At 70.2% G+C, this 45634-nt stretch carries 47 protein-coding genes and 3 pseudogenes; 11 read left to right on the top strand and 39 right to left on the bottom strand.

The window, feature by feature from the left end; all coding sequences use genetic code 11:
* Positions 1–86 precede the first annotated feature (86 nt).
* Entirely contained in the window at positions 87–362 is a 276-nt protein-coding gene (locus ACFY1H_RS48795) for a GFA family protein (RefSeq protein ID WP_386956692.1), read from the top strand.
* A 235-nt stretch (positions 363–597) separates the two neighbouring features.
* Positions 598–747: a hypothetical protein gene (locus ACFY1H_RS48790; RefSeq protein WP_366589010.1), complete on the top strand. Its 150-nt coding sequence runs from the start codon at positions 598–600 to the stop codon at positions 745–747.
* Here the strand turns inward: ACFY1H_RS48790 and ACFY1H_RS48785 are convergent.
* The 7 genes from ACFY1H_RS48785 to ACFY1H_RS48755 form a co-directional block, all read right to left on the bottom strand.
* Positions 744–1004, bottom strand: a complete 261-nt coding sequence (locus tag ACFY1H_RS48785; protein ID WP_386956691.1) for a hypothetical protein — start codon at positions 1002–1004, stop codon at positions 744–746. The two genes, ACFY1H_RS48790 and ACFY1H_RS48785, sit on opposite strands and share 4 nt — an antisense overlap.
* A gap of 21 nt (positions 1005–1025) precedes the next feature.
* A complete protein-coding gene (locus ACFY1H_RS48780; RefSeq protein WP_386956689.1) occupies positions 1026–2981 on the bottom strand; it encodes a potassium transporter Kup in 1956 nt (651 codons plus the stop codon).
* A 93-nt stretch (positions 2982–3074) separates the two neighbouring features.
* Positions 3075–3251 carry a hypothetical protein gene (locus tag ACFY1H_RS48775; protein ID WP_366589004.1) on the bottom strand — a complete coding sequence of 59 codons (177 nt, stop codon included), beginning with the start codon at positions 3249–3251 and terminating at the stop codon, positions 3075–3077.
* 208 nt (positions 3252–3459) lie between these two features.
* The gene (locus ACFY1H_RS48770) at positions 3460–4317 is read right to left on the bottom strand and encodes a 4,5-dihydroxyphthalate decarboxylase (protein ID WP_386956688.1); all 858 of its coding nucleotides are present in this window, start codon (positions 4315–4317) and stop codon (positions 3460–3462) included.
* The gene (locus tag ACFY1H_RS48765) at positions 4299–5012 is read right to left on the bottom strand and encodes an alpha/beta fold hydrolase (RefSeq protein ID WP_386956686.1); all 714 of its coding nucleotides are present in this window, start codon (positions 5010–5012) and stop codon (positions 4299–4301) included. The genes ACFY1H_RS48770 and ACFY1H_RS48765 overlap by 19 nt, the downstream gene beginning before the upstream one ends.
* A 4-nt stretch (positions 5013–5016) precedes the next feature.
* Positions 5017–5784, bottom strand: a complete 768-nt coding sequence (locus tag ACFY1H_RS48760) for an IclR family transcriptional regulator (protein WP_386956685.1) — start codon at positions 5782–5784, stop codon at positions 5017–5019.
* A gap of 123 nt (positions 5785–5907) precedes the next feature.
* A complete protein-coding gene (locus ACFY1H_RS48755) occupies positions 5908–6603 on the bottom strand; it encodes an alpha/beta fold hydrolase (RefSeq protein WP_386956684.1) in 696 nt (231 codons plus the stop codon).
* A 320-nt stretch (positions 6604–6923) separates the two neighbouring features.
* Here ACFY1H_RS48755 and ACFY1H_RS48750 point away from each other — a divergent pair, with 320 nt between their 5' ends.
* Entirely contained in the window at positions 6924–7925 is a 1002-nt protein-coding gene (locus ACFY1H_RS48750) for a hypothetical protein (RefSeq protein WP_386956683.1), read from the top strand.
* Positions 7926–7931: 6 nt separating this feature from the next.
* On the opposite strand, the gene ACFY1H_RS48745 is transcribed toward ACFY1H_RS48750, so the two are convergent.
* Genes ACFY1H_RS48745 through ACFY1H_RS48735 form a run of 3 tightly spaced genes read right to left on the bottom strand, consistent with a single transcriptional unit; the run spans position 7932 to position 10066 of the window.
* Complete coding sequence (locus tag ACFY1H_RS48745; protein WP_386956682.1) at positions 7932–8720, bottom strand: sugar phosphate isomerase/epimerase family protein; 789 nt, start codon at positions 8718–8720, stop codon at positions 7932–7934.
* Positions 8717–9322 (bottom strand): nuclear transport factor 2 family protein, encoded by a 606-nt coding sequence (locus ACFY1H_RS48740; protein ID WP_386956681.1) that lies wholly within the window; start codon positions 9320–9322, stop codon positions 8717–8719. The genes ACFY1H_RS48745 and ACFY1H_RS48740 overlap by 4 nt, the downstream gene beginning before the upstream one ends.
* Before the next feature lie 27 nt (positions 9323–9349).
* Positions 9350–10066 carry an SDR family NAD(P)-dependent oxidoreductase gene (locus tag ACFY1H_RS48735; RefSeq protein WP_386956679.1) on the bottom strand — a complete coding sequence of 239 codons (717 nt, stop codon included), beginning with the start codon at positions 10064–10066 and terminating at the stop codon, positions 9350–9352.
* Between the two features lie 180 nt (positions 10067–10246).
* On the opposite strand from ACFY1H_RS48735, the gene ACFY1H_RS48730 reads away from it, so the two are divergent.
* Entirely contained in the window at positions 10247–11038 is a 792-nt protein-coding gene (locus ACFY1H_RS48730) for an alpha/beta fold hydrolase (protein ID WP_386956678.1), read from the top strand.
* A gap of 6 nt (positions 11039–11044) precedes the next feature.
* Here ACFY1H_RS48730 and ACFY1H_RS48725 read toward each other — a convergent pair whose 3' ends face one another.
* The 5 genes from ACFY1H_RS48725 to ACFY1H_RS48705 are packed head-to-tail and all read right to left on the bottom strand — an operon-like array spanning position 11045 to position 15387.
* Positions 11045–11704 carry a nitroreductase family protein gene (locus ACFY1H_RS48725; RefSeq protein WP_386956677.1) on the bottom strand — a complete coding sequence of 220 codons (660 nt, stop codon included), beginning with the start codon at positions 11702–11704 and terminating at the stop codon, positions 11045–11047.
* A complete protein-coding gene (locus ACFY1H_RS48720) occupies positions 11701–12537 on the bottom strand; it encodes an alpha/beta fold hydrolase (protein ID WP_386956676.1) in 837 nt (278 codons plus the stop codon). Before ACFY1H_RS48720 ends, ACFY1H_RS48725 begins: the two co-directional genes overlap by 4 nt.
* An 11-nt stretch (positions 12538–12548) precedes the next feature.
* Positions 12549–13319, bottom strand: a complete 771-nt coding sequence (locus tag ACFY1H_RS48715; protein WP_386956675.1) for an SDR family NAD(P)-dependent oxidoreductase — start codon at positions 13317–13319, stop codon at positions 12549–12551.
* 32 nt (positions 13320–13351) lie between these two features.
* On the bottom strand, positions 13352–14131 hold the full coding sequence (locus ACFY1H_RS48710; RefSeq protein ID WP_386956674.1) for an IclR family transcriptional regulator: 780 nt from the start codon (positions 14129–14131) through the stop codon (positions 13352–13354).
* On the bottom strand, positions 14128–15387 hold the full coding sequence (locus ACFY1H_RS48705; RefSeq protein WP_386956673.1) for an FAD-dependent oxidoreductase: 1260 nt from the start codon (positions 15385–15387) through the stop codon (positions 14128–14130). Before ACFY1H_RS48705 ends, ACFY1H_RS48710 begins: the two co-directional genes overlap by 4 nt.
* Before the next feature lie 84 nt (positions 15388–15471).
* Here ACFY1H_RS48705 and ACFY1H_RS48700 point away from each other — a divergent pair, with 84 nt between their 5' ends.
* Entirely contained in the window at positions 15472–16371 is a 900-nt protein-coding gene (locus ACFY1H_RS48700; RefSeq protein WP_386956672.1) for a LysR family transcriptional regulator, read from the top strand.
* Here the strand turns inward: ACFY1H_RS48700 and ACFY1H_RS48695 are convergent.
* Both ACFY1H_RS48695 and ACFY1H_RS48690 read right to left on the bottom strand, forming a co-directional pair.
* Entirely contained in the window at positions 16368–17216 is an 849-nt protein-coding gene (locus ACFY1H_RS48695; RefSeq protein ID WP_386956671.1) for an alpha/beta fold hydrolase, read from the bottom strand. The genes ACFY1H_RS48700 and ACFY1H_RS48695 overlap by 4 nt on opposite strands.
* A 94-nt stretch (positions 17217–17310) precedes the next feature.
* Positions 17311–18186: a LysR family transcriptional regulator gene (locus tag ACFY1H_RS48690; RefSeq protein ID WP_386956670.1), complete on the bottom strand. Its 876-nt coding sequence runs from the start codon at positions 18184–18186 to the stop codon at positions 17311–17313.
* Between the two features lie 155 nt (positions 18187–18341).
* Here ACFY1H_RS48690 and ACFY1H_RS48685 point away from each other — a divergent pair, with 155 nt between their 5' ends.
* Positions 18342–19193 carry a sugar phosphate isomerase/epimerase family protein gene (locus tag ACFY1H_RS48685; protein WP_386956669.1) on the top strand — a complete coding sequence of 284 codons (852 nt, stop codon included), beginning with the start codon at positions 18342–18344 and terminating at the stop codon, positions 19191–19193.
* Between the two features lie 37 nt (positions 19194–19230).
* A complete protein-coding gene (locus ACFY1H_RS48680; protein WP_386956668.1) occupies positions 19231–20553 on the top strand; it encodes an MFS transporter in 1323 nt (440 codons plus the stop codon).
* 6 nt (positions 20554–20559) lie between these two features.
* Here ACFY1H_RS48680 and ACFY1H_RS48675 read toward each other — a convergent pair whose 3' ends face one another.
* A complete protein-coding gene (locus ACFY1H_RS48675) occupies positions 20560–21201 on the bottom strand; it encodes a pyridoxamine 5'-phosphate oxidase family protein (protein ID WP_386956667.1) in 642 nt (213 codons plus the stop codon).
* Between the two features lie 157 nt (positions 21202–21358).
* Between ACFY1H_RS48675 and ACFY1H_RS48670 the strand changes: the two genes are divergently transcribed.
* Together ACFY1H_RS48670 and ACFY1H_RS48665 are read left to right on the top strand one after the other, a co-directional pair.
* Positions 21359–22114, top strand: a complete 756-nt coding sequence (locus ACFY1H_RS48670; protein ID WP_386956666.1) for an MBL fold metallo-hydrolase — start codon at positions 21359–21361, stop codon at positions 22112–22114.
* Between the two features lie 48 nt (positions 22115–22162).
* A complete protein-coding gene (locus ACFY1H_RS48665; protein ID WP_386956665.1) occupies positions 22163–23002 on the top strand; it encodes a TIGR03621 family F420-dependent LLM class oxidoreductase in 840 nt (279 codons plus the stop codon).
* Positions 23003–23057: 55 nt separating this feature from the next.
* Here ACFY1H_RS48665 and ACFY1H_RS48660 read toward each other — a convergent pair whose 3' ends face one another.
* The 3 genes and pseudogenes from ACFY1H_RS48660 to ACFY1H_RS48650 all read right to left on the bottom strand — a co-directional run.
* Positions 23058–23510 carry a MarR family winged helix-turn-helix transcriptional regulator gene (locus tag ACFY1H_RS48660; protein WP_386956664.1) on the bottom strand — a complete coding sequence of 151 codons (453 nt, stop codon included), beginning with the start codon at positions 23508–23510 and terminating at the stop codon, positions 23058–23060.
* Positions 23511–23590: 80 nt separating this feature from the next.
* Positions 23591–25831, bottom strand: a complete 2241-nt coding sequence (locus ACFY1H_RS48655; RefSeq protein WP_386956663.1) for an NACHT domain-containing protein — start codon at positions 25829–25831, stop codon at positions 23591–23593.
* A pseudogene (locus tag ACFY1H_RS48650) lies at positions 25726–26262 on the bottom strand (transcriptional regulator); the annotation flags it as partial. The pseudogene ACFY1H_RS48650 and the gene ACFY1H_RS48655, both read right to left, overlap by 106 nt.
* 154 nt (positions 26263–26416) lie before the next feature.
* On the opposite strand from ACFY1H_RS48650, the gene ACFY1H_RS48645 reads away from it, so the two are divergent.
* A complete protein-coding gene (locus ACFY1H_RS48645) occupies positions 26417–27673 on the top strand; it encodes a hypothetical protein (protein WP_386956662.1) in 1257 nt (418 codons plus the stop codon).
* 74 nt (positions 27674–27747) lie between these two features.
* Here ACFY1H_RS48645 and ACFY1H_RS48640 read toward each other — a convergent pair whose 3' ends face one another.
* The 8 genes and pseudogenes from ACFY1H_RS48640 to ACFY1H_RS48605 all read right to left on the bottom strand — a co-directional run bounded on the left by ACFY1H_RS48640 (position 27748) and on the right by ACFY1H_RS48605 (position 36979).
* Complete coding sequence (locus ACFY1H_RS48640; RefSeq protein WP_386956661.1) at positions 27748–28824, bottom strand: ABC transporter substrate-binding protein; 1077 nt, start codon at positions 28822–28824, stop codon at positions 27748–27750.
* Between the two features lie 200 nt (positions 28825–29024).
* Positions 29025–30320: an MFS transporter gene (locus tag ACFY1H_RS48635; protein ID WP_386956660.1), complete on the bottom strand. Its 1296-nt coding sequence runs from the start codon at positions 30318–30320 to the stop codon at positions 29025–29027.
* Between the two features lie 205 nt (positions 30321–30525).
* Positions 30526–31351: pseudogene (locus ACFY1H_RS48630) on the bottom strand (aldo/keto reductase).
* Between the two features lie 159 nt (positions 31352–31510).
* Positions 31511–32539, bottom strand: a complete 1029-nt coding sequence (locus tag ACFY1H_RS48625) for an alpha/beta fold hydrolase (protein WP_386956659.1) — start codon at positions 32537–32539, stop codon at positions 31511–31513.
* Positions 32540–32895: 356 nt separating this feature from the next.
* Positions 32896–34311, bottom strand: coding sequence for an FAD-binding oxidoreductase (locus ACFY1H_RS48620; RefSeq protein ID WP_386956658.1), 1416 nt, complete (start codon positions 34309–34311; stop codon positions 32896–32898).
* A gap of 106 nt (positions 34312–34417) precedes the next feature.
* The gene (locus ACFY1H_RS48615; RefSeq protein WP_386956657.1) at positions 34418–34723 is read right to left on the bottom strand and encodes a DUF427 domain-containing protein; all 306 of its coding nucleotides are present in this window, start codon (positions 34721–34723) and stop codon (positions 34418–34420) included.
* Between the two features lie 105 nt (positions 34724–34828).
* On the bottom strand, positions 34829–35875 hold the full coding sequence (locus ACFY1H_RS48610) for a DUF418 domain-containing protein (protein ID WP_386956655.1): 1047 nt from the start codon (positions 35873–35875) through the stop codon (positions 34829–34831).
* Between the two features lie 417 nt (positions 35876–36292).
* Positions 36293–36979 carry a GntR family transcriptional regulator gene (locus ACFY1H_RS48605; RefSeq protein WP_386956654.1) on the bottom strand — a complete coding sequence of 229 codons (687 nt, stop codon included), beginning with the start codon at positions 36977–36979 and terminating at the stop codon, positions 36293–36295.
* On the opposite strand from ACFY1H_RS48605, the gene ACFY1H_RS48600 reads away from it, so the two are divergent.
* A complete protein-coding gene (locus ACFY1H_RS48600; protein WP_386956653.1) occupies positions 36978–37715 on the top strand; it encodes an SDR family oxidoreductase in 738 nt (245 codons plus the stop codon). The two genes, ACFY1H_RS48605 and ACFY1H_RS48600, sit on opposite strands and share 2 nt — an antisense overlap.
* A 220-nt stretch (positions 37716–37935) precedes the next feature.
* Here ACFY1H_RS48600 and ACFY1H_RS48595 read toward each other — a convergent pair whose 3' ends face one another.
* From ACFY1H_RS48595 to ACFY1H_RS48550, 10 genes and pseudogenes are all read right to left on the bottom strand, one after another.
* Complete coding sequence (locus tag ACFY1H_RS48595) at positions 37936–38502, bottom strand: hypothetical protein (RefSeq protein WP_386956652.1); 567 nt, start codon at positions 38500–38502, stop codon at positions 37936–37938.
* A gap of 193 nt (positions 38503–38695) precedes the next feature.
* Positions 38696–39904, bottom strand: a complete 1209-nt coding sequence (locus ACFY1H_RS48590; protein WP_386956651.1) for a low temperature requirement protein A — start codon at positions 39902–39904, stop codon at positions 38696–38698.
* A 66-nt stretch (positions 39905–39970) separates the two neighbouring features.
* Complete coding sequence (locus tag ACFY1H_RS48585) at positions 39971–40930, bottom strand: LysR substrate-binding domain-containing protein (RefSeq protein WP_386956650.1); 960 nt, start codon at positions 40928–40930, stop codon at positions 39971–39973.
* A gap of 175 nt (positions 40931–41105) precedes the next feature.
* Positions 41106–41579, bottom strand: coding sequence for a cupin domain-containing protein (locus tag ACFY1H_RS48580; RefSeq protein ID WP_386956649.1), 474 nt, complete (start codon positions 41577–41579; stop codon positions 41106–41108).
* A gap of 208 nt (positions 41580–41787) precedes the next feature.
* Positions 41788–42435 carry an RNA polymerase sigma factor gene (locus ACFY1H_RS48575; RefSeq protein ID WP_386956648.1) on the bottom strand — a complete coding sequence of 216 codons (648 nt, stop codon included), beginning with the start codon at positions 42433–42435 and terminating at the stop codon, positions 41788–41790.
* A gap of 379 nt (positions 42436–42814) precedes the next feature.
* Positions 42815–43738 (bottom strand): alpha/beta fold hydrolase, encoded by a 924-nt coding sequence (locus tag ACFY1H_RS48570; protein ID WP_386956647.1) that lies wholly within the window; start codon positions 43736–43738, stop codon positions 42815–42817.
* Positions 43735–43884: a hypothetical protein gene (locus tag ACFY1H_RS48565; protein WP_386956646.1), complete on the bottom strand. Its 150-nt coding sequence runs from the start codon at positions 43882–43884 to the stop codon at positions 43735–43737. Before ACFY1H_RS48565 ends, ACFY1H_RS48570 begins: the two co-directional genes overlap by 4 nt.
* A 112-nt stretch (positions 43885–43996) precedes the next feature.
* On the bottom strand, positions 43997–44281 hold the full coding sequence (locus ACFY1H_RS48560; protein WP_366590399.1) for a hypothetical protein: 285 nt from the start codon (positions 44279–44281) through the stop codon (positions 43997–43999).
* Between the two features lie 89 nt (positions 44282–44370).
* Positions 44371–45474, bottom strand: a complete 1104-nt coding sequence (tal, locus tag ACFY1H_RS48555) for a transaldolase (RefSeq protein WP_386956645.1) — start codon at positions 45472–45474, stop codon at positions 44371–44373.
* 52 nt (positions 45475–45526) lie between these two features.
* Positions 45527–45634: pseudogene (locus ACFY1H_RS48550) on the bottom strand (peptide-methionine (S)-S-oxide reductase); the annotation flags it as partial.

Below are 45634 nucleotides of genomic sequence, written 5' to 3'. Positions count from 1 at the left end.
CTACAACACTCAACGCCGCCACAGCGCACTCGGCGGGCATCCACCCACCAGTCGACTGCCACCAACCTGACGGCCGAATACACCTAGTGGCCCGCGACGCCGTGAAGATCGAGGGCACTCCCAAGGTCCACCACACCACCGTCACCGAGAACGGCCACCTGCGCGACCGCCTCTTCTGCGGCGACTGCGGCACGCCGATCTTCACGATCCTCCACGAACACCCCGAAACCCTCATCGTCAAAGCCGGCACCCTCGACGACCGCACGGGCCTCACCCCCACCGCCGACGTGTGGTGGCGCCGCGCCCAAGACTGGCTCACCCCGCACCCCACCCGCCCCCGCTTCACCGGCGACGCGCACTAGCCGGCTTTCGCGGTGATGCCGCGAGCCGGACAGTCACGGCGTGACCACCTGCCTGCCGACCGAAGGCAGTGCTGCGCGCACTGGCCGCCCGCGGCGCCTACGAGAGCCACGCGGCTCAGTAGCCCGCGGCACGAAAGTCCGCAACGAGGCAAAACGCCGTCAACGAGCCCTTCCCGGGCGTCAAAGTTCCGTCCGGACTCGAGCCCGACGCACCCCGCCGCCGCACGATGGACGGATGACCGGCCTGACGTTCACCCTGGTCGCGATCGGCGGTTTCGTGCTGGTGGCGCTGTTGCTCCGCCTCGCCGGCGCGTGGCTCGACTCCCACGACGACGACCCTTTCGCCCGCGACATCCCGCCGCGCGGCGACGCAGAGGCGCGTTAGTCGCTTTCCAGCTCCGCCAGCACTTCCGCGGCCGTCGTGTTGCCGGCCAAGGCCAGGCGGCGCAGCTCGTCGTGGTCCTCGCGTTCGGTCGCCAGCTCGACGAGCAGATCGGCGGCGTCGGAACTGCCGCCGGCGGCCCACTGGCGCAGCTCGGCCGCGTCGCCGCGTTCGGCGGCCAGCTCGATCAGCTGGTCGAGGGCGTCGGAGTCTCCTCGGGCGGCCGCCGCGCGCAGGGCTTCCCCATCGGGGTCGGTCATCGTCGGCTCCTTCCTGACGCGCTAAACGTCGATGTGCGAACCCATGATCACGGTCCGCTCGCGGGGCAGCGCGAAGTACTCGGCCGCGTCGGCGGTGATGTAGGACGTGGCGATGAACAGGCGCTTGCGCCAGGCCGCCATCGTCGGTTCGTCGCCGCGGCGCAGCTCGATCTTCGACAGGAAGTAGGACGCGTCGTCGACCTGCAGGCGGCCTTCGGTGGCGGCCGGGTCGACGAGTGCGAGCGTGCGCGGCACGTCCGGGGTTTCCATGTAGCCGAAGCGGGCCGTGACGTGGGTGATGCCGTCGTCCGCGTAACCGAGGTCGTCGACGGAGATCCGTTCGGTGTCCGGGATCCGGGGCACGGGCTCGGTTTCCAGCGACATGATCACCACGTGTTCGTGGCGCACGTGGTTGTGCTCCACGTTGGCGCGCATGGCCAGCGGCGCGCTGTCGTTGCCGCGGTTGAGGAACACGGCCGTGCCGGGCACGGTCTGCGTCGGCGACTCGCCGTTGCGCAGCTTGTCGACGAACCCGCGCAGCGACCCTTCCTGCCGGCTGCGCTCGGCCGTCACGATGTGGCGGCCGCGCTGCCAGGTGGTCATGACCGTGAACGCGGTGAGGCCGATGAGCAGCGGCAGCCACGCGCCGTGGACGAGCTTGGTGAGGTTGGCGGCGACGAACAGCAGGTCCACCACCAGCAGCACAGTCCCGCCGATCCAGAGCAGCCACGGCGGCGTGCTCCACTTCGATCGGGCGATGTAGAAGAACAGCAACGTGGTGATGGTGATCGTGGCGGTCACGGCCATGCCGAACGCGTAGGCCAGCGCCGACGAGCTGCGGAACGCGAACACGAGCGTCAGCACGGAAACCATCAGCAGCCAGTTGATCCACGGCACGTAGATCTGGCCGCGCTCGGTCTCCGACGTGTGCGCGATCCGCAGCCGCGGCAGGTACCCGAGCTGCGCGGCCTGCGAGGCGACCGAGTACGCGCCGGTGATCACGGCCTGCGAAGCGATCACGGTCGCCGCCGTGGCCAGCAGGACCAGCGGAAGCCGGGCCCAGCCGGGGACGAGCAGGAAGAACGGGCTGCTCAGGTTCGCCTGGTCTTCGAGGATCAGCGCGCCCTGGCCGAAGTAGTTGAGCACGCACGCCGGGAACACGAGGAACAGCCACCCGCGCGTGATGGCGCGGCGGCCGAAGTGGCCCATGTCCGCGTACAGCGCTTCGGCGCCGGTGACCGACAGCACGACCGCGGCGAGCGCGAAGAAGGCGATGTCGAAGTGGCCGACCATGAAGTCCAGCGCGTACGTCGGCGAGAGCGCCTCGAGGATCGCCGGGTGCTTGACGATGCCCGTCACGCCGGTCAGGCCGATCACGGTGAACCACGTGATCATCACCGGCCCGAACACCCGCCCGACAGCCGCGGTACCCCGGCGTTGCACCAGGAACAGCACCACGATGATCACCGCGGTGATCGGCACGACCCAGCTCTCGAACGCGTCGTCGACGACCTTGAGGCCCTCCACCGCCGACAGCACCGAGATCGCGGGGGTGATCATGCTGTCGCCGAAGAACAGTGACGCGCCGAAGATGCCCAGCCCCGCCAGCACCACGGCCACCCGCCGCCGCCCCTGCCCGCCGCGGCGGCGCAGCAGGGTGATCAGGGCCATGATGCCGCCCTCGCCGTCGTTGTCCGCGCGCATCGCCAGCAGCACGTACGTGACGGTCACGATGATCGTCACGGACCAGAAGATCAGCGACACGACCCCGAACACGTTCTGCGCGCTCACCGGCACCGGGTGCGGGTCGCTCGGGCTGAACACCGTCTGCAGCGTGTAGATGGGGCTCGTCCCGATGTCGCCGAACACGACTCCCAGCGCCCCGACCACCACGGCCAGCTTCACGGAGTCCCGCGCGAGCCGCGCCCGGGCGGCCGGCCCGTCCCCCGTCGTGGTCGCCTTCCGGCCCTCGGTCACGGTCTTCCTCCTCGGCGCGAGCGGGCACAGCCCCGGCATCGGGGGGAACCCTACCGGGCCGAGGTGCAGGGCACCGGAAGATCAACGGCCGTGTCAGAAGCCCGGACGTGTTCCAGTGCGACGGTCACGGTCAACTGGCCCCAGCTCGTCGGCCACCTCGAGCGTGCCGACCCGGGCGAGTGCCGTCGTCATCGCCGCACGGATCGGTGTCCGGCCGGCCTCGTGATCAGCGGTCGCGCCGACCACGCAGCGCGCGGTCGGCGTGGACATCGACGCACGGGACAGCAGCGCCTGCAGCCGCGGGTCGCCCCAGCCCGAGTCGGCTGCCGGGACCACCGTGCCGGCGACCGATCGCCGGAGCCAGTCCGCGAGGTCTGCCGCGTGAGCGGCGGTGAACGGCGGCGAGATCTGCCTGCCGCTGCTGGTCCGCGGGTTGCTGCGGCGCCGGCGGTCTTGGCCTCTGATCCCTTGTAGACGGTCAGGTGTCGAGGAGGTCGGCCGCGAAGACCTCCTCGATCCGCTGCCGGCGCTCGGACAGGCCCTGTTCGTGGTGGTAGCGCAGGTAGGTGTCGAGAGCAGTGCGGTTGGCCTCGATGCCATAGGGCCACCAGTCTCCGGTGAACTGCTCCTCGTTGCGCTCCACGAGGGCGTTGAGCCACGGCACCATCGCCGGGACCTGGTAGAGCCTGCGGTCACGCCGGTAGCGGTCGGCGGCGGTGTCCTTGGCGGCGGTGAACACGGCGTAGAGCTCACGCGCGAGGCCCGGCCGCTGGGCGAGGAGCTCGCGCCGGACGACGATGGTGTGCATGATCGGGAAGATCCCCGTGCGCCGGTGGTAGTCGCGTTCGAGCGGCTCGAAGTCGGGGAACAGACGGGCGACGTTCGGCGACCCGTCGAGCACGCATTGGGGCACGTTGGCGGAGAACAGCGCGTCGATCTCACCCGCGTCGAGCATCGCGTTGAGCGTTTTCCCCGCGGGCGCGTCGGAAACGTCCAGGCCGGACGGACGCGGGTGCGGGATGAAGCCGAACGGCGGCGCCGGGTGCTCCAGCCCGCCGATCACCCACCGGTTGCGCTCGGGCTCGAAGCCGTACTCGTCGGCGAGGATTCCCTTGGCCCAGACGCCGGAGTCCTGGCCGTACGTGCCGAACTCGCCGATCGTCCGGCCGGCGAGGTCGCCCGGCCCGGTGATGCCGGCGTGGGTGTTGACGAAGACGCACGAATGCCGGAACACGCGGTTGGGGAAGATCGGCAGCGCCACGTACGGCAGGCCTTCGCCGACCAGTCGCAGGAAGAACGTGGCTCCCCGCGGCGTGACTACAACGCCTCGCGCCACTCGTCCAGCCGCGCGAGGAACGCGGTGAAGTCCTCGCGGAACCACGAGTGCCCCGACCCGGGCACGGTCTCCACGACCAGGCCGCGACCGCGCAGCTCCGCGGCGTGGGCCGCGGTGATGTACTCGCTCCCCTCCGCTCCGAGGACCAGCGACGGCCACGGCGCCGACTCGGGCGAATGGTCGTACCCGACCCCGGCGGCAAGCCCCGGGACGGCCGCGGGGTCCATGCGCCACAAGGATTCCCAGCGCAGCGCGAGGTCGGCTTCGGGCCACCGCCCGCCGAGGCGTTCGCGCAGCTGCGCGGGCTCGGTCCACTCCAGCCACGCGGTCCACTCGGCTCGCGAGTGCGCGTCCTGCTCGGCCGTCATCCGCCACGCCGGGTCGAGGTACACCGCGCTCGAGGGACGCAGCGCGTGCGCGGCGATGGCCAGCGCGAGGCCACCCAGGGAATGCCCGACGGCCAGGTCGATCTTCGTGTCGCCGACCGTGTCGACGAGGTCCAGCGCCCAGTCGGTCGGCGAATAGCGGCCGCGAGGGCTGGTGCCGTGCCCGCGCAGGTCCGGCGCCAGCACGGTGTAGCCGCGCTCGGCCAGTGCCGGGCCCAGCCGGTGCCACGACGCGCTGTCGCTGAACAAGCCGTGGACGAGCAGCGCGGTGCGATGGCCACCCGGCCAGCGGCGCACAGTCAGGTCCATGGGATCAGCTCGACTTCCGAAGCAGGGCCGGGCCCGAAATCCGGTCGGCCGCGGCGCGGAGCAGGCCGGCGTGCCGGGCGAGGGACGCGTGGGAGCGGGCGACGAGGCCGAGAGCCGCGTGCACGACGCCGTCGGCGCCGGTCACCGGCACGGCGAGCGACGCGGCGCCGAGGACCAGTTCCTCGTGCGACGTCCCGAAACCGGTTTCGCGGGTGGCCCGCACCGACGCGGCGAGGCGGCCCGGCATCACGAGCGTGTGCGGGGTGTGGCGGCGCAGACCGCGCTCGCCGAGCTCGCCGAGCTCGGCGAGCAGCCCGGCCGGGCCGTGGGCCAGCAGGACCTTGCCGACCGCGCTCGCGTGCAACGGCAGGCGTCCGCCGACCTCCGTGCGGTCGGCGGCGGCGTGCAGCCCGGTGAGCCGCTCGATCACCAGCGCACTGTGGTGATCGAGCACGGCGAGCTGCACTGTGGCGTGCGTGGCGTCGTACAGGTCCCGCATCGGCCGGGACGCCCGTTCCCGCAGCGCCGCGCCGGCCGACGAGCGCGTGCTCAGCGCCCACAGGCGCAGCCCGATGCGGTAGGTGCCGGCCGGGCCGCGTTCGACGCCGCCGCAGCGTTCGAGTGACGCGAGGATCCGGTGCGCGGTGGTGAGCGGCAACCCGGAGCGCTCGGTGATCTCCGCCAGCGTCAGCTCGGTGCCGTCGAACACGTCGAGCAGGGTGAACAGCCGGTCGATCGTCGAGCGCCCGGGTTCGCGCGCGTTCCCGCTCATCGGCGGGCTCCCGGGATTCGCGTCGCGACGGTGGTTCTGGTGGTCACGTGTCCATCGTGTCCCGCTCACCGGATATCCGGAAAGTGCTTCCTGAGCTGACTTCCTATGCGCTGCGGGCATAGCTCACACCCAGCCGTCGAGGGCCGCCACGAAGCCCTCGTGGTCGTCGAGGTGCACGAAGTGACCCGTGCCGGCGACCGTGCGCACGGTGAAGCCCACCTGCTCGAAGTGCTCCGCGAGCGCCGGCGCGATCAGGTCGCTCTGCCCGGCGCGCAGGATCAGGGACGGTACGACGGGGAACCCCGGCGTGTAGGCCGTCTCGAGGTAGTCCATCCGCGTCGTGTCCGGGTCCCACTCCCGCAGCTCGGCGAGCCGAGCCTCGACGAGCTTGTCGCTCCACCGCGGATGCGCGGCCCGCGCGTCGGCCGCTCCCCACTGCCGGGACGCCCGGATCGCGGGCTGCGCTTCGCCGTACCCGACGCCCGACCACGGGTACCAGGCCGGGTCCACGTACACCGCCCGCGCCGGGCGCAGGCGCTCGGCGATCATCGCGAGCAGCACCCCGCCGAGGGAGTGCCCGATGGCCAGCGCCGGCTCGGCCGGCAGCGAGCCGAGCAGGTCCTCGGCCCAGCGTTCGCGGCTGTAGCGGCCGCGGGGACTGCGCCCGTGCCCGGCGAGGTCGGGCGCGAGCACCCGGTAGCCGCGCCGCACCAGCTCGGGCGCGAGCGCAGTCCAGGTCGCCGAGCTCGAGGACAGGCCGTGGACCAGCACGGCGAGGCGGTCGCCGGTCCCCTCTTCGTGGACGTGCAAGCTGGCCATGGTCTTCCTCCGGTGAAAGCGGTACGGGCCCTTCCCACCTTCGGCATCCGACGGCGCCGTGGCACCCCCGCGGTTCCGCTGGGCGGAGGCCGGGCATTGTCCGCCGTTGCGCCGCTGCCTACGCTTTCCGACCGGGTCCCCGTGCCGACCACGACGGTGTACGAAGTGGACTCCCAGCCGCACCCGGCCCGGAACGACAGTCCGCTGTGGACACGATCCGCCGGGTGCCGGCCGCGGCGGGCCGGCCCGCCGCGGCGTTCGCGGTCCCCGTGACCCGCCCGGCCCGGGCACCCGCCTCCGGAGGAAAAGGAGCGCCCACCGTGCACGGCGATTCCGCATCGGACGAGAACCCGCGCGAACACCGCTTCCCGCTCAACCTGTTCAGCATTCCCTTCGGCCTCGCCGGCCTGGCGGGCACCTGGACGTCGGCGGTGGCGGCGCCGGGCGTCAGCGTGGTCGTGGCCGACGTGCTGTGGGTTGTCGCCGCGCTCGCGTGGCTGATCGCGCTGGGGCGCTACTTCGTGGCCGCCCGGACTCCGCGCCGGGTGCTGGCCGACCTCGCGCACCCGGTGCTCGGGCCGTTCGGCTCGCTCGTGCCGACCACGGGCATGTTGCTGGGCACCAGCCTGAGCCGCTACGCACCGGAGGCCGGCCGTGTCGTCGTGGTCGCCATGGCAGTGCTCGGCGCGCTCGTCGCCACGCACTTCGTCGGCGGGCTGCTCGGCCGGGCCCGCTCGTTCGACCACCTGCACGCCGGCTACCTGCTGCCGACAGTCGCGGCCGGGCTGATCTGCGGCCAGTCCCTCGCCGCGGTCGGCCTCCACGCGGCGGGGGTGGCGGCGTTCGCCGTCGGCCTGCTGATGTGGGTGCTCGTCGGCGCCCCGATCCTGGCCCGGCTCGCGTTCCGCCCGCCCCTCCCGACCCCGCTGCTCCCGACCGTCGCGATCTTCGCCGCCCCACCCGCGGTGGCCGGCAACGCCCTGTTCGTGCTCGCCGGCCCGGGCACCGGCTTGCCGCAGCAGGCGCTGCTCGGCACGTTCGTGCTCTTCGTCGCCGCACAGCTGCCGATGATCCCCGCCTACGCGCGGCTGCCGTTCTCCCTCGGCTTCTGGGCACTCACCTTCACCACGGCCGCCAGCGGTTCCTACGCCCTGCACTGGCTCGCCGCGACCGCCACGCCGACGGCGACGACCGGGGCGGTCGCGGTCCTCGCGGTCACCACGGCCGTCGTCGGCGGGGTGGCGCTGCGCTCGATCGTGTTCGTGCTCCGCCCGGCGACCACCGAGCGCCCGGCCCTCGACGATCCCGCCGGACGGCCCTGAGGAGCGTCAAGCCCGGCGACCCAGCGGAGGTACGTCGGCCAGCACCTTCGCCGCGGCCCCGAAGGCGGCGTCGGCGGCGGCGGCACTCGGCAGCGCGTCGAGCTCGTCGGAGAAGACCTCCACCGACACCGGCGCCGTCACGCCGCGGTCGCGCAACCCGGCCAGCACCCCGCCGGTGTCGCCCGCACCCTGCCCGGGCAGCAGGCGGTGGTGGCGTCCCTCCGTCGTCAGGTCGGCCGACGCGACCGGCCGGACATCGCTCAGCTGCACCGAGGTCACGGCCTCGGCCGGGACGGAGAACACGTCCGCGGCTCCGGCGCCCGAGCGGAACCAGTGCCACAGATCGAGAATCAGCCCGCCGTTCGGGCGCGCGGCGGCGTCGACGATCTCCCACGCCTCACCGAGTGTCCGCACGTGGCTGTAGGGGATGAACTCGAACCCGACCCGCAGCCCGTGCTCCGCCGCGCGGTCGCAGAGCCGGCCGAACGGCTCGGCCAGGTCCGCGACGCGGTGCGCGGTGAACATCGGGACGTTCAGCTGGCGGCAGCCGACGGCGTCCGCGATCCGGAACAGCGCGGCCTCCTCGGGTGCGGGCGACGGAGCCGTCCAGTCCCACGTGTGTTCCAGCTCCAGCAGCCGAAGCCCGTGCGCGACGAGCAGATCGGGCAACCGGTCGTCGCAGTCGCCGAGCCGCAGGCCGATCGCCGTGAACCCGGCGGCGGCCGCCACCTCGACGCGGGTGGCGAGGTCGGCGTGGCGGAGGGTGTTGGCACTGCACGCGAGATCGAGGCTCATCGCGGCGCGCCGGCTTCCGCGAGCCAGCGCGCGCCTTCGGCGTAGAGCGTCTCGACGGCCGCACCGGTGAGGCCCGGCAGCCCGCGCTTGACGGTGAACCCCGCCCGCGTCTGCAGGTAGCCGAGGTGCCGGTAACCCACGGGGAACTCGGCCAGCAGCGCCGGATCCAGCGTCAGCGTCGCAGCGGGGTCGACCGGGTCGAGGCGGTCCTTCTCGTAGATCGGGCGCCGGCGCACGATCTTCCACTCACCGGCGTGCACGGCGAGGAAGTCGTAGAACCGCCCGGTGCAGACGACGTCGACCAGCACACCGTCGACCTCGCCGCGCTGGGAGATGGTCATCTTCGTCTGCGCGATCGCGCGCGAGCCGGCGACCTCGCTGCTGTGACCGCCGAGGAAGTGCAGGATGCTGACGCCGGCTTCGAACCCGGCGCGGCTGGCCTCGATGAAGTCCGCGGCCGGGCCCTGGAACCAGGTCGCGCTCATCCGGCCTTCGGGGTGCCACACGGTGGCGAACCGCGCCCAGTCGCCGGCGTCGCGCCACACGGCCCAGTTCTCCACCAGCTCGCGGATCGCGAACCGGTTCTCGTCGATCTTCGGCATCAGTGCCCTTTCTCGCAGCGGGATCGATCAGTAAGTGGCCCGGCCACCGGAGAGGTCGAACACGAACCCCTGGGTGAACGTGCAGTCCGGTCCCACCACGAACGCCACCATCGCGGCGATCTCGTCCACGGTCAGGAACCGGCCCATCGGGATCTTCGCCCGGCTGGCCGCGATGTGCTCGGGCGTCATCTCGCGGAACAGGTCGGTTTCGGTGATCACGGGCGCGATGCAGTTCACGAGCACCCCGGCGTCGGGCAGCTCTCGCGCCACGGACTTGGTGAAGCCGATGACCCCGGCCTTCGCCGCCGCGTACGCGCTGATGCCCGGCGCCCCTTCCTTGCCGACGATCGACGAGACGTTCACGATGCGCCCGTGGCGCCGCTGCCGCATGCCCGGCAGCACCGTGCGGGTGCAGTAGAACACGCCGGTGAGGTCGACGGCGAGGACCTGGTGCCACGCCTCGAGCGGGTAGTCCTCGACGGGGACGACCGGTCCGTTGATGCCCGCGTTGTTCACGAGGATGTCGACCTCCCCGATCGCCTCGACGGTCGCGGCGTGGGCCGCGCGCACCGAATCGAGGTCGGCGACGTCGGTCTGGCACGCGAACCCCGGCGCGCCCTCGACGTCGCGGTCCCACACCGCGACGGTGGCCCCCGCGGCGGTGAGCCGGCGCGCGATCCCGAGCCCGATGCCGCGGGCGCCGCCGGTGACGACGGCTCTCTGGCCGGCGAGTGTCTGTTCCATGGCCTCTTCTCCTGCGGCGGACGTTTTCCCTTACACCGTCGCCGTTTCCGGCCGGACGACGTAAGCCTTGCTTCCACCCGGCGGAAGGCGGCACTGCGGCTCACCCGCCGCGCGAGCGACACTGGCCCGAGCGGACGGCGTCCCCGCCCGTGGTTCCCGCTGCGAACGGCAGGAGAGGCGATGCCCTGCGTGACGACCGGACCGGTCGAGCTCTTCTACACCGATCAGGGCGCCGGCGAGCCCGTGCTGCTGGTCCACGGGCTCGGCTGCGACTCGCACGACTGGCTGTTCCAGCACGACGCGTTCGCCGCCCGGCACCGCGTGATCGCCCCCGACCTGCGCGGGCACGGCCGGTCGTCGGCGCCGGAGTCGGGGTACCGCCCGCAGGAGCTGGCCGCGGACCTCGCCGCCCTCCTGGACACCCTCGGCACCGGGCCGGTGATCGCGATCGGCCACTCGCTGGGCGGCAATGTGGCCTCGGCACTCGCGGTCGCCCGTCCCGACCTCGTGCGCGCGGTCGTGGCCGCCGATCCGGCGTACGGCACCGACCCGGCCACTACGGCCGTCCTCGCCGACCTCGCCGAGGTGATGGGCACGGACGAGGGCAACGAAATCGCGGCCACCGCGTTCGCCGCGCTGGAACCCGACGCCCACGCCTGGCTGCGCACCTGGCACTCCCGCCGCATCCTCGGCATGGCACCGCAGGTCCTCGCGCAGGCGTTCCGCCACATCTACTTCGGCGAAGGCCAGTTCGGCGTGCGGCCGGGTTCCGACGAGTTCCTCACCGCCCGAGACTGTCCCGTGCTCGCGATCCACCGCTCCCCCGCGCTGGCGGCCTGGGAACGCACGCTTACGCGGAACCCGGCCAGCCGGTCGGTCGCCTGGCCGGGTTCCGGGCACTGGCTCCACCAGGAGCGTCCCGAAGCGTTCACCGATCTCGTGCTGGACTGGATCTCGAAGCTGCCCGGCTGAGCCGGCTCACCACTGGTCCCAGTGGACGAACTCGCGGTGGTCGGCGCGCGAGCCGGGCTTGAAGCTCGTGCCGATCGTGTAGGCGACCGGGGTCAGCGCGGCTTGCACGACCGTGTCGAACGGGATGTCGAGCAGCTCGGCCATTTCCCGCTCGTAGGTCAGGTGCGCGGTGGTCCACGCGGTGCCCAGCCCCCGCTCGCGGGCGGCGAGCATGAAACTCCAGAACGCGGGCAGCACCGAGCCCCAGTTGCCGGCCTGGCCGCGGATCGAGTCGAGCGCCGAACGCTCGTCCACGCGCAGGCACGGGATCAGCAGCAGCGGCACCTCGTGCAGGTGGTGCGCGAGGTGGTCGAGGCTGTCGGCGATCCGGTGCCACTCGTCCGACGCGAAGCTCATGCGGGTGGGCAACGGCGCCGACGAGCCCGAGGAGTGCCCGGCCAGCAGCCCGCGCTGCCAGATATCGGCCACGGCCGCCTTGCGGTCCGGCTCCTCGACGAACACGAAGTCCCACTGCTGCCGGTTGCGTCCCGTCGGCGCCTGCACGGCGACGCAGAGGCAGTCCTCGATCACCTCCCGCGGCACCGGGCGCTCGAGGTCGAGGCGCTTGCGCACCGACCGGGTCGTGGTGAGCACTTCGTCGGCGGACAGTCCGAGTGGGGTCGTCATGAATCTGCTCCCAGGGTCGAGGGGGTCGTGGCGGCGCCGAGCCACTGCTCGACGTCGGCGGTGAACCGGTCGGGCTGCTCCTGGTGCAGCCAGTGACCGGCGCCGGGATAGGTCAGGACACGGTCGGCCTCGTCGCGCGCGAACTCCCGGCCCGCCGCGGCGCGGGTCTCGTTGCGGTAGAAGGCGAGCAACGGCGCCCGCCGCCGCGCCAGGAACCCGTCGGTGTCCGGGCGGAAGTGGAACGAGTCGGCACCGAAGGCGAACTCGTCGAACATCTCCCGCACCACTTCGGGCCGCGCGCGGCGGGCCGAGGCCAGGTGCTGCTCGGCCAGTGCGCGCGGGGTCGCCGGGGTGGCGTCGAACCGGGCGAAGTAGTCGAGTGCGACGCGGATCGGGTCGGGTCCGGCGAGCTGCCGCGACACCTCACGCAGCCGTTCGCCGTCCGCGGGCGCGAACCCGTAGGCGGGATCCACGGCCACCACGGCACGCACGTGGTCCGGATGCGCGACGGCGAGCGTCGCCGCGACCTCGGCCCCGGCGGAGTGCCCGACGACGACCGCCGCGCCCGTGCCGAGGACGTCGAGGATTCCCGCGACGTCGCGGGCCATCGCCGCGGGCGAGTAACCGTCGGCGCTCGTGCTCGAACGGCCGTTGCCCCGCAGATCCACCGTCACCACGCGGTGGCGCGCGGTGAACCGACGGGCCAGGTCGGCCCAGTCGGCCGAGTCGCACGCCCAGCCGTGCAGCAGCACGAGCGGCGGACCCGGCCGGTCGGTGGCCGGCCGGTGGTCTTCGAAGAACAGCACCACGTCGGGTGTTTCCAGGTAGGCCATGCGCGCGCCCGTCACGGCGCCGGCGCGAGCTGCGCGCCGCCGGCCACGTGGAGCACTTCCCCGGTGATGAACGCGGCCCGGGGCGAGGCGAGGAACGCGACCGCCTCGGCGACGTCGTCCTCGGTCGCCATCCGCGACAGCAGCGTCATGTTCCGGTGCTTCTCCAGGTGCGCGGCGAGCTCGTCGCCACTGCGCCCACCCGTCACGAAGGGCGTCGCGACGGTGCTCGGAGCCACCGCGTTCACCGTGACCCCGAGCGGGCCCAGCTCCACCGCCAGCGCCCGCGTGAGCCCGACCAGCCCGGCCTTCGACGACACGTACGCGAGCGGTCCGCCGCTCAGCCACGTGCGCGACGAGATGTTCACGACCTGCCCGCCGCCGGTCGCCCGCCACAGCGGCGCCGCCGCCTGGCACAGCGATGCCGGACCCCACAGGTTCACACCCAGCACCGACTGCCACTCGCTCTCGCCGAGCTCACCGAAACGGCTTCGCTGGTTGAGCGCGGCATTGTTCACGAGCTGGTCGAGGCGCCCGTAGGTCGCCCGCAGCCGTTCGACGAGCGCGTGGTTGCCCTCGTCGGACGCGACGTCCGCGGCCCAGCCGACGACCGGCGCGCCGGTCTCCGCGGCGATTTCGCCCGCCGTCGCCGCCGCGCGGCCGCCGTCGAGGTCGGCCAGCACCACGGTGGCGCCGTCACCGGCCAGGCGCCGGGCGATCGCGCTGCCGAGCGCCCCGGCTCCGCCGGTGACCAGCGCCACGCGGTCGGGATTTCCTTGTCGCACAGACGTTCTCCTCTTCGTCGGGTCGTCGGTCTTCAGCCGGACCGCCGGGCCGGCAGCGGCGATTCCTCGGCGGCCAGGCGCCGCGACACACCGTCGGCAGCGGACCGCAGAGCGGGTTCGTAGCGGGCGAGCGAAACGTGGGAATGGGTGACGATGCCGAGCGCCGCCCGCACCACGCCGGACGCGCCGGTCACCGCGGCCGCGATCGAAGCCGCGCCCAGCGTCAGTTCTTCGTGCGCCGTCCCGAGGCCGGTTTCGCGCGCGGACTCCACGGACGCGGCGAGGCGGCCGGGCATCACCAGCGTGTGCGGGGTGTAGCGGCGCAGGCCCCGCCGGCCGAGGTCGGTCAGCAGCCGGGCCGGGCCGTGCGCGAGCAGGACCTTGCCGACCGCGGTGGCGTGCAACGGAAGGCGCCCGCCGACCGCAGTGCGGGTCGGCACGGAGCGAAGCCCGGCGAGCCGCTCAACGACGAGTGCGGTGTCGTCTTCGCGGACCACGAGCTGCACGTTCGCGTGGGTGGCCTCGTACAGGTCCTGCATCACCGGCAGGGCGAGCTCCCGCAACGACGCCGCGGCCGCCGACCGGGTGCTCAGCTCCCACAGCCGCAGCCCGATCCGATAACTACCGGAGGGTGCGCGCTCGACCCCGCCCCACGCCTCGAGCGCGCCGAGGATGCGGTGCGCGGTGGTCAGCGGCAGGCCCGCGCGGGTGGCGATCTCCACGAGCGTCAGCTCGCCGTCGTCGAAAACGCCGAGCAGGGTGAACAGGCGGTCGATCGTCGACCGGCCCGGCTCCCGCGCGTTGCCGCTCACAGCAGCGCTCCCTGCCGGCGGAGCTCGTCCTGCACCGCACCGACCGCAACAGGTCCACTTCGGACGGACAGCGCGGCGGCGACTCCCGCGGCGTGGCCGGTGGCGAACGCCGTGCCCATGACCCGCACGGAACCGTAGGCCCGCCCGTCGGAGCTCACCAGCCGCCCGGCGGCCCAGAGGTTCCGGAGCGACGCCGCGGTGAGGCTGCCGTAGGGGATGTCGTACCAGCTGTCGTCGCGGATCCCGCCGTAGCTGACCACACCCGGCACGGCGTGGTCCTCCATCGGCCAGCCACCGCGGGCGATCCCGTCCGGGCGGCGGCGGGCGCTCGTCACGTCGTCGGCCGTCACGGCGATGAGGCCGGCCAGCCGGCGCGTCTCCCGCACCCCGAGCTCGGGTCCGGTCGCCGCGAGGAAACTCGACTCCCAGCCGCGCATGGTGCGCAACGCCTGGAAGTAGTGCATCGCGAGCCGCCGGCCTTCGATCTCGGCCGACGTCGACTCGGCCGCGTCGAGGACGTCGCGGTGCTGGTCGGCGACCAGCACCATGATCTCGCGCGACACCGGCAGCCGTACCGTCACCCCGTGGTCGCGCGGCAGCTCGACGCCGGTCGCGCCGCGGTAGCCCGCCACCGCCGAGGTCATGCCCGCCCGACTGAGGTCGCCGTCCTCGCGGACGCCGCCGATCCGCATCACCAGCGTGCTGGCCTGGCGGCGGGCGGCGGGCAGCACCGTGCGGGCCGCGCCCACCGCGTCGAGGAGCACGCCGTCTCCGCTGCCGTCGACGAACGCGTCGGCTTCGAGGCGCAAGGTGCCGCCGTGGTGTGCGACGTCGAGGGCCGTCACGCGTCCGTCCACAGTGGTCGCCCCGAAGACGGTGGCGTGCAGCAGCGGGGTCACGCCGGCGTCGAGGACGAGTGAGTCGAACACGCGCTTGGTCGTCTCCAGGTCGAGCAGCACGACCTTGTTGCCCGACTCGGCGGAGGTGTGGGTGAGGTAGAGGTCGAGCTCGTCGAGCCGGTCGAGGAACCGTTGCCCGACCCCGGCGACGACCTGGGTGTGCGAGTGGTCGAAGAACCCGCAGTAGGTCAGCACGGAGCCGGCGACCGCCGTGCCGCCGAGGTAGCCGTGCCGTTCGACCAGGCCCACCCGCGCGCCGGCCTGGGCCGCGCCGACGGCGGCCGCGACGCCCGCGGCCCCACCGCCGACCACCACGACGTCGAACTTCCCCGGGTGCGTCTGCTCGTCCGTACTCACTCCTCCATCGTGTCCCGCTGACCGGTCATTCAGAAAGTGCTTACTGAGCTGCCTCGATATGCCTCGACGGCATAGAATCGCGCGATGGTCGAACTCAGGCACCTCGAGTACTTCCGGACGGTCGCCGAGCTCGGGTCGATCGCGAAGGCCGCCACCGCACTCCACATGACCCAGCCGACGCTGAGCCGGCAGATCGCCCAGCTCGAACGCACCCTCGGCCACCAGCTGTTCTCCCGCAGTGCGCGCGGCGCCGCGCTCACGCCGGCCGGTGAGGGGCTGCGCGCCCACGTCGGGGCGATCTTCGTGCAGGTCGACCGGATCCCCGAGGTGCTCCAGGCGGCCGAGCGGGCAGAACGCCTGGTGCGCCTCGGTATCCCGCCAGGCCTGCCGCACCGGTGGTTCGAGACGTTCCGCGCGGCACTGGCCGAGTCGGCGCCGGCGGTCAAGCTGTCCCTGCAGGAAGCGACCACCGAGGAACAGCGGCACCTGCTGCCGGCCGGGCTCGTCGACCTGGGCCTGATGCGCCTGGAGCCGCCCGAGCTGCACTCCGCGCTGGTGCTGCTGCAGCGGTTCGGCTGCGCGGTCCGCGACAGCTCACGGCTCGCCGAGCGCCGCACGGTCACACTGCGGGATCTCGAAGGACTGCGCGTGCTGGCCCACTCCGCTCAGGACAACCCCGGAGAGGAGGTCCGGCTCCGCGCGGCGGCGGAAGCCGAGGACGTCCACGTCACCTGGCTGTTCCGCCGGTTCTCCGAGCACAGCTCGCTCATCGCGGAGACCTCGGCGGCCGACGCGGTGCTGCTCGGGGAGACCTCCGCCCGCCGGCACTTCCCGACGTGGCGCTGGATCCCGCTCGACCCGTCCGACGCGGTCAACGCCCTCGTGCGCACGTGGGCCGTGTGGGCCGACGAGGACCGCCCGGGCGTGCGCGAATGCCTGGCCGCCATGGCGGTCGCCGCCGACGACGCGGACGGGCCCGCCTAGCCGAAGAACGCGAGCAGCTCGTCGGCCACCGTGTCCGGCCGCTCTTCCGGCACGTAGTGGCCGCTGCCGGTCACGGCCTTCCCCCGCACGTCGGTGGCGTAGCGGCGCCAGGTGCCGACCACGTCCTTGCCGCGCAGGCCACCGTCGGCGCCCCAGAGCAGCAGCAGCGGCGAGGTGACGAGGTGGCCGGCGGCGTGGTCGGCTTCGTCCAGTTCGAGGTCGGCGCCGAAGCCGGCGCGGTAGTCCTCGAACGAGGCGTGCAGGTGGCCCGGGTCCTGGAACGCTTCGACGTAGGCCGCGAACGTCTCGTCGTCGATCGCGCCGGCCGCGCGGGGCCGCCGGAAGAAGAACCGCAGGTACGGCTCCACGTTGCCGGCCAGCAACAGCTCCGGCAGATCCGGCTGGGAGTGGAAGAACCAATGCCACATCGCGCTCGCCGAGGTGCGGTCCACAGTGGACATCACCTCGCGGGTCGGCAGGATGTCGAGCAGGGCGAGCCGGCGCACGTCGGCCGGGTGATCCAGGGCCCAGCGGTGGGCGACGCGGGCGCCGCGGTCGTGGCCGGCCACGAGAGCCGAGGTGTGTCCCAGGTGGACGATCAGCCGGTGCAGGTCCGACGCCGTCGCGCGCTTGCTGTAGCCGGTGGTCGCCAGGCCGGAGCCGCCGTAGCCGCGCAAGTCCGGGGCGACCACGGTGTAGCGCTCGGCCAGCGCGGGCATCACGTGCCGCCAGCAGAGGCCGGTCTGCGGCCACCCGTGCAGCAGCACGACCAGCTCGGGACCGTCGCCCAGCGTCCGGTAACACAGCCGGACCTCGTCCAGGTCCGCGTAGGAGATCTCGGCCATCGCTCTTTCCGTCGGTCGAAGTCGGATGTCCGCGACGCTACTGCCGGACGCGCACGCGAGCCCGGCCGCTCTTCCGCCGGGCGGAACCGGCCGGTCAGTCCAGGGGCTGGGTCGCGATCTCCGCCGTGACCTCCTCGACGATCACGCGGCTGTCGGTGCGCCGGGTCGCCCACGTGGTCAGCGCCATCGGCAGATCGCGCAGCGGCGCCCACGCCCAGCCGGGCAGCTGCTGCGCCGCGGTGTACGAGCTCACCACGGCGATCTCGGCGCGAGTGGCCGCCACGGACGCGCGCGCGTGCTCCACGAACTGCCCGAACAGCCACACGGGGTGCACGCCGGCCGCGAGCGTCGCCGCGAGCAGGCTGTCCTGCTGGCCCGGCACCTGCTCGCGGGAGTGGATCAGCACCCGGCGCCCGTCGAGGTCGGCCAGCTGATGGTCACCGGCCGCGGCGAGCGGGTGGCCGGGGCGCACGGCGAACCCGAACGGTTCCTGCCACAGCATCCGGCTCACGGTCCCGTCGGCCGGGGCCTGATGGACGATCGCGATGTCGAGCCGGCCTTCCCGCAGCAGCAGGAGCTGGCGCGCGCTGCTCGCCTCGGTCAGGTCGAGCGAACAGCCCGGCACCACGCGGCCCAGGTGCTCGACCACGCGCAGCAGCCACGCCGACGGCAGGCCCGGCGGGATCCCGAGCGCCACGAGCTCCTGCGGCGGCTCGTGCTGCGCCACGATCTCGCGCGTCGCGGCCTCCAGCGCGAGCAGGTGCCGGGCGTGGCCCACGAGCGCTTGGCCGGCGGCGGTCGGCGTCACCCCCTGCGCGGTGCGGACGAACAGCGTCTCCCCCAGCTCGTTCTCCAGCGCGCGGATCTGCCGGCTCAGCGACGGCTGGGCGATGAGCAGCTGGGCGGCGGCGCGGTTGAACGATCCGCGTTCGGCCACCGCCAGGAAGTACCGCAGGTGCCGCAGTTCCATCACACCTCCAGGTAATGCCTGAGAAGCATAAAGCGCCATGTCAAGCGGGTCTTGGACAGCCGCGTGGCCGCCCGGCTGTACTGGCAACGCGGCCGAGCTTTCCGTTGCCCCCGAACGGACTCCCGACTCGGCCCCGACCACTGTGGAGCTGCTGGATGAGACTGGGAATCTGCTCGGTCTGCCTGCCGGACCTAACGCCGGACGAGGCGGTCGGTTTCGTGCGCGAGGCCGGGTACGCGGGGATCGAATGGCGCGTGGCCCGTCCGCGCCAGGAGGGCGGCGAGCCGTCGTTCTTCGGCTACAACCGCTGTTCCGTCGCCCCGACGCAGGCCGAGGTGTCCCGAGCCGTGCGGCTCAGCGAAGCCGCCGGGCTGGAGGTGATCGGCCTCGACACCTACCTCGACACGGGTGACGTCACCGGGGCCGCGAAGGCGTTCGACCTGGCTGCTTCGGCCGGCGCGCCGTGGATCCGGGTGCGCGCGCCGTGGCGCGACGGGCGACCGTACCGGGAACTGCTGGCCGAAGCCCGGGACTTCTTCGCCCTGCTCGCCAAATCCGCGCGCCGCCACGGCGTGCGGGCGCTGCTGGAGATCCACCAGCGCTCGATCGCGCCCAGCGCGTCGCTGGCCCAGCGGCTGGTCGGCGAGTTCGATCCACAGTGGATCGGCGTGATCTACGACGCGGGGAACCTCGCGATCGAAGGGTACGAATCCCACGCCCTCGCCCTCGACCTGCTCGGCCCGCACCTCGCCCACGTGCACCTCAAGAACGTCGCCTACGCCCGCCCCGCCGAGGGCGGCCCGTGGACGCCGGACTGGTCGGCACTCGACAACGGCGTGGTCGACGTCCCCGGCCTCCTCGAGGCGCTCGACGACGCCCGCTACACCGGCTGGGTCAGCGTCGAAGACTTCAGCACCACGCGCACCCCCACCGCCACCGCGCGCTTCGACGCGGACCTCCTGCGCGAGCTCACGCAGTCCCGTGAGCACGACCGGCTTCTTTCCTGACCCCCTTCCCCTTACCTCAACGAGGAGGTGGCGACCCATGTCGCTCAACAGTCCCGTCACCGGCGAGGCGGCGTTCCTGCCCGCCGGCGGATTCCCGCGGCCGAGCAAGCTGCGCGCCTGGACGGCCACGGTCGCAGTCGTCGGCGCGACCGTGGTGACCTTTCTGGACAAAGCGCTCGTCGGCCTGATCGCAACTCCGGTGCAGAAGGAGTTCGGGCTCACCGCCACGGAGTTCGGCACCATCAGCAGCGCGTCGTACCTGCTGCTGATGGCCGCGTGCCTCGTGGTCGGGCTGCTGTCCGACCGCCTCTCACCGCGAGTCGTGCTGCTGGTGTGCGGCGTGCTGTGGGCCGTCGGGCAGATCCCGGCGTTCCTCGCCGTGACCGGCTTCATGCTGGTCGCGAGCCGGCTCGTGGTCGGGGCGGCCGAAGGTCCCGTGGTGCCGCTGTCGCACACCATCGCGTACTCGTGGTTCCCCAACGACCGGCGCGGCCTGCCCGCGTCGCTGATCACCAGCGGCGCGGCCGTCGCGAAGGTGGCGCTGCTGCCGGTGCTGACCGTGGTGGTCGTGGCCTTCGGCTGGCGCAGCGGGTTCCTCTCGGTGGGGATCCTGGCGCTCGCCTGGGTGGTGGTGTGGTTCTTCGCCGGACGGATGGGCCCCTACACCACGGACACCCCCACCGCGTCGACCGAGTCCACTGTGTCGTCCACTGTGGACGACAAGTCGAGCGCGTCGTGGCTGCGGATCCTGCTGAGCCCCACCTTCCTCGTCGCGGGCTTGGTGTACTTCGCGCAGAACGCGCTGGCATCGGTGATCTACACATGGCTGCCCTCGTACTTCGAACACGGCCTCGGCTTCTCCGCCACGGCGTCGGGGCTGCTGTACACGGTGCCCAGCGGGATGGCGATCATCGCGCTCGTGGTGGCCGGTACGGTCACCGACCGCCTGCTGCGGCGCGGGGTCAGCTCGCGCAAGGTGCGGGGCATCGGGGGCGGGATCACCGTGGCGGTCGCGGGCGTACTGGTCACGCTCCTGCCCTGGACCACCGCGGCGTTGCCCGCGATCCTGTTGCTGGTGCTCGGTTACGGCACTTCGGTGGTGGTGAACACCGTGACCCTGCCGGTGGTCGCCGAGATCGCGCCGGCGCGGCGCCGGGCCGGCACGCTCGCCGTGCTGGCCGCCATCGGCAGCGCGGCCGGCATCGTGAGCCCGCTGCTGACCGGCGTGATCCTCGACGCCACCGACACCCCACAGGGTGGCTACACGACCGCGTTCCTGCTGTTCGGCGGGTTCGTCGCCGTCAGCGGCCTGCTGTTCGCCGCGATCGCCAACCCGGAGCGGGAGAAGCGCCGCGCCTGACCGGTCTCAGCGTGCGCCCGTCTTGGCGAGCTCTTCGCGAAGACGGGCGTTCTCGCTTTCGAGGTCGGCCATCTCCTGCCGGATCCGCGCGAGCTGCGGTTCGAGCTCGGCCAGGGAGAAGCGCGGGGTGATGTGCTGCGGGCAGTTCCAGTCGTAGGCCTCGACCGTGACGACGATGCCGCGCTCGACGACCCCGTCGTCACCTTCGACGTGCAGCTCGCGCAGCAGCTCGGGCTCGTCGGCGGCGTCGACCACGCGGGCGCGGCCGAAGAGCTTCAGCCGCTGCCGGCGGGCGTAGTCCATCACGATCAGAGCGACGCGGTCGTCACCGGCGAGGTTGCCGACACTCACGTACTGGAGGTTGCCGCGGAAATCGGCCCACCCGACGGTGTGCTCGTCGAGCACGCGCAGGAACCCCGGCGGGCCGCCGCGGTACTGCACGTAGGGCCAGCCGGTCTCGCCCACGCTGGCGAGGTAGAAGCCGTCGCGCTCGGCCAGGTACAGGCGTTCTGACTCGGTCAGCGGTTCCGGTGCCGTGGGTTGCGGCACGCGGGACTCGATGCGCGCGTACCCGGCGCGGCTGCCGTAGTGCTCCTGGGCGGAACGGACGGCCGCGGTGAAAGCGACGGTCCGGTAGTGCGCGGTCATCGTGACGGCTCCTGGGGTCGGCGGGGTTCCGGCCGCCATCGTGAGCAGGCCCGTCGGGCACTCGCCACCACGCACTTCCGCTCAGTGGTGGGCCGCTGTTGCCGGGGCCGCGCGGCCACTGCGATCGTCGGCGCGACAGAGAACGAGGAGCTGACGCATGACCGACGTGACCGTGCGGGTGATCGGCGGCCCCACCGCCGTGGTGGAGTACGCGGGGGCGAGACTCCTGCTCGACCCCACCTTCGACGAGCCGCAGACCTACCACTACGGCCCCGTCACGGCGGTGAAGCTCACCGGTCCGGCCCTGGCACCGGACGAGCTGGGGCCGATCGACGCGGTGCTCGTCTCCCACGAGCACCACAGGGACAACCTCGACTTCGCCGGCCGGGACTTCGCGCTGCGGGCCGAGCGGGTGATCACCACCGACGACGGCGCGCCGAAACTCGGTGACCACGCGACGGGGTTGCGGCCGTTCGACCGGACCGAGGTCGCCGCCGTGTCGATCACCGCCGTCCCCGCGCTGCACGGTTCGCCGGAGGTCGGGCTGCGCAACGGACCGGTGATCGGCTTCGTCCTCGAAGCCGACGGCGCTCCGACCGTCTACATCGGAGGCGACAACGCGTCGCTCGAAGTGGTGGCCGTGATCGCGGAACGGTTCCCGGACATCGAGATCGCGGTGCTCAACACCGGCGCCGCGAAGCTGGCCGCCCGCGGCGATGTGTTCCTGACGCTCACCGCCGACCTGGCCGCCCAGGCCGCCGCGCTGCTCGACGCGCGCGCCGTCGTCCCGCTGCACCAGGACGGGTGGGCGCACTACACGGAGCACGCCGAAGACGTCACACGGGCGTTCGAGGCCGCGGGGCTCGGCAAGGTCCTGGTCGACGCGCGGCCGGGTGCGGTCGCTGTCCTCTGAAGTTTGCCTGTTCGTTAAGATGACCGGTCACATTCACCTGGAGAAACCATGACCACCCGCCCGTTCCGCTTCGGCATCAGCCTGCTGTCCACCGGCTCCCGGACGACTTGGCAGGCCAGGGCCCGCCAGGTCGAGGACCTCGGCTACGACGTGCTGCAGGTGCCCGACCACCTCGGCATGCCCGCGCCGTTCCCGGCCCTGGTGGCCGCGGCCGACGTGACGACCACGCTGCGGCTCGGCACCTACGTGCTCAACGCGGGCGTCTACCGGCCGGCCCTGCTCGCCCGCGACGTCGCGGACACCCACGAGCTGACCGGCGGCCGCCTCGAACTCGGGCTCGGCGCCGGGTACATGGAGGCGGAGTTCGAGGCCGCCGGCCTGCCGTTCCCCCGCGCCGGCGCCCGGATCGACCACCTCGGCGCGACCGTCACCGAGCTGAAGACCCAGTTCGCCTCGGCCTGGCACTCACCAGCGCTGCTCCTCGCCGGAGACGGCGACCGGGTGCTGCGGCTCGCGGCCCAGGAGGCCGACATCATCGGGTTCTCCGCCTTCTCCGCCGCCCGTCCGGACGTCGACCCGGACCAGGTGCTCGCCGACCGCGTCGCCTTCGCCCGCACGGCAGCCGGCGACCGCTTCGCCGGTCTGGAGCTGAACCTGTTCGTCTCCACCGTTTCCGTCGGCGCGGACCCCGACTTCACCCTGGTGCGCCAGGTCGCCCCCGCCCTGTCCGACGCCCAGATCCGCGCGCTCCCGGGCGTGCTCGTCGGCTCGGCGCACGAGATCGCCGAGAAACTCCTGCGCTACCGGGAAATCCACGGGATCACCTACATCAGCGTCCTGGAGCCGGCGCTGACGGAGTTCGCGGAGGTCATCAAGGTGCTCCGCTGAGTCGCCCTGGAACAACCCCCACGGCCGCCCGGCACAGGGCGGCGGTGGGGGCCCGCTAGTCGGGGTATGCGAACCGCGTCAGCAGCTCCAGCAGCTTCGCCGGCTCACCCGGCCGCAGGTGCGACACCAGCGCCTGCGCCGGGCCCGCCGCGTCGTCGTGCGCCGCGTCGAACGCCCTCAGCCCGGCCTCGGTGATCTCGACCTCGCGCACCCGCCGGTCGCCCGGCACGGACTTGCGGACCGCGAACCCCTTCTCCTCCAGGTCGTCGACGACCCGCATGATGCCGGCCTTGTCCGAACCGGTCGCCTCGACGAGGTCCCGCTGCGTCGTCGGCCCACGATCCACCAGGATGATCAGCACGGCGAAGTGCCGCAGATCCAGCCCGTGCGGCCGCAGGGCGGCCGTCATCGTGCTCGCCACCCGCGCGTGCGCCCGCCGCAGCAACAGCCCCAGCGCGAACGGCGAGTCGTCCCCCGGCCGGCCGGTGGCCCGCGGCTTCCCACTCATGCCCGCACTCTACCTCGGCTGATACGGTTTCATCCGATACGGAGGTCGGCCTCGGAGTCACCCGCGCGAACGCGTCTGACTCACATCCGCACGACGTCCGGCAGCCGCCGCCACAGATCGGCCAGCGCCTCGAGCCCCGTCGGGCACCCCACCACCGACACCCGCTTCAGCGACTCCCGCCACCGCTCCACCCCGGCGAACGACCGCAGCGCGCCGCCCTCGATCCTCAGCTCCTCCACCGACTCCACGAAACCCAGGCACGTGAGATCGGTCAGCTCCATGAACCGCACACTCAGGCTGTCCAGCCGGAACGTCGTCCCGATCACCGACAGCTTCTCCTCCGGCCACCGCGACAGCCGCAGATCCGGCACCGGCCGCAAGTCCCGGTAACGGTCCACAAGCGACTCGTCGGCGCTGAAGTACACGAGTTCCAGCTGCTTCAACGAATCCAGGTACCGTGCCGGCGCCAGGCCGAGCTCGCCGTCGACGAGCAGGCTCGTCCGCGACGACTTCGCCAGCACCGCCTCGCCGTACGCCTGCTCCTCGAACCGCTCCGCGCAGTTCAGCAGCTCCGCGAACACCCGCGGCCGCGGATCCGAGGCGAACTTCGCGATCACCGGCAACGCCTCCTCCAGCCGCGTCTCCGCCAGCGCCCGGATGGTCGCCGTGACCTCGTCGATCGTCTGCGGCCGGCACGCGGCGAGCAGGTCGAGCACGAACTCGCCCGCCGACGCGACTTCCCGCGCCTGGTGCATCGACGCCGGTGGCAGCAGCCGCGCGGCCTTCAGCTGGATCTCCCGTCGCAGGTCGCCGCTCAGCTCAGGCGCGGTTTCCAGCGACGCCAGCACCAGCAGGTGCAGGTCGCCGCGCGCGAGCAGCCCGGTCAGCAGCTCCTCGCGTTGCCTCAGCGACGCGTGCCCGACGGCCATCACCACGACCTCGTGCCACTGGTCGAGGTGCCCGTGCTGCACGACCGTGCCCACGTCGTCGGTGTTCATCGCGTCCTGCGCCGCCAGGTACTCCTGGAACGTCCGGTGCACGAAGTCGACGCGGCCCTGCACGGGTTCGCGCAGCAGCCCCGAGCGTTCCAGCAGGTGCCGGTACACGTCCTGGATGCTCGCCTTCACCTGCGGCATCTGGAAAAGCCGTCGCGAGATGCGGTAAAGCGCCCGCGGCGCCTCGACGTCGGCGTAGCCGTTGCGCAGCTGCCAGTACGCGAGATCGGCCAGCAGCAACGTCTTCTCGGTGCGGCCCAGACCTTCCACCGGCTCGATCCGGCGTTCGACGTCGCGCCGCTCCAGCAGCATCTGCAGCGCCACGTCGTAGAGCTCCATGCGATTGGCGGGCAACGTGGCGCGCCGGTCCTCGTGCATCGCGCACAACAGCGCGCACAGCAACGGATAGCCGGCCAGCTTGCGCAGATGGCCGCGGCTTTCCAGCAGGTCCAGCAACCGCGTCTCGTACTCGTCGAGCGCCCGGCGCGATTCGTCGTCGGCCCGCATCGACCGCATCGCGCTGTGCCACCGGCCGACGAACCGGCGGACGTCGTCCCGGTTCATCGGCTGCAGATCCAGCACCACGAACCCCGCGCCGTGCAGCCACCGCGGGTGCGCTCCGGACGGCCGCGACGTGACCACCACCCGGACCAGCGGAAACGCGTCCACCAGGTCGCGCAGCCACGCCCGGGCCTCGGCACGGCGTTCGGCGACGAGCTCGTCCACGCCGTCGACCAGCAGCACCGCGCTGCCGTCGCGCAGCTTCTCCACGACGTAACCGGGCGGCATCGAGTCCGCGATGTACCTGCCGCCCTCGTCGAGGAACTGCGCCGGGCTCGGCAGGTCCCGTCCGGCGTAGCGGCGCAGCGGGATGAAGAAGGGCACCGTCGCGTTCCAGCCCGCCAGCTGCTCGGGGAAGTCACCCAGCGCACTGCGCACGGCAATCCACTGCAGCAGCGTCGTTTGCCCAGCCCGGCCTCGCCACGGATGAACACCCGCTGCGCGCCCGCCAGCAGCTCCTCCACCCGCCGCACCGGCCCGGGCTCGCCGGTCGACGCGGTGAGCCCGATGTACGCGACGGACAGCGGGTACCGGCGGCTCGCGTCGGCCAGGGTCACGCCGAACATCTCGACGTGGTCCAGTTTGCGCGCCACGAGCTGGCGGTAGTCGTAGTCGAAGCCGGCGTCGCGGTCGCGCTGCGGCAGGCGGGCGAGCACCTCGCGGATGCCGTCGAGCATCTCGCGGTCGCGCTGCAGCAGCTCGATCAGCGCGTTCGCCGAGAACGCGGGCAGCCCGCGCGAGATCTCGATGACGTATCCGCAGCATTCGCGCAGCAGCAGGTCGTGCAACGCCGTCGCGTCGGCCGACAGCAGCGCGGTCCGCGACGGCACCCGCTGCCGGATGGAGCGGCCGAGGTGCCCCGCATCGAGGTCGGCCGCGAACAGGTCCGCGTCGTCGACGGACGCCAGCGCGAACGTCTCCGGCACCGCCTCGATCGCCGCGAGCTTCTCGTGCTCCGGCAGCGAGCGGAACTCCACGTCGACGATCGGCTCGATCCGGTCGACCACGGCCTCGGCGAAGTTGTCCAGCAGCCGCTTGAGCCGGCGCCGGTCGCGCTCCTTCGCAAGCTGCCCGGACAGCCGGTCGACCACGGCTGCGCCGACCTCCGCGGCGATCTCGTGGTCGCCGAGCCACAGCTTCGTGGCCGTCCGCACGGCGACGGTGCCGAGCGCGATCAGCGCGGTTTCGACGGGCATGGCGTTCATCCAATCCCATCGCCTCGCCGCCGGACACCGGTTTCGCCTGAAAGCACCAATAAGACCCCAGCGTATTCCTATCGAAGAATTGTACAAGAATCGTACAAACTCGTTTCACGCCGCAGTTTGACACTTTCCCGAATCGCATGCAGAAATGGTTCTCATGCGAATTCCCCGAGTGCTCCTCCTCGTGCTGGCCGTCGCCGCCGGCGCGCTCGCGATACCCGGCACCGCCAGCGCCGCCTACAGCGATCCGCTGACCACCACGACGAAACAGAGCCTGGTCTGGCACGCCACCCCGGCCGCCGCGTTGACCGCGCTCGACAACGCGCTGCCCAACGTCAGCCTCAACACCGTCGTCAACGACCCCAGCTACCCCACCACCGGCTGCACCACCGCCGAAAAGGCCGCGCTGCCGAAGGCGCCGGCAGCCACCACGTCGTTCTGCTGGGACACCGACCGCGCGAACAGCGCCACCTGGGTCCCCCAGGGCATCACCACCTCCGGCGACGCCGACGACGACGGCATGTGGGGCGCGGACAAGATCATCCTGTCCGGCTGGCACAGCGGCGACGCCCTCGGCCGCTACGACGACGCCCGCATCATGGCCGTCAACTACGACAAGCCGGCCGCCCCCACCAACCGCATGGTGTACCTCGCGGTCCCGAACAGCACGGGCTCGAGCTTCACCGCCGCCAAAGCCCACATGGGCGGGATGGCCTGGTACGGCGACAAGATCTACGTCACGGCCGTCGGCAACACCTCCACCGCCATCCGCGTCTTCAGCACCAAGCACATCCTGCAGATGACCGACACGACGTCCAACGCGATCGGCAAGACGTCCGCCGGGTACGCCGCCTACACCTACAAGTACGCCATGATGCAAATCGGCTACTACACCTACGCCGGCGGCACCTGCAGCATGCAGTCGGACACCGGCGTCCCCTGCTTCTCCTCGATGTCCCTGGACCGCACCACCTCGCCCGCCTCGATCGTCACCACGGAGTACTTCGCCGACCAGTCCCTCCACGGCCGCCTCTACCGCTACCCCACCGGCGCGGACTACCTCCTGGCGAGCTCGGGCACCACCGCGGCCACCGAGGCCTTCCGCAGCTCCGTCGGCAACATGCAGGGCGTCCTCTCCCACAACGGCAAGTGGTACGTCTCCCACAGCTCCGCCACCCTCAACGGCCAGCTCTGGACCCAGACGACCACCGCCAGCGGTTCCTCGAGCTGCGGCTCCCCCGCCACGACGGCCTGCTGGGCAGTCCACCCGGAAGCCCTGACCTACGACTGGTCCACCGGCCTGGTGTGGTCCCAGTCGGAATGGTCGACGACGGATTGTTCCGCCCAGGGCCAGACCTGCGGGCGCTCGGTGTTCGCCGTGCCGCTGTCTTCCCTGCCGGTCTGACGGGTTGACGGGTTGACGGGTTGACGGGTTGACGGGTTGACGGGTTGACCTGGCCGGGCGCTTCGCGTTCCTTGTCACGGAGCGCGAAGCGCCGCTTTCATCTCCGCGAGGTAGGTGTTGTAGTCCGCCTGCGCGAGCACGGGGTGACTCCACGCCGGGGCCCAGGCGGCCGGGTCCCAGACGGCCGCGTCGTTCGTGACGTCCGTCCGGATCGAGGTGTGGTTGGTGATCCGGACGACGGCTTCCTGGCCGGCCTTCGAGACGATCCAGTCGTCGAAAAGCCGGGCGGCGTTGGGGTGCGGCGAGTTCTTGACGACGTCGATCAGGCTGAGCGAAGCCGGCAGCGGGGTGCCGTTGGCGAAGTCGAGTTCGCCCGGGGTCTTCCGCTTCAGCGCCGAGGCCTTGTAGCCGTACGCGGTCGCCGCGACGGGCGGCTCGCCCGCCTGGACGTTCGTCAGCGACACGGTGTGGCTCTGCACGAAACGCGGTGAGTTCGCCCCGAGCACCTTCAGCAGCGCCAGCGCCTTGTCGTGTCCCATGGCGATGATCAGGCTGTCGTACCAGTTCACCGCGTACGGATCGATGGAGAACTGGCCCTTCCACTCGGGCCGCGTCAGGTCTTCCCACGACCTCGGGGCCGTCAGTCCGCGCTGCGCCACCACGGCCGGGTTCCACGCCAAGACCGTGGTCAGCACGTAGACGACCCCCCGGTACCCGGCCGGCAGCGTCAGCCCGTCCGGCAACGGCGGCGCGTCCTTCGGCTGATAAGGCTGCAACGCACCGGCCTGCACGAGCTGCGCGATCTGCGGCCCCTCCCCGGAGACGACGTCCGCGTTGTACTTCCCGCCACGCTGTTCGGTGATGATGCGCTGCGGCAGCTCGGACGCGCTGGGCCGCAGCGCGTTCACCTTGACGTTCGGGTACGTCTTGTTGAAGTCGGCGATGATGGGCTGCACATCGGTGTCGGCGAAGGTCGTGTACCACACGACGACCCCCTCCTTGGCCGCGGCGGCCGCCAGCTGAGCGGGACTCAGCTTGTCGGCCGCGGCCTGGGCCGCCGAGTCGTCCCCCGCCCCACCACCACACGCGGCCACCGCCGTGACCAGGAGCAGGGCCGCGAGCGGCCGGCAGATCGAGCGCCACACGTTCATACCCGTCCCTTCGGCGCGGACGACCACCCGTCGACACGGGGCGGCGCCTCACCTCGGCGTGAGTGCGAATCGACGCTCAGCAGTATGGACTATTGGTAGGACTATTTGTCAACCAGTGGCCTCTCGTCGGAGCTGCTAGCCACACGTGGCGGCCTCGGTGCTGGTGCACGCGACTTCCCCCCTCCCGAAGGAAGCGCCCGTTACTCCCTGCGGGCGAGCGTCACGAACCGCATCGCCACCGCCGAGAGGACGGCGGAGGCCAGAATGATGAAGCCGGCCGTGAGGAACACAGTGGGCAAGCTCGTCGACGTAACCAGGACCGCCCCGAGACCGGACCCGGCCGCCAGGGCTATCTGAAGGTTGGTCACATTGACCGCCGACGCGGCCTCCGGGGTTTCGGCCGCCGCGTCGAGTATCCAGACCAGCGTTCCCGGGTTCACGATTCCCCAGAACAACCCCCACAGCACGAACAACAGGCCGGCCAGCCAGGGCAAAGTCCCCACGCTCGCGAGCCCGATGACCATTGCGGCCACCACCGCCGCCGCCCCGGCGAAGCTGCCGATCACGGTGCGCTTGAACAGGGATCCGGCGATGAGTGAGCCGACGATGCCACCGCAGCCGTAGATGACGTACAGCAGGGAGATCACGCTGCCGGGCAGATGCGTGTGGTCCATCAGGAACGGGGTGATGTACGTCCACGCGGTGAACTGCCCGATGAACACCACCGCGCCCGCCGCCATCCCCAGCTGTGCCGCCCGCCGTGTCACCACTGCGACGAGATCCCGCACGTGCGTGGGCCCGTCCGGCGGGATACCCGGCAGTACGACCGCCTGCGCGACCACGACAAGCAGCGTCGCCGCCGCCGCGGCGGCGAAAGTGAGACGCCAGCCCACGAGGTCGCCGAGGAACTGTCCCGCCGGCAGCCCCACCACCGTCCCACCCGAAATACCGGCCGCGATGATGGTGATGGCGCGAGTGCCGCCGGCGGGGCCCACCAGTTTGGGCCCGACGGGTGAGACCACCGTCCAGAAGGCTCCGAGAGTGGCGCCGAAGAACATGCGGGCGATCAGCACCAAGGCGAAGTTCGGCGCGACCGCGACGACCGCGTTCGACACCAGCACGGTCAACCCCAGCACGAGGATGACCGAGCGCCGGTTGAACCGGCCGGAGCCGAGGAAGAACAGCGGCGCCGACACCGCGGCGCTGAAACCCGGCACGAGCACCATCAACCCCGCGAGGCCCAGCGAAACGTGCAATCCATCGGCGATCCGCGGCAGCAGTCCCACCGGCATCGTCTCCGTCATCACGACGATGAACGCGCCGAGCGCGATGGCGCCGACTGCCACCCAGCCTCGTTTGCTCCCGGGCTCCACAGTGGCGACGGCCGCGCCGGCGGACCCAGACTGGATCGGGAAAGCCGCGGCGCACGACGATGTCGAAACCACACGCACCCGGGTTGCGTCACGCGTCGACATCTCCCCCTCGGTTTCCGTCATGATGCCCTCCCTCCTCGTCGTGCACTCCTCGACAGCTCAGTGCGGTGGCCCCAGGACTGGGGGATCCCCGAGCGCCGCCGTGGCCCACACAGGCCCTGCACGTCCTGTCGACATCGCCGCACAGGCTGTCAGCGTCGAGCTCGAGCCGGGGCTTACCACGTCGAAGGGAATGGCCGCCCGGTTCACAGTCCGCGGTCGACGGGGCTCACACCAGGTCGAACGTGTCCGGGTCCGGCCCGGTGCGCCCGTCGCGGTCGAGGGCCGACAGGGCGGCCACGTCGGCGTCGGTGAGGGTGAAGTCGAAGACGTCGAGGTTTTCGGCGACGCGGGACGGATTTCGGGATCACGACATTGCCCAGCTGCAGGTGCCAGCGCAGCACCACCTGGGCGGGCGTGCGGCCGAGGCGCTCGGCCGTCCGCGTCACCGCGGGCTCGTTCAGCAGTTCGCCGCCCTTGGCCAGCGGGCTCCAGGCCTCCGTGGCGATCCCGTGTTCGGTGTCGAAGGCGCGCACTTCCCGCTGCACGAGATACGGGTGCAGCTCCACCTGGTTGAGTACCGGCGCCACGGTGCCCTCGTCGAACAGGCGGCGCAGGTGCGCCGGCTGGAAGTTGGACACGCCGATGGCGCGCACGCGGCCGTCAGCGTACAGCTTCTCCAGCGCTTTCCACGTGGCGACGTACTTGTCGCGCGCGGGCAGCGGCCAGTGGATGAGGTAGAGGTCGAGCCGCTCGAGCCCGAGCGCTTCGACGCTGGCGTCGAAGGCGCGCAGCGCCTCGTCGTAGCCCTGGTCGCTGTTCCACAGCTTGGTGGTGATGAACAGCTCGTCGCGGCTGATGCCGGATTCGGCGAGGGCCTCGCCGACCGCGGCTTCGTTGCCGTAGGCCGTGGCGGTGTCGATGCTGCGGTAGCCGGTGTCGAGGGCGGTCTTCACCGCGGCCTTCGTCTCGGCGGGCGGCACCTGGAAGACGCCGAAGCCGAGCTGCGGCATCTCGACGCCGTTGTTCAGCTTCACTACGGGAACGCTCGTCAACTCGAAAACCCTTCTGTGCGAGCAAACTCACGGAACGATCGAATTCCCGACCCTGGTTCGCGCTGGTGGCGCTGCAGTCGCCACCAGCGCGAACCTACGGACGTGGATGATTCTCGTAGGTGGCCGGGATTGTTGTGGTTCGCCCGGCGACGGTGAAGGTTACTTCTGCAGGAAGGCCTGCAGCATGGCCGTCACTTCGTGTGGCTTCTCCTCGGTCACGAAGTGGCCCGAGTTTTTCAGGACTCCGCCCTGGACGTTCACGGCGTAACGACGCAACTGGTCGGGGACCGCCTGGCCGAAGGAATCTTCGCCGCCGATCGCGAGGACGGGCATCTTCAATTTGCCCCGGGCCAGGAACTCCTTGTTCTGCTCGATGTCGGCGCGGAGACCGCGGTAGACGCTCATCCACGCCGTCGTGTGGCCCGGTTCCTTCAGATTGTGGGCGTAGAAGTCGTAGTCCGACGCCGTGAACGGCGACTTGTTGCCACCCAGGTACTCGGTGATCATGTCCTCGACCAGGACCCGTTCGTTGCCGGCGATGAGCTTTTCGGCGAGAGCCAGCTGGAACAGGCCGAAGTGCCACGCCGCGGGCTTGTTCGGGTCGGCGTTGAGAACGGGCGAGCTGTACACGCTTTCATCCGGGATGGGGGCTTCCATCACCGCCAAGCTCCGCACCTCCGACGGCCACTGCGCCACGTAGTCGTAGGCGACCCAATCACCGATGTCGTGGCCGACTACCTGGACACCGTTGTTGAGCCCGAGCTGCTTCAACAGTTCATGCACGTCCGCCGCCAATTGCGCAGACTGGTAACCGCCCGCCGTGACCTGGGAGCCACAAGTGCCACGCAGGTCGACGGCGATCACCGTGTGGTTCTCGGCGAGTGGGACCATCTGCTGCCGCCACTCGGTCCAGCACTGGGGGAACCCGTGGATCATGACCACGGGCGAGCCTTTTCCACCCATCACGTAGTGCATGCTGAAGCCGTTCACTTCCGCATATTTTGAGTGAAAGCCGGCCGGCGGTCGAGATTGCGGGTAAGACGACAGGGACTGTGCCGTCACGGAGACCTGCTCGTCGTTGCCGCTTCGCACCGCGGAGCTCGAAGTCGCGGAAATCACGAGGAGGAAGGCCGCCAAAGCCGCAATGAACGTGAAGGGTCTGTTGACCTTTCCTGTTTTGATGCCCATCATTCTCCTGCTCGGAGTCGGTACTCGTTACGCGTCGTCAGACGCACAGGACGGTGAAGCGACCTGGCCGGCCAGGCGCCATCACGCTCGGGATCGGCCTGACAGAGACGTGCTGCCGGAGGATTCTCCCGTCTCCCATCTGTCGCTCGTTCGGCTGAAGACTGGAGCCGGTCGCCGGCCGATACGCCACTTAAACCCCGATCGAGTTACGGGACTTCAACCCGATCGACTTCCGACTCGGTAGATCGCTTCAGAGAGTGAGTGACTGGCGGGAGCAACTTCTTACCGTCCCGACAGCGGGCAGTCGAACCGGCCCGCTTCGGCCACCCCGGGCGGCCCAGGCCGCCACCCGAGGGTCAGGCCGCCGGAATGTTGTGGTTCAGCCGGAAGACGTTCGTCGGGTCGTAGGCCTTCTTGATCTCGACCAGGCGGGCGTAGCGCTCGGGACCGAACACTTCTTCCATGTCGGCCGGACTGGTGGCCTCGTCCGGGGAAAGGAAGTTGGTCATCCGCCGTCCGTCCGACCAGGGGGCCAGCGCGTCGATCACCGCGGCGAGGCTGCCGCGCATCAGTTCGGCCTGATCGGGCCCACCGACACCGAAACCGAACACGACGAACGGCACACCCCGCGTAGAGACCGCGTTGGCGACCGCCGGCTCCCGGTCGAAGGCACCCCCGAGGCACCGGATCTCGACGTTGACCAGCGGCGAACCGGACTCAGGACCGAGTACCTCCACGAATGCGTCGACGGCCTCGGCGGGAAGCGCTCGCAGTGACGTCGTCCTGTCCCAGTACGGCATCGGGTCTTCAGGGTCGTTGTGAATCCGCCGCGAAGCCGTGTAGGGCAGCTCTGACACCGCGTCGAGGACCGCGGGCGCGGCGGCGCGCATCGGCGCGAGCAGACGCTCGGCCTCCTGTTCGGACCCGAGGTGCGCGTAACGGAGATGGACTACGTTCGCTCCCCGCAGCGGCGCCGGCAGCTCGGGAAGCGGTGGCAACCGCTGCACAGCGATCGACGAGGTCGCCTCTACCGGCAACCCGGTGACCCACCCGCGCCACGCGTGCAGGATTTCGGCCAGGTGTGTGCCTTCGAAGTACAGGGAGCCTCCGTAGAAGCGGCTGATCGGGAAGAGCTCGAACTCGAGCGCGGTGACCACCCCGAAATTGCCCTTGCACCCACGCAGGGCCCAGAACAGGTCAGGTTCGCTCTCGGCGGTCACCGTGCGCAGCTTCCCGTCAGCCGTCACCACGTCCAGAGAGTGCACGTGGTCGGCCGCATAGCCCAGGCTCCGGCCGAGAACAGGGCTTTGCCCGCCACCCAGCGTGTACCCGGCCACCCCCACGTCCGGCGCCGAACCACTCAGCGGGGCCAGGCCGTGCTGCGCTGCCTCGTCGATGACCTCCTGCCAGATCACGCCGGCTTCCACGCGGGCCCTTCGGCGCCGCGCGTCGATCGAGATGCCCTTCATGCGCCGCGTGGTGACGAGCACACCGCCGTGAGCCGCGGAGACCATCTGATGGCCGGAGTTCTTCACCGCTACCGGCATCCCGTGGGCCACGGCAAACCTCACCGCGGCCCGGACATCCTCCGCACGAGCCGCGCTGACCACAACCTCGGGCTCCAGCGGGGCCAGCAAGTTGTACCGGCGGGATTCGTCCGCGTACCCGGGCTGCCCCGGGACGAAGACGCCACCGGTGACCTCCCGGCGAAGGACCGCCAGCCCCTCTGTTCGCGCGGACGAAAGGGCAGAAGTCCGAAGAGTTTCGTGCATATCTTTCCGCCTCATCTGGGCATTGACGTGAACCGAATATCAGAGCTCGGGAACAGCTTTGTTGCGCTCACGCCGCTCGCGTCGGCGTGGCGCGTACGAAACCGCCTCAGGGGGTAAGGTCCACCTGCCGCAGGTCGAAGGCCACGTACCCGGAGAAGTCCTTCCCCACCAGCTCGATCGCAGAGCCCTTCGGTTCCGGGTAGGACCAAGCTCCGTCGCGGACGACCGTGCCGTTGACGACGACGTCGTAGTACTGGGCAGCGCCCTTCCACGGGCAGGTGTAGGGCGTCGCGCTCGCTTTGAGGCTCCCCTCGGCGATCGCCGACGGCGGGAAGTAGCGACTTCCTTCGATCGAGACCACGGCGTCCTCATCGGCTTCGGCGACAACCGTTCCTTCGACACTGACCTTCATGAACGCACCTTTCATAGTTTCTCAACGAAGAGCACATCTCGACGACGATCATTCGAGCATGAGGTCGATGCGCCGGACCAATTCTTGCGGCACCGGCGCACCCGGTCAGCGCGTCCGCCAGACCGGTCGCGTCCAGTACGTCCCGGCTCGCCACAGCCATTCGAACGGGCCGTAGGCGAAGTGGGCGAGCCACAGGTGACTGAACACCAGTTGCACTGCCCAGATCGGCACACACAGCAGCAACAGCAGGGCAGTCGGGATCGTCCAGAATGAAGCGAGCGTACCCACCAGCACGAGACCGAGGATCGCGTGGGTGAGGTAACTGGTGAGTGCCATCCGGCCATAGCGTTGCAGTGGCAGCAAGGCTGCGCGCAGCCGGGGCGAACGAAGCAGCAGCACAAGCCCGCTGAGGTACGCGACCGCCGGCACGACAGCGAGGTTCTCCTGCAGCGCGTGCGAGAGATTCGCATCCGACAACGACAAGGTCCACGCCCACAAGGCGATCGTCGCGATCCCGGTCACCGCGAAGAGCTTCCGGATCGCCGGCACGTGCCGTTCGGCTGTCAGCAGCCCGGCGCGCAGTGCCCAGCACCCGAGTACGGTGTGGCCGAACGACTGGACCGCGACGCCCGCCTCCAGCCACGGAACCTGGCCGATCCCGGCGCCCGCGTAGTGGTCCGCGACGGCGACGCCGGTGGTGGCGAGGTCGGCGACAAGTCCGGTCACGAGGCCGATCGCGAGCAGAACCCGTTGCGGCGCCCGGAACAGCAGCGCGAGCACGGCGCCGTTGAGCGCGTACACAGTCAGCACGTCCGGCGCGTGCAGCAAGGTCAGGTTCACCAGGCCGAACGCGACCAGGATGCCCATCCGGCGCAGGTAAGGTCGCCAGAAGTCTCCGCGCCGCCTCATGTTCTCGTACTGGATGGCCGCGCTGACTCCGAAGAGAAACGCGAAAATGAAGTGGAACTTGTCCAGGACAAGCAGGTCGACGAGCCGGCTCGCCCATGTGTCCACAGCAGACGTTTCGGGCGCGGACCGGTGACCGGGGCTGGCGGTGGTGTAGTACGCCCCGACGTTCACGAGCAGAATCGCCATCACCGCGATCGCTCGAATGATGTCGATCGATTCGATCCGCTGCCGGACCGTCGTCATGGGTATCGTAGCCGCGTCCACAGAAAGTTCCCATCGCGTCGTTGGTGGGGACAGTCAACCGCCGTCCCGAATGACCCGGCATCGATCCCGAGGATGATCCGGAGTTGCCCGAACGCGCTACCCGGCACGATCGATCGCCGTTTGCTCAGGCAGGCGCCGAACCCGAAGCCGACTGACACTCTCGCCGATGACGCGGAACGGACCATTGAGTCCAGTCGATGACATCGAGCCTTCCCGCCATAGACAGATCCTGACAGCAATGGACCTTATCGTCCACTCACAAGGCTCGATGACAGCTGGGCCCGGAAGCAGGTATCCGGGCTGGTCGCGGGCTGGTACGGACGAACGACCGGACACTGACCGAAGAGGCCGGCGAAATCTCGCGCAACGCGATGCGGTGGCTGCTGCGCTGGCCGATCACCTAGGCCGGGACTTCAGGATCAGGTCCGTGGTCAGGCGGATGTGATCGGCGAGAGCTGCGACCGCGCCGTCCGCGTCGCCGGCCAGTGCGTGGTCCGTGATGGCCGCGTGCTCCGCGGCGGGGTCGCGTTCGAGGTCCTGTGCGTCGATCGCTTCAGACCAGCGGCGGTAGAGCTTCGCGCTGTCGCGCAGGCCGCGAGCGATGGCGTACAAGCGCTCACTGCCGCAGCCGGACAGCAGGACATCGTGGAATTCGGCGTGGGCCGATTCCCAGTCGGGCGTCACGCGCCCGGGGTCGCCGGGGTCGCGACGTGGCGTGTTCGCCAGGGTGTAGTGCGCGGCAACGAGTTTCGATCGCCACCCGATGTCGTCCCGCCCGATCGCGCGCCGCAACGTCAGGCACTCGATGTCGACCCGGGTGGTGGTCAGGTCGAGCAGGTCGTCCTCGGAGATCGGGGTCACCTGGAAGCCGATCTGCGGATTCGCCCGCACCAGGCCCTGCTCGGACAGCCGGCTCAGCACCTCGCGGACGAGGCTGACACTCGCGTCGTACCGGGCGCACAGCGGCCGGAACTTGAGCCGCTCGCCAGGAGGGAAGACGCCGCCGAGGATGTCGGCGCGCAGCCAGGCGTACACGTCATCGGTACGGGTCTTGGAAGCCGCGGGTGTCGCCATGCGGGTCATGCCCGGCACCCCCTCCCGCACCGTCGTCGTCACCGGTGGCGGCACCGGCATCGGCGCCGCCACCGCCGCCCTCTTCGCCGAGGCCGGGGACGACGTCGTGATCACCGGCCGCCGCGAGGACGTCCTCTCCCGCACGGCCAAGGAACTCGGCGTCCGCTACGTGGCGTTCGACGCCGCCGACCCGGGTTCCGTGCGCGGCGCGCTGACGGAGCTGCCCACCGCAGTCGACGTGCTCGTCACCAACGCCGGGGGCAACACCGACCGGCAGCGACCGCCGGTCGAAGCAGGCGACCTCGACGGCGTCGCCGCCGCGTGGCGCGCCAACTTCGACGCGAACGTGCTCACCACCGTGCTGATCACCGAAGCCCTCACCCCACGGCTGGCCGACGGCGCCCGCGTCGTCACCATCGGCTCGATCGCGGCGAAGCAGGGGTCGGGGTCATACGGCGCGGCCAAGGCCGCCGTCGAGGCGTGGAACGTCGACCTCGCCCGGAAACTGGCCGGCCGCGGCATCAGCGCCAACGTCGTCGCCCCCGGCGTCACGCTGGACACCGAGTTCTTCCAGGGCACTGTCACCGAGGAATGGGTCGCCGCACGCGTGTCCGCGGCATTCGACAAACGCGCGGCCACCCCCGCCGAGATCGCCGGCACCGTGTTCTTCCTGGCGAGCGCAGCGTCGTCACACATCACCGGCCAGGTCGTCCACGTCAACGGGGGCGCATACACCGCTCGGTGAGTCACGCACGGCATCGCCACAACTCTCTGAGACGAGCTCGGCGCCGAGCTCTTGACACGCGGCGTTCCGGTCACGTGCCGCGTACCACCGGGAATGAGCAATCAGTCACGGGGGCGGATGGCCGAAGCGAAGGCAGCGAGGTTGGCAGCCGTGAATTCGCCGGGCTCGGACACGTGGGTGCCGAGCATCGCGGTGAACGCAGTCAGAGCGTGTAGCGCGATCAGGTCTCCTGCCGGACCGTCGCCGAACGCAGCACCCGCCCCGCAGAAACGTCCTTCGAAGAGGGCGTCCAAGGCGGTCGATCAGCCAGCTCATGGTGCGGTGGCACCGTCGCGGCCAGCCGCGACAGCACCCCCTTTCGGATCTGCTCAGCCCTGAGCCGGGCTCCCGCAGCTCGAGCCTCCGCGGCAAGGTACGCGGTGAATCTGGTCGCCTCGGCGAGCACCTCCCCCACGTGCCCGCTCGCGCGAACCCGGCGAATGACCTGGGCGACCCGGTCTACATCGTCCTCGAGGTAGCCGCCGATGAGTTCGAACACCAGCGAGGCGCAGTGGCGACGCCACGCCTGCTCACCAATCTCGACAGCTCCTCCTTCGTCGGCGAGCAACTCGCTGTCGATGCTGCGGGTGACCGCGTTGCGCGCTTCGATTCCGGTCTCGCCAGGGGTATCGACCGGAGATTCCGCGTCAAGCGGATGGGCCGCACGCTCAAGCCCGTGCACCGCGGCCGTGTGACCGCAGGCATCCGATCCGACGATGATCACGTTCCTGATTTCCTCGGCAGTCACTCGTGAATCTCCGCTCGTAGTGTGTATCAGCCGCCCATCCCGCGTTTCGGCGCATCGGGCACCACCGACGGTCGGCGCGGCTCGCTCACAGACGGCGCAGGTCCGCAGATCACCTTGCCCGGTTCGCGCACTTGTCGTCTGCGGCGTGACATCTTCGGCCCTGGGGTAATAGCGGCAGCGGAACGGCGCTTCCTTACCGGCTCCCGACGCCGACTTCGCCGCTCCCCTGCCCATCAGACGTGCAGGCGCGGCCATCAGCAGGCCGTCGCCAGACGAGGATGGCGACGGCCGCGGCGAGGATCGCCGCCGTGAGGGCGAAGGGGACCGGGATGAGGGGGTCGACGAGGACGAGGAGGCCGGCCAGAGGCAGGGCCGTGTTGACGACGTGGTCGGCGTGTGGCCTGATCGCGAGGGCCCAGACGCCGAGGACGAAGACGGCGAGGGGGATCGTGTAGGCGAAGGACGCGTAGGGCTGGTGCAGTGTGGTGTGCCCGGTGAGGACGTCGATCTCGACCTCGAGGCCGGCGGAGAACGCGCCTGCGGCGGCGAAGATGAAGAAGTGCCCGTACACGTACGCCAGGGAGCCCGCGACGTCCTTGATGGCGTGGTGGTGTGGCGGCCAGAAGTAGATCCACCACAGGGCCGCCGTGGCGCTGAGCGTGAGCACCGCGATACCGATGAGCCGGCCGGGCGACTCGACGTCGTGCTGAGCCTCGATGATCGCGTTGGCGGAGGCCAGGAGGCTCTCGCCGAGGAGGATGAGGGTGAACAGGCCGTAACGTTCGGTGATGTGGTGTGGGTGCCAGGGCGTTGTCCCGGTCCGTTCGGCGATGATCGGCACGGCGAGTTCCGCGACGATGAGCACGACCAGCGCGACGGTGAGCACTCCGGAGGGAAGCAGCAGACAGGCGAGCCACAGGCCCTGGACCAGTGCAATGCCGGCCGCGTAGACGAGAGTGGCCCGGCGTGTGGGACCTGAGTGCCGGGATGCGCGGAGCCACTGAGCGACGAGCACTGCTCGCATCACCACATACGCCACGATGAGCAACGAGTAATCGTGCTCCTCGAAAGCAGGACCTATACCCGAAGCAAAAACGAGCACACCGCCCATCTGCACGATGGTGAGCACCCGATACAGCCAGTCGTCGGTGTCGAACGAGGTGGCGAACCAGGTGAAGTTCATCCAGGCCCACCAGATCCCGAAGAACACGAAAGCGTAGTTGACGATCCCGTCGAGCACGTGCCCCTCGGCGAGCCCGTGGTGCAGTTGCGAGGCCGCGATACTCACGGCGACGACGAAGACGAGGTCGAAGAACAGCTCCAGCGTCGACGCGGCGCGGCCGGCCTCGTCCGGGTCGCGCGGCCTCATCGGGACGAGCCGGAATCGGGAACCAGGGGTCATGGACGTGAATCTCTCTGAATGCGGCGGCGTGCGGGCGCCGTCGGATATATCGCTGACGAAACAGTTCTAAGGTCCGACGAGCTCCTGCAGAATTCCGATCACCGCACTCGCCGCGGGAGCGAGATCTCGGCCGGCGGCCAGCGTGATGCCGACACTGTGGCTCGCCAGATCGAATTCCGGGCCCAGACTCACAACCCCCGACAGTCCCTCGTGGATGGATCTCGACAACGGGGCAATCGAGTTCGTGGCGAGGAGCAAATGTCTCATCGCAAGGTAGGAAGTGGTCTCGACCCGGTCGACCGGGAGCGAAATTCGCCGAGCGCTGAAAAACTGGTCCAGCTCACCCCGCAAGCGAGCCTCCGCGTTGGGGAAAATCCACGGGTAGGCGGAGAGCTCGGAGGGGTCGATCCCCTCCCTGCCGGCGAGCGGATGTTCCGCCCGGACCACAAGCGACACAGCCTCGTCGTGGAGCGGCAGCCGGACGAAATGCTCATCGGTGGGCTGGGTCAGCCGGCCGACGATGAGGTCGAGGCGCCCCGAGGCCAGCTCCGAGAGCAGCCTGCGGGGCAACGCTTCGTTCAACTCGACGGTCAACCGCGGGTGCCGGGCCTTGAGGATCTCGACCGCCCGCGGCACCAGGGCATCCGAACCGGTCAGGTGAACACCGATCGAGACTGTTCCCAGATCGGCGGTGCGAAGCTGAGTCACGCGTGTCCCGGCCTGGCGAATCTGGGACACAACAGCCTGGGCATGCGCGGAGAACGCTTCACCGAACAGGGTTGGCGACAAGCCGCGTGAATGCCGGTTGTACAACGAGACCCCGAGGAGTTCTTCGAGCTCGCGCAGTGTCCGGGTCGCGGCGGGCTGCGTGATGCTCAGGTCATGAGCGGCCGCGACCAGACTGCCGTGCCGAGCGATCGCGTCGACCAGCCGTACGTGCCGGATCTTCAGGCGCCCGTCGAGAAGGTTGGGCGTCGTCACCTTGCTCGCCACGTCGACATGCGGATCTCTGGCCTTCATTGACATCGTGCAAACACACCCTCAATCCGCCGCCAGCGGGGCGCGTGACGGGAGTACCCGGATTCAGGGACCCGGAGAGCGCAAACCCCATTACGCGCGTCCGCGTACAGGTGGTTAGGTGCCATCCATCTCCCCGTCTTACCGGCAAGCGGAGGACCGGTCCGAGCAGCTCCTCGGCCGGCTACTGATGGGGATCGTTGGCTTGGAGGGGATCTCCCGTGGTGGAGACATAGACGACCAAGAGCTTCGCGGGCTTGGTCGTGCTCGCGTTCGCCGCGACGACGTGATGGGCGCCGGGCAGTTCGAACCAAGTTTGACCCTGGTGGTACGTCGTCACCGCTTGCTCGTCAACCTGGCTTCGCACATCACCTTCCAGCACGTAGGCGTACACGAAAGCCTGACCGTGACGATGAGAGGGCGCGGCCGAGCCTGGCGGGAAGGCCACGATCTGCGACGTGAAAGTCTTGCCCTCGGCGTTCGGAAGGGCCTGTTGGAGTAGCACACTCACCTGCGGCGGGGTTGCTGCCGTGCTCGTCACCGCAGCGACGGTGCCCGACACCGCGGTCGGCGCGCTCTCGGCAGCCGAACTGCAAGCTGCCGCACCGGCGAGCGCAGCGATGGCCAACAGGCGACCTGCGACCTGCCTTGCAATCATGAAAGCCTCCTAGCCGATGATCATGGAGTGGACTATATAGTCCCACCCTGTCACGCGTCGTCGCCACCGCGTCGTCTCACCGATTCGAGTGGTCCACCGCACAGCAAGCATGTCTCGTACGCAACCAGAGAGGTTCGCCTGGACCGCGGCGCGGTGCCGATACCGGACGCATCTTCGTTGCGTTGGTCATCGCCGGCGGCAGATCATTTCACCAGATCAACTCGTTGGCGACGAGATAGGCGCGGATCTTACGTCGCGCGTCGAACACGGATTTGTAGATGGCATTTCGATTGGTTTCGAGTTCGACCGCGAGAGTATCGGGCGGAATGTGGTCGATGGCCACGCCTACGAAGATGCTCCGCTGACGTTCGGTCAACGCGTTCTCGATGGCGTGAACGAGCGCTGCTCGGAGCTCACTCGCCTGAACCTGGTCGAACGGCTCATCACGAACGGAAGCAGGAGCGAGACGAGTCCCGTCGCCACCCAAGGACACGCGAGGGTCGCGCCAGGCGTGGCGGCCGACTTTTACCGCGACCTCGCGCATGACGAATTTGTAAGCCCACGTCTTGAACTGCGCATCGCCGCGAAACTCACCGATCTTACGAGTGATCCGCACCAAGGCGTCGGCCGCGGCTTGATGGGCCACGTCGTCGAATTCAGGGCCGGCGAGCCCCAAGATCGAAGACCTGCGCCTGGCCTCCCGTCGCGCGATCTTGACGAGCAGCCCGTACAGCCTTCGGCAGGCGTCCTGGAACTTCGGACTTCCGGGGCTCAAATCCCGGACCCAGGCGGCGGACTCGGGGTCGAAACTTCTTCCGCCCACCAGACCCTCTCCACCAACTGCTCCGGCGGTCATGTGAGCTGCGGTTTCAGTCTGGCGTCGGCGGTGTACCTCCTCCGAAAACAAACCACACGTGGCGTCACCTCACCACGCCCCTCTGACGAACATCTTCGAATTCTTCTTGCCATGTTCCGTGACCACTTTCCCGACAACTCGAAATCGAGCACAAGTTCCGACGGCGGATCCATACAGTTACGTTCCTAACAAGAGAGGACTAAAAAGTCCACAAGTACCCACCCCGACGAGGTGAGACGCGCAATCCGCACAGCCCAGACGGGCAGAGATCTCTCCTGCAGCTGTCGTTTCACGCTGCCGACCGCTCGCGCACCGAGGTGACAACGGTGCGGACTCCCTCGAGGCGACTCACCATCGAGGGCTGCCTGTCTCCGACGGGTCAGATCCGCTTCAGGTGTTCCCGGATCTTGGCGGCGACGAGGTCCGGACGCTCCTCGGGGAGATGATGTCCCGCACCATCGACCACTTCGACGCGCAAGTCGACCCCGTGCGGCGTGGCGTCACCCGGCATTGCCGGTGGCGTGAACAGGTCGGCCCTGCCGGCGAGCAAGAGCGCGGGCGGCCGAAGCCTGCGGGTTTCCGGGTGCCGGAGCATCGGAATGAACTCGTGGTAGGCGACCTGGTACATGTGCTGCTCGCCGGCGCGCGCGATGTCGGGTTGGCGGAGCACGTCCACGTACGCGGCGACGGCGTCGGCCGGCATCGACGCCCGGTCGGTGACACCGAGACGCAGCCAGGCACGGGTGAAGAACGGGATGTGCGCCAGGACAAAGCGGCCGAGCAGAGGTGTCTCGACAAACGGTGTCCACAGATATCGCCAGGCGTTGCGGACGACCCGTCGGACATCCATGTAAGGGTGGAGCTCGTTCAACGCGACGACATGGCTGACGCGGTCCGGATCGTCCAGCGCGAACTGGAAGGCGACGGCAGCACCACGGTCGTGCCCGACGAGCGCGATCCGGTCCAGCCCCAAAGCGTCGAGCAGCGCCCGCGTGTCGCCGACGAGGTCGGCCGTGCGATAGCCGCTCCTCGGCGCGTCCGACCAGCCGGATCCGCGCAAGTCAACCGCGATGACCCGGTGCGAGTCGCTGAGGAGAGGCATGACGTGCCGCCACATGTACCAATGCTTCGCCCAGCCGTGCAGCAGGAGGAGGGGAGATCCCGCGCCTGCCTCCGCGACGTGCATGCGCAGCCTGCCCGTGTCGACGTAACGGTGGCGGACGTCGGGGACCTTCAGAGATTCGGGGAGAGCCCGGGCCGTCGTGCCGGCCACTTTGGACAATCCGCGCTCTTGCGCGTTCATTCGTGTCCCCTGCCGGCCGGGTCCGCGACCGCAACCCGGTCGCCGGTGCCGGAGACGAACGCGACCGATCCCAGAGCCGTCCGCCCCTGTCCGCCACCACGCACCGCGGAGAGCGACGGACGATCGGCTGGCGCCATGATGATCATGCCTCGGACTTTACAAGGCAAGCTGCGATCACGCCTCCGGCTCCACGAAGGCAGTCCCAAGTGGGACCAGTTGCGCTCGACAAATGGGGCCAGTTGCCGCGCCGTCCGCAAGTCAGGCGTAGCGTCCGGAGAACTGTGAACCGTCTCCGCAGTGGGTGAAGCGCAGGCCGACGATCGAGCCGTCCTCGACCATCCAGTGCAGGTCGTAGGAGGCGCGGTAGCTGGGCGGCCAGAACGAGGCGAAGCGGCCATCGGCGTCGACGTACCAGTCGCCGTGGGTGGAGTGGCCCCGATCGACGTAGGTGGTCGCGCCGTCGTGGTCGAAGACTTGTTCGGCGCCGTTGTCGTAAACGATCCGCCCGGCAGTCAACGCTGCCAACAAGTTCTTCGTGGCCACCTGGTCGCCATCGGCAGGACTGAGTGACTCCAGTGATCGAGGCAACGGGATTCCTTTCGGGACTGATGCGGGTGCGAAAGCGTTGGCGTTCAGGCGAGAAGCGCACCGACCGCGGTGTGGAGGGTGCGCCAGCTGGCTGCGAGGTCGGCGACGCCCTGCCTCTCGAGCGTGTCGTACACCTCGCCGAGGTCGACGCCCGCCGCGGCGACGGCCGCCATGTCCGCTGCCGCCTCCTTGCCGCGCCCGACGACCTGATCGCCGGAGACCTCGCCGTGATCGGCGAACGCCGAGAGCGTCGCGGGTGGCATCGTGGAAACGGTTCCGGGCGTGATGAGACCGGTGACGTACTTGGTGTCCGGAAAGGACGCGTCCTTGACACCCGTGGATGCCCACAGCAGTCGCTGTGGGCGGGCGCCCTCGGCGGCCAGGCTCTGCCATCGCGAGGATTCCCAGACACCTGACAAGGCCTCGTGAGCGAGCCGGGCATTGGCCAGGGCTGCGCGGCCGCGCGGCTCCGGGACACCCATGGCATCGAGGCGCCGGTCGACCTCGGTGTCCACTCTGGACACGAACAGAGAGGACACGGAATGGATCGACGCGAGGTCGTGGCCGTTCTCACGGGCCTGTTCGAGGCCCTCGACGTATGCCTCGCCGATCTCGGCGCACCGCTGCGCCGAGAAGACCAGGGTCACGTTCACGTTCACGCCGGCTGCGAGGGCACCGGTGACCGCTCGGACGCCGGCGCGGGTGGCGGGGATCTTCACCATGAGGTTCGGCCGGTCGACGAGCTCCCAGAGCTGGACCGCCTCGGCGATCGTCGCGCCGGTGTCGCCGGCGAGCTCGGGACTCACCTCCAGCGACACCCTGCCGTCGATGCCGCCGGTCTGCTCCCAGACCGGACGGAGCACGTTCGCCGCGTGCTGAACGTCCCAGATCGTCAGCGCCCGAACCGCCTCGGCGACGTCGATCCCGTTCCTGGCCAAGCGATCCAGCTGCGCGGCGTACCGGCTGCTCCGGGTGATGGCGTTGGCGAAGATCGTCGGGTTCGTGGTGACGCCGACGACTGAACGACTTCGCACGAGGTGTTCGAATTCGCCGTTCTCCAGGATGTCGCGGGAGAGCTCATCCAGCCAGATCGACACGCCCGCCGCGCTGAGCTCGCGGAGCCGATCGCCGTCTTCGCTTACGTCCACTTCGTTTCCTCCGTTGCGTGCCTCGTTCCAAGGCTGAACTCGCGGACGGGGATCACGAAGCCGTGGCCCGCTTGGGCAGCTTCCACCCGGGGCGGGGGAAGTGGCAGGTGTAGCCGTTCGGGTACTTCTGGAGGTAGTCCTGGTGCTCGGGCTCGGCCTC

It is taken from the genome of Amycolatopsis sp. NPDC001319 (assembly GCF_042896185.1).
GTDB lineage: Bacteria > Actinomycetota > Actinomycetes > Mycobacteriales > Pseudonocardiaceae > Amycolatopsis.
Note: the sequence above shows the minus strand (reverse complement) of the source record. Positions and strands in the feature narration are given on the sequence as shown.

Coding starts and splice junctions, on each gene's coding strand:
- ACFY1H_RS48765 (WP_386956686.1), bottom strand. CDS start 5,012: ATGGACCTGACTGTGCGCCGCTGGCCGGGTGGCCATCGCACCGCGCTG.
- ACFY1H_RS48690 (WP_386956670.1), bottom strand. CDS start 18,186: ATGGAACTGCGGCACCTGCGGTACTTCCTGGCGGTGGCCGAACGCGGA.
- ACFY1H_RS48615 (WP_386956657.1), bottom strand. CDS start 34,723: ATGAAGGTCAGTGTCGAAGGAACGGTTGTCGCCGAAGCCGATGAGGAC.
- ACFY1H_RS48625 (WP_386956659.1), bottom strand. CDS start 32,539: ATGGGCATCAAAACAGGAAAGGTCAACAGACCCTTCACGTTCATTGCG.
- ACFY1H_RS48645 (WP_386956662.1), top strand. CDS start 26,417: ATGGTTCTCATGCGAATTCCCCGAGTGCTCCTCCTCGTGCTGGCCGTC.
- ACFY1H_RS48700 (WP_386956672.1), top strand. CDS start 15,472: ATGGTCGAACTCAGGCACCTCGAGTACTTCCGGACGGTCGCCGAGCTC.
- ACFY1H_RS48600 (WP_386956653.1), top strand. CDS start 36,978: ATGCCCGGCACCCCCTCCCGCACCGTCGTCGTCACCGGTGGCGGCACC.
- ACFY1H_RS48775 (WP_366589004.1), bottom strand. CDS start 3,251: ATGTCCACGCCGACCGCGCGCTGCGTGGTCGGCGCGACCGCTGATCAC.
- ACFY1H_RS48675 (WP_386956667.1), bottom strand. CDS start 21,201: ATGACCGCGCACTACCGGACCGTCGCTTTCACCGCGGCCGTCCGTTCC.
- ACFY1H_RS48680 (WP_386956668.1), top strand. CDS start 19,231: ATGTCGCTCAACAGTCCCGTCACCGGCGAGGCGGCGTTCCTGCCCGCC.
- ACFY1H_RS48610 (WP_386956655.1), bottom strand. CDS start 35,875: ATGACGACGGTCCGGCAGCGGATCGAATCGATCGACATCATTCGAGCG.
- ACFY1H_RS48575 (WP_386956648.1), bottom strand. CDS start 42,435: ATGACCGCCGGAGCAGTTGGTGGAGAGGGTCTGGTGGGCGGAAGAAGT.
- ACFY1H_RS48655 (WP_386956663.1), bottom strand. CDS start 25,831: ATGCTGCGGATACGTCATCGAGATCTCGCGCGGGCTGCCCGCGTTCTC.
- ACFY1H_RS48665 (WP_386956665.1), top strand. CDS start 22,163: ATGACCACCCGCCCGTTCCGCTTCGGCATCAGCCTGCTGTCCACCGGC.
- ACFY1H_RS48685 (WP_386956669.1), top strand. CDS start 18,342: ATGAGACTGGGAATCTGCTCGGTCTGCCTGCCGGACCTAACGCCGGAC.
- ACFY1H_RS48590 (WP_386956651.1), bottom strand. CDS start 39,904: ATGACCCCTGGTTCCCGATTCCGGCTCGTCCCGATGAGGCCGCGCGAC.
- ACFY1H_RS48785 (WP_386956691.1), bottom strand. CDS start 1,004: ATGACCGACCCCGATGGGGAAGCCCTGCGCGCGGCGGCCGCCCGAGGA.
- ACFY1H_RS48635 (WP_386956660.1), bottom strand. CDS start 30,320: ATGACGGAAACCGAGGGGGAGATGTCGACGCGTGACGCAACCCGGGTG.
- ACFY1H_RS48565 (WP_386956646.1), bottom strand. CDS start 43,884: ATGATCATCATGGCGCCAGCCGATCGTCCGTCGCTCTCCGCGGTGCGT.
- ACFY1H_RS48640 (WP_386956661.1), bottom strand. CDS start 28,824: ATGAACGTGTGGCGCTCGATCTGCCGGCCGCTCGCGGCCCTGCTCCTG.
- ACFY1H_RS48670 (WP_386956666.1), top strand. CDS start 21,359: ATGACCGACGTGACCGTGCGGGTGATCGGCGGCCCCACCGCCGTGGTG.
- ACFY1H_RS48740 (WP_386956681.1), bottom strand. CDS start 9,322: ATGCCGAAGATCGACGAGAACCGGTTCGCGATCCGCGAGCTGGTGGAG.
- ACFY1H_RS48605 (WP_386956654.1), bottom strand. CDS start 36,979: ATGACCCGCATGGCGACACCCGCGGCTTCCAAGACCCGTACCGATGAC.
- ACFY1H_RS48695 (WP_386956671.1), bottom strand. CDS start 17,216: ATGGCCGAGATCTCCTACGCGGACCTGGACGAGGTCCGGCTGTGTTAC.
- ACFY1H_RS48660 (WP_386956664.1), bottom strand. CDS start 23,510: ATGAGTGGGAAGCCGCGGGCCACCGGCCGGCCGGGGGACGACTCGCCG.
- ACFY1H_RS48735 (WP_386956679.1), bottom strand. CDS start 10,066: ATGGAACAGACACTCGCCGGCCAGAGAGCCGTCGTCACCGGCGGCGCC.
- ACFY1H_RS48755 (WP_386956684.1), bottom strand. CDS start 6,603: ATGGCCAGCTTGCACGTCCACGAAGAGGGGACCGGCGACCGCCTCGCC.
- ACFY1H_RS48585 (WP_386956650.1), bottom strand. CDS start 40,930: ATGTCAATGAAGGCCAGAGATCCGCATGTCGACGTGGCGAGCAAGGTG.
- ACFY1H_RS48790 (WP_366589010.1), top strand. CDS start 598: ATGACCGGCCTGACGTTCACCCTGGTCGCGATCGGCGGTTTCGTGCTG.
- ACFY1H_RS48720 (WP_386956676.1), bottom strand. CDS start 12,537: ATGGCCTACCTGGAAACACCCGACGTGGTGCTGTTCTTCGAAGACCAC.
- ACFY1H_RS48745 (WP_386956682.1), bottom strand. CDS start 8,720: ATGAGCCTCGATCTCGCGTGCAGTGCCAACACCCTCCGCCACGCCGAC.
- ACFY1H_RS48725 (WP_386956677.1), bottom strand. CDS start 11,704: ATGACGACCCCACTCGGACTGTCCGCCGACGAAGTGCTCACCACGACC.
- ACFY1H_RS48620 (WP_386956658.1), bottom strand. CDS start 34,311: ATGCACGAAACTCTTCGGACTTCTGCCCTTTCGTCCGCGCGAACAGAG.
- ACFY1H_RS48760 (WP_386956685.1), bottom strand. CDS start 5,784: ATGAGCGGGAACGCGCGCGAACCCGGGCGCTCGACGATCGACCGGCTG.
- ACFY1H_RS48570 (WP_386956647.1), bottom strand. CDS start 43,738: ATGAACGCGCAAGAGCGCGGATTGTCCAAAGTGGCCGGCACGACGGCC.
- ACFY1H_RS48730 (WP_386956678.1), top strand. CDS start 10,247: ATGCCCTGCGTGACGACCGGACCGGTCGAGCTCTTCTACACCGATCAG.
- ACFY1H_RS48580 (WP_386956649.1), bottom strand. CDS start 41,579: ATGATTGCAAGGCAGGTCGCAGGTCGCCTGTTGGCCATCGCTGCGCTC.